We start from the raw sequence: 57671 nt of genomic DNA, 5'->3' as shown, positions 1-57671 counted from the left end.
AAGCTCGGTTTATATTGAAACAGTTACCATATACGTGATCTTGTATATTCAATGCTAACTAGCTAAGTATTTTCCAGTTCAATCAGTGCCTTTGACTTAAATAAAGGCATCTAATTAAATATGCAGGGTTTATTGAATAGCAAATAGTGCCGTTACACCTATTTGCTCGATAAATCACTAGCCGCAGACCGTATACAGAGGTCCGCGGTTTTTTTGTGTCTTTAACATCCATAAAGTTTATAAAAAGGTATTTAATACCACTAAAAAACTAATAAAAATTGATGTACAGCAAGTACTAACCTATACAACTTAACCACTAACCATAATGTAACATCTATATAACAATCAAAGAATCTGTATAAAAAAAGAAGAATAAAAGCAAAAAGTAAAACCGTTTCCTATAGCCAAATCGTCTTTACCCATAACTCAAATAACTACAGTACAACAAGTGAACTTTTTTAAACTAAAGAACCAATACTAATAAACAACTCATATAGCTTCAAAAAACAGCTTCAAAACTTATACAAAGATCATAAATAGTATCCAATTTCAATAAGAAATATCAGCTCAAAAGTAGAACGACCCTAACAGAAACTCGAAAACTAAATCATAGATTTAAAACAACAAACAAAGCTCATCTTATCTAGCACTAAAACTGCTAATCCCCACCAATGGGGAAAAAACGACTCTTTAACCCAGCTATCTTTATACCTGCCAATTCATGTTTCACCTAGCACTGAGCGAAAGAAATAGAATGGATTCTGAAAGAGCGCAGCGTTCGCCTTTGAAGAAAAATCCCGACTGCTTTAGCAGTATCATCAAGGGATTCTTCTTCAACAGCGACGACAAGAACCATTCTATTTCTGTAGCGGTCTTTATTACTAATCGCCAATTTTAAGTGAATCTTCACCCATCCCCTTCATATGAAAGGAGTGATCGATCATGTCCGTTACTCAAGCCATGACTTCTATCATTCAGACTGAATTAAAACGTATTGAACAAGAACAAAACATTCGTATTTTATATGCTTGTGAATCCGGTAGTCGTGCATGGGGATTTCCTTCTCAAGATAGCGACTATGATGTGCGCTTTATTTATGTTCATCCTCCAGAATGGTATTTGTCGATTTTTAACAGACGAGACGTGATTGAATATCCGATTAGTGAGCAGTTAGATATTAACGGTTGGGACTTGCGCAAAGCACTGAATTTGTTCCGCAAATCCAATCCACCATTAATGGAATGGTTGCAATCTCCTATTCAATATGCTGAAAATGGTTCACTTGCTGAGCGAATTCGAAACGTATCACCAACTCATTTTTCGCCTCGTGCGTGCATGTATCACTACCTGCATATGGCGAAAGGGAACTTTCGTGGCTATTTGCAAGGGGATACTGTTAAGATCAAAAAATACTTTTATGTATTGCGTCCGATCTTAGCTTGCCTGTGGATCGATCAAAAAGGAACCATGCCACCAATGGGCTTTGATGAGTTGATTGAAGAAATGTTGCCACCGGGGCAACTTCGTAGTGATATCGATCAATTACTGACTCGTAAAAAAGCAGGCGAAGAACTCAATCTAGAGCAACAAATTCCGTCGATCCAGAACTTTTTATCAGATATGATCGACATTTTAGAACAACAAGTTGTGCATATGCCTACTTCTCAACAACTGCAAGATGATTTATTAGATCAGTTGTTTCGGGAAACACTGCAATATGCGTATCCAAACGAAGTTTCGCTTTTGTAAGCAGACTCGTTTACAATAATAAAGAAGCCTCTCTCGAAATAGAGGGGCTGAATTGAAAGAGGTTTTACCAATTATGAGTACTCCAATATCATCTTCTTATATTCATGAAGTAAAACTTCCTGCGGGAAGTGTACATGTCTACGCCAATCCAGAATTATTTGCAGGATTGGATTATAAAGTATTTAATATGGCTAATAATAATTTACAAATCCCAGGTATTCAGTATATGGGCTATACACCTGATGTGCATGTCGGCATTGGCACATGTATTGGTACAACGGCGGTCTGGGATGCAAGTGCCGGTTATGTATCGCCTTCGATTGTAGGTAGCGATATCGGTTGTGGTATGCGTGTGCATCTGACCAATTTGCATCGGGATGATCTACAGGATGTGAAATTACGCCGTAAATTAGTCAAAGCTATCGAAAAATATTTACCGATGGAATCCCAGCAACGAGGACATTTTGCAGATTTACGTTTAGAACATGTAGTACGAAAAGGATTACATGGTCTACCCGGTAAATACGTGCCGGATAGCTATACACCCAAAAAATCCACGTCATTGACTCATGTGGAAGAAAGCCGTTTTTCTTTTGACGAAGAAGTGCTTAATGGTGTTCGTGATCAGACATGGGGGAGAGCCCATCGTCAATTGGGAACACTAGGCGGTGGCAATCACTTTGCTGAGATTCAGGCGCTTGAAATTGATGAAGAAAACCGTCATATAGCGGAAGCATGGGGCATGAGCGACGGACAAATTGTGGTCATGATTCATTCGGGTTCACGTTCTTGGGGAGGCAGTGTCAGTCAAGAAAGCAATCGTGTAATGCTTTCACAGATGCAACGATTAGGATTAGGAACAGCCGATCCTAGACTTGCTTTTCTTCCTCTGTCTCATCCTGAAGGTCAGTATTATGTGAATATGATGTATTCGGCGCTGAACTATGCCACAGTAAATCGTCATCTAATCGCTTATAGTATTCGTGAAGCGTTCCGCGATGTATTCGGTCGTTCCTGTGAAATGCGTACTTTGTATGATCTGATGCACAATTATGCGTGGGCAGAAGAACGGGACGAAGGAGCTGTATTTATCCATCGCAAAGGAGCAACTCGTGCTCTTCCAGCCGGTCATGCAGGTAATCCTAAGCCTTATCTGGCTACAGGTCATCCGGCATTGATTCCAGGGTCGATGGGAACGTCATCGTATATTATGGTTGGTCAGCCCGGTGGATATGATAATTATTATTCAATCTGTCATGGCGCAGGACGTGCACGTTCTCGTTCAGCTACCAAAAAATTAGTAACGGTTGATCAATTTGCTAGTTCGCTTCAAGTCGGTACAGCCGACGAGATCGTTGTCAATCAGCGTTCACTTGAATCGATATTAGATGAATCACCACAAGCATATAAAGATGTAGATCAGATTATTGAAAGTGTCACAGGAGCAGGGCTTGCTTCTGTAGTCGCTAAATGTAAGCCGCTTGCGGCAATCAAGGGGGCTAAATGAATGGATTCACTTTTTCAGACAAGTCATACTAATGTGGAACCGATCGATAGTGAAAACACTCCTGAAGCGATTGTAATTTACACTAAAGATGAACAGAAATTACCTACCGAATATGCAGATTATGCAAGGGTAATCAAAGGCATCGAAGAAGCGTTAACAGCACGTTATGGAGTGACTTATACATTATATTCAAGCAGTGATCCGAATACCGAATATTGGGAATTGCTGGACGAAGATTTGCGTCATAACAATACCGATGTAGAGCATGTGATTCGCATCTATGATCGTTTGGAAGAACGTACTTTTGTCTATGATGGAGACCGTACTGAGCCTGATTATTGTGTACATCCATCGATGATCAATAATGTATTTGCGTATGCACAAGCAGGTGTAGCACTGGCACGTATGCCGGTATTCCGTCCGCATGGATTAAGTAACGAAGATCTTGTTTTTGCAGTAAGTGATGAATCGTTATTGAAATTTCTAGGGGATGTACGTGTACGTCAACGTGAACAAAGTCTGCGTCGTGTGACTGTGTTTACAGATACACGTCATGGCATTAATCGCCAAATGGAACCGGTGAGTCGCGCAGTCTCACGCGATGATGTGATTATGGCACCAGAGATCAAACAAGATATTTATCGCTCGCTGGATCGCTTTTTTGCAGAAGATCGTTCGTTTTACAAAACGTATGATATTCCGTATAAACGTGGTATTTTGCTATACGGGCATCCGGGTAACGGGAAAACAACACTGGTCAAATCGATTGCAGGTAGTGTACCAGGCCCTGTAGCATACTGGCAGATCACCGAATATACAAGCAGTGAATCGATTGAAGAAGTATTCGATGCGGCTGTACGTATGACACCGATGGTGCTTGTGATCGAAGATATTGATTCTATGCCGAAAGATGCACGTTCCTTTTTCTTAAATACACTGGATGGAGCAACGTCCAAAGAAGGTGTATTTCTGATCGGAACAACCAATTATCCTGAAAAAATCGATCCTGGTTTGATGAATCGTGCCGGACGTTTTGATCGTGCTTATGAAATTGTTTTACCTGATGAGAAATTACGGGCAGAATTCTTTTATCGCAAACGTCTGCATGAATTTGCAGGAGAAGATATGGTGCAGGAAACTGCTAAATTAACCGAAGGATTTACTTTTGCTCAATTGGGCGAATTGTATATTTCCGCGGCATTACACTGGCATGAAGATGGTCAATTGGATATGAAAGAATTGATTCAAGGACTTCGCGGCGAATTGGATAAAAGTCGCAAAGGCGTATGGCTTCAAAATAGTGAAGGTCGAGTCGGTTTTCATTTCTAATTAGCCTATTGTGACTGAAATAATGGTCTCTAACTATCATTTTATAAAAGGATTGGAAAAGTAGAGTTTTCTACTTTTCCAATCCTTTTTTTCGTGATGGATAAAGGTGAAATACAAGATTTTCTACTAAATAGAAAAATATGAAATTTTCGGTATTATTATATGTAATTATTAGATTAAATTATCTGTTTCTTATTAGACGCGATATGAAAATAGGATCATAGAATACATCGTTAATCGTATATGGAATAAAAATACATAGAAATATATAATTGGATACATCGCAAAAGAGTAATAAAAAATTAGCGATAGAAAGGAGTCTCGTTCAGGAAAAGGCTTGGGCGTCTACAGGGTATAGCGATAACAATATAATCATTCAGGAGGGTACACAATGACCAAAAGAAGCAAATTATCTTTCGCAGGGATGACGATGTCTTTTCTTAGTGTAATCATGTTATCCACATTGTTATTTCCGGGATTAACGATGAGTTATACACATGCAGCATCAACAGGCGGATATGCTACAACAACAGGTTCAAATGAAGCCGCTGTAACCGTAACGACACTTGCTGAATTGAAAAATGCGTTTAATGCAGGCAAACATCATATTGTAATCAAAGGCAATATTTATGGTGGAGCCAAACCATTAACACTTACGTTTGCTACAACCAATTGGAATAATACAACGATTGAAGGAGCAAGCGGTGGCGGAGCAGTATTACAAAATATTCAGTTAAAATTTAGTGGCGAAAATCTTCCAGCAGGCACAAATATCGAAAATGTAGTGATCAAAAATATTACGTTCTACGGAAATATTAAAGATTTGCAAAATTTAAGTGGAGCAGATACACAACCCGGTGGTATAGGTACCAACTACTTGGGAGTCTCTTTTCGCCGTACAAGCAATATTTTGGTAGATCATGTCACGATGTATAATATTAGTGATGATCTATTTGTTATCTCGCAGGGTTCTGATTATGCTACTTTGTCAAACAGTCACTTTTATTTTACAGATAGTTGGTTAAATATGAATCCTAATCCTATTTGGAACTGGGTAGGAAGTAATCAAGATTTGGCTTCTGAACGGCTGGCTTTGATCATCGGTTCTAATAAAAATGATTCGTATACTTATGGTGGTGGCAAACTACATGTGACCATGCATCATAACTGGTTCGGCCCTAATCTAAAAGGACGTCCATTATTGCGTGGATATGTGCATATGTATGATAACTACTTTGATAACAGTACAACACCAACAGGCAATAATTCACAAGGTTATTCACAACAACAGTACAATGCAGCGCAGATCGGTAGTGGAGGTAATATTTTTTCGGAAAATAACTATTTTTACAAAACTAATAACAGTAACCAAATTGGTCTAGATAGTAATGGAGATGCTTATAAATTTTATGAACGCAACAATGTGTATAATGCAGTTACAGGAACATCCGCTACAGGAGCAGCATTTCCGGGTGGAACGTCATTCCCGTATAGTTATTCGTTAGACCCAGCAGCGAATGTACCGAATCTAGTACAAGCTAATGCAGGTCCTAAATAATAAGCAGGTAATTAATAAGAGAATGATTGTCAAAAACAGAAGAGTCTGCTAGAATAAACAAAAATGAATGTAAGCGTATTCATAAATACTAAAATTACAACGTTGTAATTTTAAAAAGTAAAAAAGATAACGTAAAATAAAAAGAATAATTGTGCTAATTATGTTGTTTTTAAAATGAGAATATAGAACACAATCACTTTATATTTTGCTTATTCTTTTATTTTTATAGCAAAATTACAACGTTGTAATTAAGTGAAATATTCAAAAGTATACCGATGAAATCAGTGAAAGGGAGTGGTCTATAGTGGGTAAAAAAGCAATTTTACTTATGAAATTGGTTAAGCGTGATAAGTACTTGTTGATTATGTTTGCACCTGTTTTTGTGTACTATGTGATTTTTATGTATATTCCTATGCCCGGTGTATTGATTGCTTTCAAAAATTTTACGCCAGGGCATGGTATTTTCGGTGGAGACTGGGTAGGATTGCAATGGTTTGCTCAATTTATTCATTCTATTTACTTCTGGCGGTTGTTACGCAATACTTTTTTACTCGCTTTTTTACCTCTACTTTTTGGATTCGGGATTCCTATTTTATTCGCTGTATGTATTGTTGAAATCAAAAATCAGGTGTTTAAACGATTTGCTCAAACAATTACGTATTTACCTCATTTTATATCCACAGTCGTCGTTGCCGGTATGTTAATTAATTTTTTATCCCCGGCTGATGGAATTGTGAATACATTGTTAGCAAGGTTTGGTATCGAAAAAGTTAATTTTATGATGGAAGCAGGTTGGTTTCGAACGATTTTTACGAGTTCTGAAATCTGGCAAAGTTTTGGGTTTAGCTCTATCATCTATATCGCTGCTATTATGAGCATCGATCCTGAAATGTATGATTCCGGCAAAATTGATGGCGTTAGCAAATTTCAAGAATTATGGCATCTGACATTACCAAGTATCAAGCCTACGATTGTTATTTTGTTGCTGTTATCACTGGGTGGCATTATGAGTGTCGGTTTTGAAAAAGTATATTTGCTTTACAACGGTGCAACGTATGAGACCGCAGATGTATTATCCACATACGTATATCGGATGGGAATAGAAGGACAGAATTATGGATTTGCTACAGCAGTAGGTTTGTTTAACTCGATTATTACTTTTGTACTTGTGTTCACTGTTAATCGGATAACAAGACGTATGACCAATATGTCTCTCTGGTAGTTTTGACACAGGTTAGCCAGATGGATTAAAGGAGACGCCCATGAAAAAATCGATGATCGAAAGTCCACATCGTTCGTATATGAAGATCAACAGTGATACATTTACACCTAAAAAATCATTAAGCGATCGTACATTCTACGGATTAATTTATGTAATGACTATTGTGGCGATTATAATGACTTTGTATCCATTCTTGTATGTGCTGAGTATTTCATTTAGTTCTGTAGAAGCGATAGATCAGCAGAAAGTCATTTTATTTCCGGTAGGCTTTACATTATCCGGTTACAAAATGGTGTTGCAGTATCAAGAGCTGTGGGTCTCCTTTTACAATACACTCTGGTATACAGTTGTAGGTACAGTACTGAATATTTTGTTTACTTGTTTGGCGGCATTCCCTTTATCCAGACCTCGATTTTTTTTACGTCGTAAATTGAATTTTTTTATCGCGTTTACGATGTACTTTTCCGGTGGATTGATCCCTGTGTATATGTTAATTACTTCGCTAGGGTTATACAATACACGCTGGGCAATGGTATTACCTGTGTTAGTGATTACTTTTAATGTGATGATTTGTCGGTCTGCTTTTGAAGGAATACCGAATGAAATATTTGAGAGCGCTAACATTGATGGAGCGAACGATATTACGATGTTATTTAAATTAGCGATTCCGATCATTAAGCCTACACTGGCTGTATTGACACTATACTATGCAGTGTATCACTGGAATAACTTTTTCTCGGCTCTGCTCTATCTAGGGCAACAGGATTTGCAACCGTTACAGATGTTTTTACGCAGAGTCTTAATTATGGCTTCGCCTGAAGTAATGCAGAAAATGGGCGGATCAATGTCTACCAGTGCATTAGCAGTATCTACATTGCAGGTGCGTTATGTTTCTATTGTAGTGAGCATTTTGCCAATTGTAACAATCTATCCTTTTATTCAACGTTATTTTGTCAAAGGGATTACATTGGGTGCGGTAAAAGGATAAGTCGCCCGTTATATGCGAAAGGCGATAAAAAATATGATTTGGGTATGATCATAAAGGGGGCAAGCAAGATGAAAGCCAAAAAAGTAAGTAAATTGGTATTGGTCACAATGTTAGCGGCAAGTCTGGCAGGTTGTAACAGTGGGAGCAATGGATCACAGACAAGTGCAGCGGTCGAAGCGGAGCCGAATTTTACATATACAGGGAAAGGACCTGTGACAGCGATCAAAGATGCCGAATTGTCTGTACTTGCAACCAATGCTTGGACTACCAATGTTGATTTAGCCCATGCTAAGATCGTCCAGCAAATTACTGATAATGCCGGTATTAAAGTGAATTGGGATCTGATTCCTCCTCAAAACTATGCGGATGCTGTCAATCCTAGACTCGCCGCAGGAGTAGACTTACCAGATATTATTTATATGCCTGACCAAGATCAATTAATGAAATATATCAATAGTGGTATTGTGATTCCGATCGATGAACTGTACGAAAAATACGGAGTGAATTTGAAAACAATCTATAAGCAATCTCCTGATGTCAAAGCTAGTCTAACTACGCCCAACGGTAAAATGTATTATGTGCCTCAGCAGACACTCACCAAAAATTATATGCCTGTATTCATGGTTAATGAACGATGGCTGAAAACTTTAGGTCTACAAGAACCGACAACTCTGGATGAATTTACAGAGATGTTACGTCAATTCAAAACAAAAGATCCGAATCAAAATGGCAAAGCAGACGAGATTCCAATGTCGATGGAGCCCAAGTTTTTAGAAATGGCATTTGGCCCTGTATTTGGATTAGATTTGTCAAATCAATTTTATGCAGATAATCAAGGGAAAGTACATTTTAGTTATAATGAGCCTGCTTACAAGCAATACTTAACCTATCTTAATAGTCTATACAAAGAAGGATTATTAGGTGTCGATTATGCAAGCACGACCAGCGATCAAGTGACTTCAAGAATCTCACAAAATGTAACTGGAGCTACATTTAATTTTAGCTGGTATATGTCGATGGTTTATAGTCCATTATTTAAAGATTACAATCCAAAAGAGCCTATATTTAAAGGAATCTTACCACTCAAAGGACCGAATGGAGATCAATTTTATATTGGGCGCACGCCTGTCAGTGGCATTTTTGGAATTTCAAGAGATAGTAAAAATCCTGCGTTAGCTTTTAAATTTCTAGACTATGCGGTTAGCGAAGAAGCGCAGACGTATTACACCTGGGGTATCAAAGATGATACGTATACTGACAAAGATGGAAAAAAACAGTTTACAGCTAAAGGCCGAGATAATGATTATATCCAAAAGCTAGGGATTGGGCCTGTGAATCTACCTAATATTCAATCAGCCGAATCTGCTGATGCATTAGTTCCTGCATGGCATTCACAATTAGACAAAAAATTAGAACCGTATATCCATGCTCCTTTTCCGTTTGTATATGCTCTTCCAGAAGAAGCGAGTACAGATAGTATGGCAATGCCTGATATTACTACGTATGTAGAAGAAATGAATTTCAAATTTGTTAGTGGTAGTCTGGGATTAGATCAATTCGATAATTATCTTAGTACTCTCAAAAGTATGAATATCGATCAAGTTATTGCTAACAAACAAGCTCAATATGATCGCTATCTTGCAGCTCAAAAAAAATAATTTAATCTTATTTATAGGGTAGCTATTTGGGAAATATTTCATCAAACCTATATAATAGAAGAATAATAAAGTATTGCCCATCTGCTCCTGATCGTTTACGAAAAAGAAGGTGTTATATGATTACTATTAAAGACATCGCTAAGCTAGCAGGTGTTAGCTATAGCACTGTATCCAAAGCATTAAATCATGATCCACGTATCAAACATACGACACGTGAGAAAGTACTAGCTGTAGCGGAAAAGCATCATTATCGTAAAAATATTATGGCACAACAGCTATCTTCAGGTAGAAGTAATATTATCGGATTTGTACTGGATGAACTGAATAATCCGTTGTTTGCTAACATATCCGGTAACCTTCATGCAGAATTAAAAAAATTAGGATATCAGATGATTCTGGTAGTAGCTGATGAAGGTATGGATGTATTAGATCATTTACGAGTAGACGGATGTATTTTTTGGGATTATGAAATGACAGATCGAGCAGCATTCTGGAAACGATTTTCCAATATTCAAATCCCTTGTTTTGTACTAGGAACCGATGATTCACCCAACTCTCCATATATCAAAATTGACCGTAAAGAAGGTATTTACAAAGCGGTAGAGCATCTTAGAAACAATGGACATACAGAGATTGGATTTATCGGTAATTCTCAACCGATCAAGTTAGAAGGCTATCGTGAAGCACTACAACGTACAGGATTGGAATGGAATAAAGATTATATATTACCGGCATATTCTTCATGGGAAGATGGGTATTTTGCTATTCGAAATTATGAGTGGACTTCCAAATCGCCGACAGCTTTTATCGGATTGAATAATATGGTCACCCGTGGTGCCCTGCGTGCTTTGCTAGAGGCTGGTTATAAAGTGCCATCGGATATTTCATTAATTGGTTATGACGATCTTCCTGATATGCAATATGCAGAAGTGGCGTTGACTACGATTGGACCGCCATTAGATGAGCTAGCTATTCAAGCTGCTGAATTGATTGTTGCTTTGATTCGAGGAGAACAGGTTCAGTATCCTGTAATTATCCAGCCACAATTGTATCATCGTCAATCGGTTGCTTCATACAAAGCTACATAAATGAGGAGGGTGAACTGTGCGGGATATTCCAGCTTTATTATTGGAAGTAACCGTTGCATTAGATGGAAGCGGTGACTATACTAGCATCCAGAGTGCTATCGATGAGATACCACATCATCGTGAATATCCTACTGTTATATATATTCAGGCTGGAACGTATTACGAAAAACTTCATATTGAAAAGCCGTTTGTTCATTTGATCGGTGATCCTGCTCAACCGACTGTGATTACCTATGATGATTATGCACGCAAAACATTTGCAGATGGATCGTTATATCATACGTTTTACTCGTATACCGTATTTGTAGGAAGTGATGATTTTAGAGCAGAACATCTATCTTTTATCAATAGCGCAGGTGCAGGCGAGCAAGTAGGGCAAGCGTTAGCCGTATATGTGGATAGTGATCGAGCTGTTTTTGATCATTGTCGATTTGTAGGGCAGCAGGATACATTGTTTACAGGGCCATTACCACCTCAACCTATTGATCGTAGTACATTTGGTGGCCCGCGCGAAGGCGCATTTCGTCGTGCTCAACGACAATATTATAAGCACTGTTATATAGAAGGAAATATTGATTTTATTTTTGGATCAGCGACGGCTGTGTTTGATCGGTGTGAGATTTTTGCTAGAAAACGTGAACTTCTATCTAGCTTATCTAAGGATACAGAGGGTACTAGCGAATCAATGATACATGGCTGGTTAACAGCGGCTTCTACACCAGAAGATGTGCAGTATGGATATGTATTTTTGGATTGCCAGTTAACCAGTGATGCACCACCACATAGCTTTTACTTAGGTAGACCGTGGCGTAATTATGCTAAAGTGACATGGATCAGATGTCATATAGGAGCACATATTCATTCTACAGGTTGGGATAACTGGAATAAGCCAGAAGCAGAGTCAACTGTTGTATACCAAGAATATAATAGTGAGGGTGCAGGTGCTTCTATTAAAGATCGAGTATCGTGGAGTTACTTATTAGATAGTACAGAAGCCGAAGATTACACTGTCGAACATATTTTGGCAGGAGGCGATGGTTGGATACCCAAATAAGTAGCCATTCATATGATCCAATACTTGGTATGATAAGCGCAACTCCGTTTAATAAAACTATAATTTTTGCAAAGCCAAATACCTGACAATGTATAACGTAAAGTCCTGAATGATAGTATTCAGGACTTTTTTTCGATTGGATTTTAAGTGATTGATAAGCAAAAAGTCTTGTATAAAGGTCTTAACCATATTAAAGTAATATAAAAGTTTGAGCACGCATTTGACGCAATAAAAGAAGAAATTATTATAAAATGATCGTTTATTCGTCATATTACCTAAAAAAGGTTTGACAAAAGGCGACAAATTTCTTAGGATTAGTGAAAACATACGTTAAATTTGGATGGAATGGGGAATAAAAAAGAATGAAGAAGCGTTTAATGTTCGTAATTACTATAGTTATGGTGTTCGCATTATTAGCAGCATGTAGTTCTGGTGGGTCTAATTCCGAACAATCAGCGTCTAATGGTAACAGTGCTGAAGGCACAGGTAAAAAGTTGAAAATGGCTCTTGTTCTTCCAGAAGAAATAGGGGTTAATCAGTTCTTTGTTCAAATGGACGAAGGTTTCCAAAAAGCAGGTAAAGAGTTTGGGGTAGAAACAAAAACAATCCAATCTTCTGATCCAACAGCTTTTGAACAAAATATGCGTGCAACAGTAGCAGAAGATTATGATCTTATTATTACAGCAACGTTCCAAGCAGAAGATGTTTTGAAGCAAGTTGCCGAAGAAAATCCAGATAAATCATTTGCCATTATCGATACAACTGTAGATCTTCCTAACGTACGTAGCGTAGGATTCCGTGAATATGAAGCTTCTTATTTATTAGGAGCAGCCGCAGGACTAGCAACCAAAACCAATGTTGTTGGTATGGTAGCGGCACAAGATGTACCTTTGCTTAAAAAATATAGTGAAGGCTTCAAAGAAGGATTAGCTTCTGTAAATCCAAAAGCGAAATTTTTAATTGGTTATGTAGGTAGCTTTAACGATCCAGCTAAAGCAAAAGAATTAGCATTGGTGCAATACGGTCAAGGTGCTGACTTTGTCGCAGGAGCATCTGCAACAAGTGATCTAGGTGTATTTGAAGCAGCGAAAGAGAAAAACTTATACACATCCGGTCAAGATACAGATCGCACTGTAGAAGATCCAGATCATGTTGTATTGTCTCAATTAAAAGGTACAGACGCAGTAGCTTATGAGACTGTGAAAGACTTTGTAGATGGTAACTTCAAATTCGGTACCACAGCTTATGGATTAAAAGAAAAAGGTGTAGGTCTTACTTTTGTAACGACAGACAGCACATCAAAGCTTAGTCCATTTATCGGAGAAGAAGTTGTGAATAAAGTGAAAAAAATCAGCGACGATATTATCGCTGGCAAAATCGTTGTAAAAAACCCGTTAGAACAAAAATAAGTAATAGAATTGATAAGCACGGCAAGTTGATTAACCGGCTGCTATACCGAGCAGCCGGTTTTGTTGTTATCTGATGTACATTGTAATCTGGAATGGAGGTTTATACCGATGACGTTGTTATTAGAAATGAAAAATATAACCAAAAAGTATGGAGATTTTACGGCAAATCATAATATTAATTTTGATGTACGTAAAGGTGAAATTCATGCTTTAGTCGGTGAAAATGGGGCAGGTAAAACGACCTTAATGCGCATGTTATATGGCATGGAAGAGCCGACTTCCGGTAGCATTACAATCAATGGTAAAGAAGTTCATTTTCATGATCCATCTGAAGCGATTCGTCAAGGAATTGGCATGGTACATCAACATTTTATGTTATTCCCAAGCTTTACACTGGCTGAAAATATCGTGATCGGTGGAGAACCGAAGCGCAGTGGATTATTTGATCGTAAAGCGGCGGCAGATAAAGTCAATGAACTCGGACAAATGTACGGAATGCCTGTAGATCCGTGGCGTAAAGCAGGAGATTGTCCTCTTGGTGTACAACAACGAACCGAGATTTTGAAAGTGTTGTATCAAGGAGCAGATGTCATTATTCTGGATGAGCCTACAGGTGTGCTGACCCCTAGTGAAGTCAAAGAATTATTACAGTCGATCAAACGTCTGGCGGCGCAAGGGAAAAGCTTTATTTTAATTACACATAAGCTACATGAAGTGATGGAAGCGGCAGACCGAATTACTGTTCTACGTGATGGCGTAATCACCGGACATATGGAATCCAATACGACCGATGAAGAGCAAATTTCTCGTCTGATGGTTGGACGCGATCTGATCCCGATGAGTCGTGTAGCGAATGAGCCAGGAGCATCTGTGATGCATGTACAGAATGTAACCCTTGCAGGAGCCAAAGGCGCCAAGCCATTATTGGATAATGTTACATTGACAGTACGTCAGGGCGAGATTGTCGGGATTGCAGGTATTTCAGGTAATGGACAATCTGAATTGCTACAGGTAATATCAGGGCTTGTTCAGCCAGATAGCGGCATTGTCGAACTGAATGGCAAAGATGTAACCGGAAATTCTGTACGTGCGATTCGTGAACAAGGAATGGCGCATATTCCAGAAGATCGCTATATGTGGGGAGCTTCGCGTGAAGCGACTGTGCTCGATAATGGATTAATGGGACATCAACATCAGTACAAAAAAGGCGGTCTTATTCAGCGTCACAAACTTCGTAAAGTCGTAAGTGGATGGGTAGAACGTTTTGCGATCAAAACCGGATCACTGGATACGCAAGCGCAATTCCTGTCTGGTGGTAATTTACAGAAGTTAATTGCAGCGCGTGAATTTGCTCAAAATAAACCGTTTCTCATTGCAGCCGAGCCTACGCGTGGTGTGGATGTAGGGGCGATGGAGACAATTCATGGTGAATTGCTTGCTAAATGCAAAGCAGGAGACGGTATTTTGTTAGTCTCTTCCGAGTTAACCGAAATTCTTAAATTATCCGATCGGATTCTGGTCATGTATGAAGGCGCAATTGCAGGCGAATTATCTGCCGCAGAAGCGACCGAAGAACAGATTAGCTTATTAATGGCAGGAGGGAAGCGCAAACTATGACCAGACTGAAACGAAATCTTTTCGCGCTTCTACAACCGATTATAGCGGTCATTATCGGCTTGCTTGCAGGAGCGATAGCTATTGTATTGTTAGGCGATTCTGTGATCGATACGTATCGTGAAATGTGGAATGGTGCTTTTGGAAGCTTTTACTTTTTAACGAATACATTAACACGCGCGACACCGATTATTTTGACAGGGCTTGGGGTGGCTCTAGCTTTTCGCGCGGGATTCTTTAATATGGGTTCTACCGGACAGATGGTACTTGGTGGACTAGCGGCGGCGATTACAGCTCTATATTTACCGGGGCCAGGTTGGATGGTGCTGATCGTTTCCCTAGTCGTAGGAATGGCAATTGGTGGTCTGTGGTCTTTATTCGCAGGCTATATGGATGCAAAATTCGGTATTAATCTGTTGATCTCTACATTGTTATTGAACTATATCGCTTCATTATTTGCCGGATATATGGTGGCTTTTCCGTTGAAAGACCAAAGTGGTTCAGCGGCAATGGCACAGACACCTATGATCGATAAAAGTATCTGGTTACCGAAGTTATTTTCCGGTATGAGTCTACATGCGGGCTTTATTTTAGCGATAGTGGCGGCAATTGCTTTGTACATTTTTATACAAAAAAGTGTATCCGGTTATGAGATTCGGATGCTTGGTAATAATCCTTTTTTCGCCGCTTATGGTGGAGTGAAAAGAGGCCGGATGATGGTTGTAGCCATGTTGACCAGTGGAGCACTGGCTGGACTTGCAGGTGCAGGTGAAGTACTTGGTACCCAGCATCGTTATCTAGATGGTGCACTAGCTTCCGCAGATTATGGTTGGAGCGGTATTATGGCAACATTACTTGCTTCGTCCAATCCGCTAGGAACAGCGGTAGCAGGGATATTACTAGCAGCATTGCAAACAGGTGCGATGGGTGTAGAACGTAATACGAATGTACCGTTAGAAGTCGCTAGTGTTATTCAAGCGGTATTGACCTTATTTGTATCGGCACGATTTGGCTATGCGTTCCTCAAACGCAGAAAGGAGAAGAATTAATGGATCAGTTATTCGATGTGTCTTTATTTAATTCCATGTTGCGTATTGTGACGCCTATTCTTCTCGCTGCTCTAGGTGGAGCGATCTGTGCCCGGGTTGGACTGTTCAATGTAGGATTAGAAGGTCTGGTATTGATCGGAGCCTTTTCTGCGATTCTCGGTAATCACTTGCTTGGCAATGTATGGTTAGCGATTATTTTTGCTATTTTATGTGTGATGTTATTTTCGCTGATCTTCGCATATATAAGTATTAATTTGAGGGCAAATGTGATTGTAGTTGGGATCTCGATGAACTTTCTAGCCGCAGGCTTAACGACATTTTGTCTACGGGCAATCTTCGATGTAAAAGGCGCTTATTATGATAAAAATATGATGGGCTTACCGAAATGGGATATTCCTGTTATCAAAGATATTCCGGTATTAGGCGGGATTGTCTCCGGTCATTCACCACTTGTCTATTTAGCTTTTTTTGCCGCAATTCTGATGCAGATTTATCTGTTCAAAACAGTCAGCGGATTCCGCTTACGTGCCGCAGGTGAAAATCCAGTAGCTGCTCAAAGTCTGGGTATTCCTGTGCGTCGTATTCAATATGGAGCGGTATTGATGTCTGGCGTATTATGTGGTCTAGCAGGAGCACAATTATCGCTAGGACAGGTGACAATGTTTACCGAAGGCATGACCGCAGGGCGTGGATTTATCGCTCTGGTGGCTACGATGTTGGGGCAATCTAATCCGATTGGTGTGGTCGCTTCTAGCCTGCTGTTTGGCTTTATGGATGCCTTTAGTATTCGTCTGCAAGGATTTGCTTTACCTGCTCAATTTACACAGATGTTACCGTATATTGTGACACTGGTTGCGATGTTCTTTTTCAAAGATCGCAGTTATCTTAAAGATGCTCAACGAGCAAACGGAAGCTCACGTTAATTGTACAAGTTGAAGTGTATATTCATGCAGAACAGTACACGAATAATGATAAAGTAATAGATAGGCTACAAGAGTATATAGACATCATATAGAGAGAAAACGATATGAACAGAAGGAGGGTATCCAGTGAAAAATAAAGCAGAACGGATCAAAAATGCCAGAGTGCCATTATCCAAACATCTAGCAGACGATCAGGCAGACCGTTTACCACCAGGTCAATTTTTAACCGAAACGTTCCCGATATTGCATGAAGGCGATGTACCTGATGTAGACACAGATACATGGCAGTTGAAGATTTTTGGTGAAGTGGAGCAAGAACGAGTATTTTCATATGCCGATTTGCAGACTTTGCCTAAAGTACAGATGACCAGCGATATTCATTGTGTGACGCGTTGGTCGAAATTTGATACGCTTTGGGAAGGGGTACGCTTTCGCGATCTGTTAGAAGTATTGGATGTGAAGCCAGAAGCGAAATATGTGATGGTACATGGTGGCAATGATTATGAGACCAATGTTCCACTGGCAGACCTCTTGTCTGACAATGTATTGCTAGCGTATCATTATGATCATAAGCCACTGACACCCAAGCATGGATATCCTGTACGTCTGGTGGTACCACATTTGTATTTTTGGAAAAGTGCGAAATGGATTACAGGGCTTGAATTTATGAAAGAAGACCGTCCCGGATTCTGGGAACAAAATGGTTTTCATAATGAAGCCGATCCGTTTGCAGAACAACGTTTCTCTGGTGAAGCTTTGCCGATACCGGAAGATGAATGGACAAAAAAGGAGTTTGATTAATTCAATGTTAATGCCTATTTTGCAAATCAATAGTGAAGATGTACCTGAATACGCGATTGTCTGTGGTGATCCTAAGCGTGCGGCTCATATCGCTTCATTGTTAGACAATACAAGGGAATTAGCATTTAGCCGGGAGTATCGTAGTTTTGTCGGTACGCGTGATGGAATTGAATTGGCTGTAGTTAGTCATGGTGTAGGTTCTCCTGGAGCAGCCGTTTGTTTTGAAGAATTGATTCGTGCCGGTGTCAAAACGATTATTCGTGTTGGTACAGCAGGTTCATACTCTGCCGATCATCCAGCAGGTAGCCTGATTGTCAGTACAGCGGCAGTGCGTACCGATGGATTAACTCGTCAGCTTGTTCCTGAAGCGTTCCCGGCGGTAGCGGATAGCGAAGTCACCGAAGCATTGTATCAAGCGGCACGTCAAAGTGAAGGTATTGTGCAAAAAGGAATAACGGTTACACTGGATGTCTTTTTCAACGGAGTCGAAGAATTTCCACACAAAAAGTACAAACAAGCCGGCGCTTTAGCGGTAGAAATGGAAATTTCAGCACTATACATTATCGCTTCTCTTCGCGGGATTCGTGCAGGAGCCATTGTCGCTTTAGACGGTTATGCGGATGCGGATCTAGCTGAAGAGTATGATCCGAATACAGATACCGTTGCTAATGCTATTCAACGCGAGATTGAAGCGGCGATTCAAGCAACGGTTACACTAGCAAAACGTGGATAAAGAAGTATAAGAAACAGATGAACTCTTACAAATGTAAAATCATATATGAAAAAACCTGTACTCATAATCATCGTGAGTGCAGGTTTTTTTGGTTTAATTGTTTTTTGTGTCGCATTAGGTTTCTAAATAGCTCTCAAGCATACAATCATCGTCCGCCTTTTACAATTAAAGCGTTTTCTTAATAAATGATTTGAGTTATATTAGATCATATGAAAATGGTTCAGGGACATGATCTGGAGGGAATATCGAATTATGCGTAAAATGCTGTTGATCTATATGATTTTGATCGGCGCTTTGATTATTTATATTATGCAATATCGATTAGATGAGAAATCTGCGGCTTGGACAGAGCAGGGATTAAAGGGGAATATTGACGAAAATTATGTGATGGTTACTTTCCAGTCTGGAATGGAATATTGGAAAAGTGGGCTGAAAGGATTCGAAGATGCCGCTGAAGCGCTAAATGTATCGGTTGAATATCGTGGTGCGACTCAATATGATGCTCGTGAACAAGCGCTTGTCTTGGATCAGATTATTGCGAAAAAGCCAGCCGGTATCGCTATATCTGCAATAGACTCGCCAGCATTGGTCAAATCGGTGAATAAAGCGGTAGATGCCGGTATCCCTGTAGTCATGTTCGATGCCGAAGCATCTGGTAGTAAAGCGTACTCTTTTTTAGCAACAGATAATACCAATGCAGGCACGACAGCCGCCGATCAGATGGCTAAATTAACGAAGCATCAAGGAAAGATAGCCATTATTACATTAACCAATCAGCAAAATCATAAAGAACGAACGCAGGGATTTGAAAAAGAAATCAAAAATCGCTATCCCCAGATGAAGATTATTGCAGTAGATAATCACGAAGGCGATGCGGTCAAAGCAGAGCAGATTACAACCCGCTTATTACGTCAGTATCCTGATCTCAAAGGTATTTTTATTACTGAAGCGACAGGAAGTTATGGCGTAGGGCGAGCCGTCGAACAATCAGGACGTACAGGTGCAAGTAAGCCTGTTATTATTAGCTTCGACACCAATAAAGAAACATTAGATATGATCAAGTCAGGTACGATCAATGCAACCATTGCACAAGGAACATGGAATATGGGCTATTGGTCACTACAATATCTGTTTCATTTACATCATGGATTGACTGTTCCTGCCCGTTCGCTTAGTGGTATTGTATCGCCTGTACCTGTTCGTGTAGATACCGGAATCTCTGTAGTGACTCAAGAAAATGTGGCTGATTATTATGCGAAATAAATGGATACGCCGCTCTTTACAAAAAGATTGGCGGTACTGGCATCCTGAAAATTTACCTTTACGCCATCAATTGATTGTTTTGTTTTTGATGGTCGGTATTTTGCCTGCGATTTTACTGGGAATTATGGTGAATTGGACATCCAATCAGATTATTGAGCGTCAGGTGACTGCGAATACGATGCAATTAATTAGCAAGGTCAACCAAACGCTAGATACGTATATGGAAAATATGCAAAGTATCACGTATTTAATTAGTTTTGATCGTAATGTAGATCAATTTCTAGCCGGTCAATCGTTAAACAAAAATGATGCTTCGGATACATCGACTTATCAGATTCGGCAGTTTTTGCAAGGATTTACAACGGTGTATTCGGAGATTGCAGGGATTCTAATCGTCAATACCAAAGGCGATTATATCAGTAATGAACTGTATGCAAGGTACAATCAAAGTCTAACCAAAGAAGATTGGTATCAACAAGCGATCAAGCAAAAAGGTATTTTTACGATTATAGGACATCCATCCGGTCGTAATATTACCAGTCATGCGAATTACGGCGAAGATGAAGTAGTCACTGTGGTGCGGTCGATCAATGATCCGACAACAGGTGAGGTCAAAGGTGTGATTTTGATCGATCTCAAATTACGAGTTATCGCTCAAGCAGCCAAAGATGTCACACTGGGCAAAACGGGGTATCTGATGGTAACCGATCCTACGGGGCATGTCATTTACGCACCATCCGATACATTTATGCAAAGTATTCCTGCCAAATTGACGGCTTCGTTACGGCAATCGGAGAATGTATTTACCGAAGAGATTCAAGGGCAGCAATTGCAATTTATTTATCGAACATCATCATATACAGGCTGGAAAACAGTCGGTGTTTTTCAATTTAGTGAATCTGTAGCGGAAGCACGTACGATTCGCTTTTATATCGTTATTTTTCTTTTCTGTGTCTGCTTCACAGGGCTGACGGCTTCGTATGGATTAGCCAATTCGATTTCTAGACCGATCTACCGACTATCTTCGTTGATGCAAAAAGCAGAATCAGGAGATATGACTTCTCGTTATATTAGCAATAGACGGGATGAAGTAGGGATGTTGGGTCGTAGCTTCAATCGCATGATGAATGAAATTCGTAATCTGATCTCGCTAAACCAGCAAAAAGAACAGCAAAAACGAGAAGCTGAATTACGTAGTCTACAAGCTCATATTCGCCCGCATTTTCTATACAATACACTGGATACCATTCATTGGATGGCTCAGAAAAAAGGAGCAGACGATGTATCCAGTATGGTCGATGCTCTATCCAAACTTTTCCGTATTGGGCTAAGTCGTGGTAGTGATATGATCACTCTTGCAGAAGAAGAACAGCATATCGTCAGTTATTTGCAAATTCAGAAAACACGTTATCGGGATCGACTACAATACGATATCGCTGTAGAAGAATCTGTCCGCAACGTATACGTGATGAAATTGCTATTACAACCGACTGTAGAAAATGCAATCTATCATGGAATCAAAGCAAGACGCGGACCTGGTATTATCCATATTGCAGCAGAACAACAAGATGACAAATTAGTGTATACCATAAGCGATGATGGCGCAGGATTTAGTGAAGAACGATTGATTCAAATCCAACACCAACTAGCCGAACCGCTCGAATGGATCGGACAACAAGGCCCTGAACCAACAGGCAGCTATGGTCTACTCAATATCCAAGCCCGTATCCATCTAGCCTATGGCACAAGCTACGGCGTAAGTATTCACCCGCGCCCAGAAGGCGGGACAACAATCCAAGTCACCCAACCATTGTTATGGAATATGCCAAGCGCTTGGCACCATAAGCGCGACCAAGTGTAATAAAGAAATGATTTTTGCAAAGCAAAATATCTTACGATAAGCGCTTGGCAATATAAGCGCGACCAAGTGAAATGAAGAAATGATTTTTGCAAAGCAAAATATCTTACGATAAGCGCTTGGCACCATAAGCGCGACCAAGTGAAATGAAACAATGATTTTTGCAAAGCAAAATATCTTACGATAAGCGCTTGGCACCATAAGCGCGACCAAGTGAAATGAAACAATGATTTTTGCAAAGCAAAATATCTTACGATAAGCGCTTGGCAATATAAGCGCGACCAAGTTCAATGAGAAAATGATTTTTGCAAAACCAGATCGTAAAGGAGACGAATATCAATGAGTGCGGTATATAACGTATTAATCGCTGATGATGAGCCGATTATTCGTGAAGGAATTCGAGATTGCGTTGACTGGGATAGTCTGGGGATGATCGTTACCGCAGAAGCAGAAGATGGGGAAGAAGCATTAGAGATTGCACTGGAACAACAGATTGATATTTTGTTGGTCGATATGAATATGCCTTTTTTGGATGGGATTTCTTTAATGAAGCGACTGCGTACCGAGCGTCCTCATTGTCGCTTTGTGATTATTACTGGACATGATGAATTCAAATATGCACAAGAAGCGATTCGATTAGGGGTAAAAGATTATATTCTCAAGCCTGTCGATCCGCTTCACCTGTATGATGCGTTGCACCATATTCGCACTGAAATGAACGGAACACTGCATCAAGAGCAGTATTTAAAGTTAGCAACAGATCAGATTCAGAAGAACACATCATTGTTACAAGAACAATTTTGTCTGGATTGGTTGAGTGGCAGACTGAGTCATGAAGAGATTAAGCAACAATTAGCCTTTTTGCATTTACCGGTGTGCTTACCGTCCACATTAGCATTAATCCGCTGGTCAGGTCATGCGGAAGGAAGACCGATGCTCAAAGAACAAGATAAGCAATTAATGTTGTTCGCGATAGGTAATATTGCCGCCGAGTTGTTACAACCAGCTCCACTTGTTATTTGTAGAGAATCATCAGGGTTGTTAGTCATTTGTGCATGGTATCCACCAGATCATTTCACTGTTTCTTCTATTCATGATAATGAACAACAAGCAGATGAAATGATGAGCGCTGTCAAAGATTGTATAGGTCTACATGTGCAAGTACATCTGCAATCAGCGGATAGCATAGATGAAGAGCACAACAATACCGTTATACGTGCCGATCATTCTCTACTTTCAGAACAAGATGTAGATTACAGTCAAGTCATGACAGCTACTTATCGACAAGCCAAATTGCAATTAGACGGGCAATCGAGAGTATCTCCACTGGTAAGACGAGCGCGTGATTACATTCAGACCCATTACCATAATCCCGAATTAACATTGGAAAAGTTAGCAGATGTGTTGCAAGTCTCTTCAACCTATCTGAGTCGCTTGATGAAACGAGAGCTAGGGCATTCTTTTATTCATGTATTAGTGCAGATTCGGATTCAAAAAGCGGTTCATTTGCTGAAAGAAACCGAGCTATCGATTCTCGATATTGCGCTTCAAGTCGGCTACGATTCGCAACATTATTTCAGTACAGCTTTTAAAAAAATGATCGGTGTATCACCGAATCAATATCGCCGTGATACTGTAGAACAATCGTAAACCATCATGTATACCTATGTTGATGAACCTACACGACAGATATACTTTTTATAAAATAAATCAATTTCATCAGCAAAAAGACCTTATCGCTATAGCTAAGGTCTTTTTGCTTATTTACAGTTGGATAATTATCGTGCAGATGTGTTTATTTTTCGGTCACTAACTGAATCACTACTCCATACGGATCTTCTACAATCGCATACGCTTTAGAAAATAAATTAGGAGCAAGTGGAACGATTGTACGCGTCTGAGTATGTTCTAAAAGTAGATGGTACAAGGTTGTAATTTCGGCTTGCGATGATGTAATACATAAAGAAAAATTAGTTCCTTTGACCAATTCAGAAGCATCGCTCATTAATTCATCGGCAATCATTAATTGACTATTACCGATATTTAACACAGAATGAGCGATCCAATCTTTTTCATTTGCTGGATACGTATAGGTGGGGTCTAATCGTTCTGTAATCTCTTGATTGGTAATACAAAAAACAAGTTGTGCTTGAAGATGAGTCTGGTAAAAAGAGATTGCTTCTTTAGCTTGACCATGTAGAGATAAAAAAGTACTTAGGTTTAAATGAGACATATATATCACTCCTTTGATTGAATACTTTTATTGTATGGTAGAATAGTGTCAAATCATGACACTATTAAAAAAAGTAAAATCAAGGAGTACGATATGAACAAAAATGAACGTCTGATTCAGCAGATGATCTATATTAATACCAAAAAGCATTTTAACCTGAGCGATCTTATTGAAACTTTTGCGATTTCTAGAAGTACTGCTTTACGGGATATCGCTTCGTTAGAAGAATTAGGAGTTCCACTGTATTCAGAAAAAGGAAGTCATGGTGGTTATCGTGTATTAACGAACTCATTATTGCCGCCGATTTATTTTAATACGAATGAATTACACTCGATTTTCTTTTCATTACAATTATTAAAAGGTTTAGTAAAAACACCTTTTCAACATAACTATCAAGAGATCAAAACTAAATTGTTAGCAACATTACCTGATAAGCACAAAGAACAAATGGCGCAAGCCGAGCAATGGATTCAATGGATCGGTGTAGAACAGCAACAAGAAGTACCCTGGATTGTAGAACTATTTACTGCAATTGTTGGCAGACAGGTGATCGAAATTATGTACAATCGGTATCATCAAGATCGACGGATCATACAACCACTGCGCTTATCGATATGGGATGGATACTGGTATTGTTTGAGTTGGGATCGAAACAAACACGAATTTCGCAATTTTCGTTGTGATTATATAGAGGAGTTACATATCACCGATCAGCAGGGTACCGAGTGGACAGCCGAGCAGATTCATACGTTAACAACGCAACAATTTGATGTACAACGTCCGCTATCTTTTCAGGTCAAAGTGGATCAAGAGGGTATCGAACATTTTTATAAAAAAAGGTATTCCAATATGTCTTTGCAACAGGTAGATACAGATAATGAGGCAGAAAATAAGGAGCATTATATTGTAGGAACGTTTGGTGAAACTGAGATCTCTTTTTTGGTGGAGTACTTTTTGGGCTTCGGTCAACATATTGAAATTGTTTCGCCACCGCTTTTGCGTACCGAATATCAGCGATATGTCAAAAAGATATTAGCTCAGTATGAGTAATCCTTTATTAGAGGTCGTATATTCAGTTGCCTAAAATTTTAAAGAGTGCAAATCAATAGCGATTCATCGATCACATTTCAGTGTAATAATCCTCACAAGATGATAAAGCGTACCGCAAAGGACGCTCAAAGGAGATTACGGACAATGGACGAAAATCGCAATGTAGATGTAGATAAAAAAGAGGTACGTGTAGAACGTAAATCAGACTCAAGTATGGTCGCTTCTACTTTTATTAAATATGCTGCTTATATTATTATTTTGGCAATTGTGTTATGGTTCTTAGTGAAGTATATTTTCCCTATGTTCTCATAAACATATGCGATTGGATTCGTAATTAACATTATAAGGTATGTAAAACGGAGGAGCCTGTCAACAAGGCTCCTTTTTGCTGTTTTTTGGGTTATTTTGACCTAATTTAGCCTAAAATGATGAAATTACGGGCAAGAGATGCTGTTTTTGGGTACTATAAAGGTAAAGGGCTTTTTGTATACATTCATTAGAAGAATACAAGAAGTAAATAGATAAAAAAATTGGGGGTGTCAACAAGAGTGTATGTATTGCATGCTGCTATTATCATTCCGTTTTTATTTGCAATTTTTGTGCCTCTGATCCGTAAAGGATTGCCGCGTATACATACAGGTTGGATCGTTTTAGCTATTCCGACCTTATTATTTGCAAATTTTCTACGTTACTTACCTGCGATTCAGTCAGATACCAGTGAGTCGATTAGTGTACCCTGGGTGCCTTCATTAGGAATTAACTTCACTGTATATGTAGATGGGTTAAGTCTTTTATTTGCGCTACTGATTACAGGTATAGGTGCATTAGTGGTGTTATATTCTATTTTTTACCTTGATCCTGCCAAAGAAGCGATTCATCGATTTTATTTATATCTGATGATCTTTATGGGGGCAATGCTTGGAATCGTTCTTTCAGATAATATGATCGTGTTGTATACATTCTGGGAATTGACCAGTATCTCTTCATTTTTATTGATTGCTTTCTGGTATGAACGAGATCGTTCGCGTTATGGAGCACTCAAATCGATGTTGATTACTGTACTTGGTGGATTTGCGATGTTAGCTGGTTTTATATTGCTACATTCAATGACAGGTACATTTAGTATTCGTGAAACGATTGCGGTATTAGGTGATATACAAGGTCAGTCTTTATTTGTACCAGCAATGATATTGATTTTGCTAGGGGCTTTTACCAAATCCGCACAATTTCCTTTCCATATCTGGTTACCGGATGCGATGGAAGCACCAACTCCGGTCAGTGCTTATCTGCATTCAGCGACGATGGTCAAAGCAGGCATTTATCTTGTTGCTCGTTTTAGTCCTATTTTTGCTGTTCAAGCGGAATGGTTCTGGATTGTCTCGACAGTCGGTATTGTAACGATGTGTTATGGTTCGATATTAGCTGTCAAACAAACCGATCTCAAAGCATTATTAGCCTATTCAACCATCTCGCAGTTAGGTTTAATTATGTCTTTGTTCGGTGCTGGATCGGCTGCTGTTTATTACGGATATGGCAATGAGTCACTTCTATATACGACAGCAACCATGGCGGCTATTTTCCATCTGATCAATCATGCCACATTCAAAGGCGCTTTATTTATGGTAGCCGGTATTGTCGATCATGAGACAGGTACACGTGATCTGCGTCGTCTGGGTGGATTGATGAATGTAATGCCGATTACATTTACAGTGGCAGGAGTCAGTGCATTTGCAATGGCTGGTATTCCACCGTTTAATGGCTTTTTGAGTAAAGAGTTATTTTTAGAAGCGATGGTAGAGCTAAGCCATATGGAAATCTATCGCTTAGAGACATGGGGCATCTTATTCCCTATTCTGGCTTTTGTCGGCAGTGTATTTACATTTGTCTACAGTATGATTCTGGTGTTCAAAACATTCAGAGGCCCACTTCAACCGGACAAATTAGGCGGTACTCCGCATGAAGCGCCGATGGGTATGTTGATCTCGCCAGTTATTTTGGGATTATGTGTGGTAGGATTAGGATTTTTCCCGAATGTGTTGTCTTATAGCATTATTGAACCTACGATGCGAGCGGTATTACCAAGTTTGGTCGCACCGGGGCAACATTTTGACGTGCATATTTCATTCTGGCATGGGATTACACCAGCGCTGTTAATGACAATAGGCATTATTGTGTTAGGAACACTAATGTATGTATTGTTAGGACGCTGGAAAGGGATTTATAGCAAATATCCTCAAACGTTAACATGGAATCATCTCTATGATAGTACCCTGAAATGGGGCGAAAAAGGTTCTAAAGCGTTAACCAATCAATATATGAGTGGTTCTGTGCATAACTATTTAATTTATATTTTTATATTTATGATTATTTTGATGGTAACTGTATTCTGGCGAGCAGATGGGATGTCGTTACTGACAGCAGGAGCAGCATCTATTAGCATTTATGAAATTGTATTGTTAATTGGTCTGGTTGCAACTGCTATTGCTGTTCCATTTGCAGGTAAACGTCTTACAGCGATTATTATGACCGGAGCTGTCGGTTATCTGGTAACTTTGTTTTTTGTTCTTTTTCGTGCACCGGATTTGGCGTTGACACAGATGATTGTAGAAACAGTCTCTGTATCTTTATTTTTACTTTGCTTCTATCATATGCCTGAATTACGACGCGAAATTGTATCCAAACGGTATCGATGGGTGAATATTATTGTGTCGGTCGGTGTGGGTGTAGTGATGACCTTTATCGCGTTAGCAGCCAGTGGTAGTAGCACTTTCGATTCTATTGCTACCTTTTTTGTAGAAGGTAGTCATGATCTAGGTGGTGGCGATAATATCGTCAACGTGATTCTGGTAGATTTCCGCGGATTTGATACGATGCTTGAGATTACGGTGCTGGCTATCGCTTCGCTGGGTATCTATTCTTTAATTCAGCTTCAAGTCAAAGGAAATGATACCGGCGCACGTATTCATTATTTGCGTAATAAAGATGTACAGACGCATCGTGTAGATGTGGGACGTACTCGCCGTGAGACAGTAACGGTTCAACGAAATATGACCCAATTCAAAAGTAACGATGTGATTTTGGAAACGAGTACCAAAGTGATCGTATTTATTATTTTAACGTTTGCTTTATATCTATTCTTTGCAGGTCATAACAATCCAGGTGGCGGATTTGTCGGTGGATTGATGACCGCTTCAGCGCTGATTCTACTGGCATTAGCGTTTAATGCAGAAACGGTTAGACGGATACTACCTGTCGATTACCGCACAGTGACAGCAGTCGGATTAAGTATTGCGTATGCAACAGGAATCGGTTCATTTTTCTTTGATGCTCCATTTTTGAGTCAATCGTTTGGTTATTTTGAATTGCCTTTATTGGGCAAAACAGAACTAGCTACAGCTACGCTATTTGATCTAGGAGTGTTTCTGACAGTGCTTGGTGTGACGATGACAATTATTTTACAGATTGGGGAGGATCGCTGATATGGAAGTATGGATGTCCATTGCTGTTGGGATATTATTTGCAGTCGCGGTATACCTGATCTTGTCGCGCAGTCTGCTACGCATTATTTTGGGAACATCGATTTTGACACATGGTGTGCATTTATTATTGCTGACGATGTCGAGACTCAAGTCAGGAGCACCACCATTATTAGGGGAAGAGTCAGGTTCTTATGTAGATCCTTTACCACAGGCTTTGATTTTAACATCAATCGTTATTAATTTTGGTGTAACTGCGTTTTTCTTTGTCCTCGCTTATCGTTCGTATCTTAAGCTGAAGACTGATGATATGGAGGAGGTGAAAATGGAAAGTGACGAATAATTTATTAATTATGCCACTATTGATTCCTTTGTTAGCCGCAGTCCTTCAAATATTCGGGATGCGTAATGTGCCGATCCAGCGTTGGTTAGGTGGTATTGCTGTTATCGCCAATGTTGGTGTAGCGGTCTGGATTGTGATTAGTGTACGAATGGAAGGGATACAGACGCTTGCGATGGGTGGCTGGGCGGCTCCTTATGGAATAGTGTTTGTCGCCGATATGTTTGCTGCTTTGCTCGTATTAACTACATCGATACTAGGTGCTGTATGTTTATTTTACGCCTTCGCCAGTATCGGAGAAGAACGTGAAAAGCATCACTTTTATCCATTTTTCCAATTTTTATTAGTAGGAGTATACGGTTCATTTCTAACAGGCGATTTGTTTAACTTATTTGTGTGTTTTGAAGTGATGTTAGTATCTTCTTATGCGTTGATTGTATTGGGTGGAACGAAACGTCAATTGCAAGTGACGTTAAAATACATTTTGATCAATATTGTATCTTCTTCTTTATTTGTGGCATCGATGGCTTATCTCTATGCGGCAGTAGGTACACTAAATATGGCTCATTTATCACAGCGTATATCTGAAGCAGGGCAAAGTGGAATTTTGGGTGTGATCGCCTTTCTATTTTTAATCGTTTTCGGGTTAAAAGCAGGGCTATTCTTATTTTTCTGGTTACCAGGTTCGTATGCTGCTCCACCTTCTGTGATTACAGCGATTTTTGCAGGTCTACTCACCAAAGTAGGGCTATATGCTATTATTCGCACATTTACATTGATTTTTTATCATGATACTGGCTTTCTGTATACATTGATTGGTTGGATGGGCATTGCTTCTATGGTGCTCGGTGTGATTGGAGCAGTCGCTTATCGAGATGTAAATAAAATTCTGGTCTACAATGTAGTCGCCGGAGTAGGGTTGATCGCTTTTGGATTGGCTACTGCGAATAGTGCAGGGATCGAAGGAGCTATTTTCTATATGCTTCACGATATGATTGTCAAAGCATTATTGTTCTTATTAGCAGGTATAATGATTGCCGCATTAGGAACGACAGAGTTAAAACATATGAGCGGACTGATTAAGCGTTATCCGTTTACAGGATGGATGTTCTTTATTACAGGGCTTGCACTGGCAGGAGTACCACCACTGAGCGGATTTGTCGGCAAGTTATTGATTGTTCAAGGCGGTATGGAGCGCGGTTGGTATACGATGACGATTATTAGTCTGCTAGCCAGTCTATTGATGTTATATTCAGTGATGCGTATCTTTATGTTAGCCTTCTGGGGCAAAGATCGTGCGCTAATTGACGATCGAGCGGCTTTTCAAGATAGCCCAGAAGTGAAGCGAGAAGTGTACCATGAATGGTCGCCTTTCCGTCCTCGTCGATTGATTGGAGCATCTTCTGTATTATTTGCATTTGTGATTCTGATCGGACTGGGTGCAGGTTGGATCGAGACTTTTGTTGCACAAGCGACAGATGTACTGATTGATCCGACATTGTATATCCAAGCCGTATTGAAGGAGTAGGTGAAGCTATGGCTTTTCAAATTATTCTTAATCTGTTGATAGCTTTGATCTGGATGTCCTTGCATACGACTTGGGATACACTCAACTTTGCGATTGGTTATCTGATCGGGTTACTGCTGATTTATATTATGCGCCGCTTTTTTGCAAGAGAATTTTATGGGATCAAAATATGGGCGGTTATCAAGCTGTTAGTCTTGTTTATCAAAGAATTGATTGTATCGAGTATGGTTGTACTCAAACATATTATTAGTCCACGTCTCAAGTTCAAACCAGGGATTCTGACGTATCAGACTGAACTCACTTCGGATTGGGAATTGACGTTATTATCTACACTGGTGACGTTAACACCGGGTACGATTCTAATTGAGATTTCACGTGATCAACATCTGGTCTATATTCATGCTATGGATATACAAGATGCTGAAGAGTTGTCTGCTCATATTCGTGGAACCTTTGAACAGGCAATCAAGGAGGTGACCCGATAATGTTACAAGTCTCTTTATTGATTGCTTTGATTTTGTTATCGCTGGCTGTGGTCGGTTGTATGTTTCGGGTATTAAAAGGGCCTTCGATGGCAGATCGAATTACAGCATTGGATACAATTGGTGTTAATCTGATTGCGATTATTGCTGTATTATCGATGATGCTGGATACACAAGCGTATCTGGAAGTGATGTTGTTAGTAGGAATTTTAGCCTTTCTAGGAACAGTTGCTTTTGCCAAGTATATTGAAAGAGGGGTGGTCATCGAACATGAAGACGAAGACAGAGATGATCGAGATGATCCAGTGGATCGGTGAACCCGTTATATCGATTCTGGTGTTACTGGGGGCGCTACTTAGTGTACTGAGTGCATTCGGAATTATCCGCTTCCCTGACGTGTACTTGCGCTCTCATGCCGCTACCAAAAGTGCAACGTTGGGTGTGCTATGCGTACTATCCAGTGCCTTTTTATTTTTCTGGTTATATGATCATTATCCAAGCGCACGCATTTTACTAGGCATTGTATTCGTATTTATTACAGCACCGGTAGCCGGACATTTGAATGCTCGAGCGGCTTATCGGACAGGTGTTCCTCTATGGAAGCTGGAGAAAGATGAATTAAAACCAGCGCTAAAAGAAAAAGGAATAGACCGCGAAAAAGCGAAAAAAGAACCACTGAATTAAGCATAAGTTCATAAGCGAAATGATGGCATCATCGTATCGCAATATCAAAGCCCACATCTTCTATAGTCTGGTAGAAGTGTGGGCTTTTGCTATAGTTGCTCATTGTGGTGATGTGTATAAACAGAAAAGTATTTATAGCAGTTCAATCCCTCGTTGTGCAAATACTTCTTTGGCTATAGTCATCGCGTTCAATACCCGCGGAAATCCGATATAAGGAGAGCAATGAATTATCGTTTCTACAATTTCGTTAGGGGTAATTCCAACATTCAGGCTAGCGTTCAAATGCACTGTTAATTGAGCGGCACAGTCACCTTGAGTAATCAGTGAAGAAATAGTGATAAGTTCACGCTGTTGCAAAGTCAGGGTATTCCGAGAATAAATATCACCAAAAGCAAATTCGATAATGTATTTGCCAAGATCAGGTGCGATCGAAGCCAAAGAGTCTATCACCCGTTGTCCAGCTTCTCCATCCACTTCTAGCAACTTGTTCCAACCTTGAGTATAACGATCATTAGACATATGAATAGCTCCTTTATATTGATATATATGAAGTACAAGAGCAATAGTAAACGTTAGAGCGCGCTCTAATGCAAATCTTTTTTTGAGGATCGTAGTATACTAGAAGTATGGACAAATTATATTCGATTCAACAAATAACCGAAATCACAGGATTATCTGCATATACATTACGTTATTATGAAAAAATTCATTTGATACATGATATTCAAAGAGATGATAAAGGCTATCGGCAATATACAGCAACAGATATATTATGGTTAGATTTTTTAATGCGCTTGAGAGAAACAGGCATGTCGATACAAGATATGAAAGTATTTGCTGATCTTCGCAGTCAGGGAGATCATACCGTTTCATTACGAAAACAACTATTACAAAGTCATTATCAATCGGTGCAGTCCCGGATCGACCAACAGCAACAACATTTGAACAAGATTGCTGATAAAGTAAAGCATTATACTGGATTAGAAGATCAAGCAAATCTATCATCATCTAGCAAAGATTTTAAATAAGGAGATGCACCTCTATGAATACAAAAGTTGTTCAAAATATATCCGAATTAGTAGGCGATACGCCTGTTGTACGGTTGCATCATTTACCTGATGCAGAAGATGCGGCTGTGTATGTAAAGTTAGAATATTTTAACCCGAGTGGTAGTGTGAAAGATCGAGCGGCACTGAATCTGATTGTACGTGCTGAACAAGATGGACTATTGCAAGCAGGGAGTACGATTATTGAACCGACCAGTGGTAACACAGGGATCGGACTAGCGATGAACGCGGCGGCAAAAGGGTACAAAGCGATAATGATTATGCCGGATAATATGTCACGTGAACGTATCCAGATTTTGCAAGCATATGGAGCTGAAGTGGTATTAACACCTGCTGTGGAGAAGATGCCAGGTGCGATTCGCAAAGCAGAGCAGTTATTAACAGAAATTCCGAACAGTTATATGCCCAGACAATTTGATAATCCAGCAAATGCAGATGCTCACCGACACACAACTGCTATTGAAATTTTGGAGCAGATGGAATATCAGTTAGATACATTTGTTGCTTCCGCAGGGACAGGAGGCACAATCACAGGGACAGGTGAGACATTGAGACAGCATTTGCCTGATGTGCGTATTCTGGTTGTTGAACCGCAAGGATCGCCTGTATTGTCTGGTGGACAGCCAGGCCCACATAAGCTAGTCGGTACTAGCCCGGGATTTGTACCCGCGATTTTGAATACCTCTATTTACGATCAGATTGTACAGGTAGCTGACGAACATGCGATTCAGACGATGCGTGATCTGGCTAAGTATGAAGGCATTCTAGTCGGCCCTTCTTCGGCGGCAACGGTGTGGACAGCATTGCAAGAAGCGAAGCGTCTAGGCACAGGTCATAAAGTATTGTGTATTGCACCGGATAATGGAGAACGGTATTTGAGTATGGGTTTATTTTAAGATTGGATAACGAGATTACTTTTAACCTACAGAATGATTATGCTGTAGGTTTTTTTACTTGTAGTCAGTGTAGTCAGGCAAGCAACATATTGTTTCTTCAAAAAGCACAACGAGCATCAAAAAACGATTTGGATTTTCTTACATAATAAGATCAGAAAGGAGAAGTGATCATGAACGATTTGATTCAAGAGATGATCGATTGGATTGAAGCACATCTATTCGAAGATTTCTCATTGCTTCGGTTGAGCGAGAAGATGGGCTATTCTCCGTATTATTGTTCGTTCAAATTTCGCCATTATACAGGAGTCAGTATTAAAAGCTATCGTACCCTGCGGAAATTATATGTAGCATCTCTTTCTCTGGTAGACAGCCAAAAGCGTATACTCGATATCGCGATCGAACATGGTTATTCTTCTCAAGAAGCATTTGCTAGAGCGTTCAAAGATGTATTTGGTGTAACCCCTATGACATTTCGCAAGCAACAAAAGCCGTGGCAATCATATATCAAACTTACTATAGAACAGGGAGAGAATATGAGCATGTTAGATATTTCGCAAAAATTAGTAATTACTGAATTACAAAATCAATTAACCGCTTTTGCTGATCAAGATATTTTGAATGTATTGAACGGGCAAGTGATGTTTGAACAATTTCGTACACAGGAGTTAATGGGGCAAAGCGATTATGTTCCTTTTAACGAAGCGATGTGTGTCCATGAGGCAACCGCAGATATTTTCAGCCCATTGTTCAATGAAGTACGTGCCGAAGGGCATCATAGCTCATTAGCAGGTTATGAGAAAGTCGTTATTCAACCTTTGCAACCTTTATTTACTAATTCATATCGCTGTATCGTGCTCTGGTTTGGCGAAGATATGTTTTGTCAGATCAATCTACTCACTATACTGTCTTATCTAGAGCAATCCGGTTACGATGGGATCGTCTATTTCAATGCTGTCCAAGAGCAGACTTATGATGTACAACAAACCGAGATTACATTAGGCGGGTATACGTCGTTGTATCGTGAAGTGGTGTTGGAGAAAAAAATGCCAAATGTACCATTAATGCCTGTGCTGTATCAAGGCATTTCCTTGTATCTGGACTTGCATCAAGACGAGAATGAATTAACCCGCTACATTTTGAGTCATCCTAAAGAAAGCAAAGAAGAAGTGATGCAGAGTATGCTGAAATTATTCCAACGCTACGGACTTGGCGACCGGCAGTATTTGGAGTTGATTGAGAAGGTAAGAGGGGAAGTATAGATACAGAAGTGTGATAGGCTGATACTGATATCATCAGGGTCAGTCTTTTTTTGATTAAGTCATTTTATATTTAGTTGAATAGATAATTACAATAATTGAATATGGATTATTTTAAAAAGCACTATATCTATACTAGGTATAATGCTTTTTTTATATTTACTAAAAATATTATTTAGGAACTTAATAACAAAAGATACTTAAAAATAATAAATATATTAGAACAAATGTTTGGAAGGTATTGGATTCTAATGAAAGAATATGTAATTTAAAAAGGTTTAAAGTTTTTATTGGAGGAGATTTTATTTGTCTACAAATATACATTCAGCAAAAGGACAATATCTAGGCTATAGGTTTCAACCTTTATATGCGCTGTTAATTCTTTTAAAAGAAAGTTTAGATGATTCAGACAGAGTATCAGTAGAACAAGATGATGATGTTACATTAAATGGAACAGAAGTAGTTATACTTTATCAATTGAAACATACCATATCTAAACCATCGACTTTAACGGTAGCTAATGAAGGCTTATGGAAAACAATTAGAATATGGTCACAGTATGCTAATTCCAAAAAACATAAATTAGTTTTTGTTACACAAGATAATATAACAAGTAATAACTTGTTGATTAAATTGGTAAATGGTGATAAAGAAAGAGAAGATGTTGTAGATTTAATGATAAAAGAGGCAAATAAAGTAATTGAAGCTAGAAAATTAGCAATCTTAAATAATAAAAAAAGTTTACCTTATGAAGGTAAATTCTTGGGATGTGAATCATTTTTAAGTTTAAATAAAGATGAAAAATTATCACTTATCAATAAAATAATAATTCGTTCAAGCAGTTTTGATATTTTTCATGTAGAAAAAGAAGTTATTGAATGGTTAAAAGATGTTGTTGTAAAAAAAATGCGCCAGTCTATTGCAAATCGTTTGCTGGAATGGTGGGATAAAAGAATGATAGATTGTACAAACGGTGTTACAAAAGAAGAATTAACAACTTATATCCAAAATTTGATTGGACAGTTTCAAGATGATAATCTACCAGATGATTTTTCTAAACTCTTGCCATCAGTGTTAGATATAGAAATTGGAGGAGGGATGGAGCAACAAATAGATTTAGTAGATGGAGGAAGTAGTCGTAAAAAAAGAGCAGCAATTGCTAGATGGAGATCTAGAAATCAGAGAGAAAAATGGATAAAAGATGACATACTTAATGCATTTGAACTTGAAGAATACGATGAAATCTTAATTGAATCTTGGAAAGATCGCTATGAACCAATGCAGGATGATACTTTTGGTAAAACAGAAGAACACTGTAAACAAGAAGGTTTAAAAATTTTAGATTGGACTCATTTTAATGCGCATCAAGATATTAACGCTTTACGTACTAAATGGATACATTATTTTTTAATTCAAGGTTCTTATCAACAATTATCAAACGAATTTAAAGTGGGTTGGCATCCTCAATTTAAAACAATATTAGGTGATGATAAATGACTTCAGTAGATATTTTATCTATGACTAATCCTGCCCTAAATTCTTTATTATTAAGAAATTTCATCAAAGGATATAATACTAATCTTAAATCATGCCCATTTCTTTTACTTTTTTTACCCTTACCTTTTGTTTTATCTGAATCTACAAGAAAAACATTTAAAGGTACAAATTCAGCTACAGGATTGTATACTTGGTTAACTAGAAATCAAAACCTTTTAATTAATCTTAACAATAGAATCGAAATGTCTAGTAGTATTACTAGAAATGCAATTATTTTTGGTTGTTATAATCAATTGCTAGTTATTAATGAGGATGGAACTTTAAACGCTATAAATAAAGGAATAACAATCAATAAGTTAAAAAACTCTTCAGTTGAAGTTACAGAGATGTTAGATACATCTAAAAGACTAGGATGTTGGTTTTCACAAATAGAATCTACTACTAATATATTTAATAGTTTGGGGTTAACATTATGAAAAGATGGAATATAAGAAAAATTTTATTATATAGTCATGATCAAAAAATAAGCGAAATTATATTAGATCTTGAAAAAGTAAATATCATAACTGGCGATTCACAAACTGGAAAATCTGCATTGCCTGAAATAATTGACTATGTTTTAGGTTCTCAAGAATGCCATATACCAACATATGTAAGAAGGACTTTGAGTTGGGTTGGTTTGCTTTGGGTAAAAAATGAAACAGAATACGCTATGTTTAGAAAAGTTCCTAGAGCTCCACAAAAGTCAAGTTCGAGCATGCATATTATACAAGGAAAAAGCATTTCTATACCACTAAATTCTAATAGTATTCCTCCTTCTACTAATATTGAAGGGGCTTTAAAAAAGTTTGAACGCCTTTTAGGTATAGGTGATGCTAAAAGTGAAGTTTATGGTTCTGAACGGGAAAGGAAAAATATTTCTATAAGAAGTGCTGTGCCTTATTTATTACAAGATGATGCTACAATCATTAATAAAAATAGTCTATTAAGAGGAATGGAAGATTACGGTAAGCGACAAACAATTATAGATGCTTTGCCTTATTATTTGGGAATCACAGATGAAAAAACAATTGATAAGGAAATCGAACTAAAAATCTTATTAAAAAAGCTAAAACGTTTTGAAAAAGAGCTTTCTGAAGATGAGAAGATAGCAGATAGTTCTAAAGCGTTTGATTTATTATTTCAAGCAAAACAACTAGGACTTACTGAATTTTCTTCCCTTAATTTAAATGAAAACAAACTTAATAAGCAATTAGAGGAAATATCTGATTGGACGCCCTCATTAAATACTGGAATAGAAGATAATGAATTAACAATATTAAATGACAATCTTTTAGAAAAACAAAATGAAACAATCTCTATCAAGAGAAAGATAATGCATGCTAAAAGATCTTTGCAATTTGCTGACGATTTTGAAAATACAGCTCATAATCAAAAAAGAAGATTAGAAGTTGTGAAAATTTTTAAGGAAATAGTAGAACCTTCCTCTTGTCCTTTATGTAATCAAGTACTTAAAGAACAAAATAATTCTGTACAAGAAATATACAAAACTGTAAATGAAGTAAATAGTGATCTTGAGTCTATAGAGAAAGAACGTCCTAAAATCGATCAGTACATCATCTCTTTAAAAGAGAAGCTATTGAATCTAAATGAGGAAATAATACAAATCCAAAGGGAAATCTCTTCGCAAATTAAAGTGGAAGACGAATATGACGAAAGCATTGTTTTAAATGATAGAAGAAATAGATTAATTGGAAGCATAAAATTTTATTTAGATGCAGTTAAAAAAATTACTTTGAAACCATCTTCTACTTCGTTTCTAAGTATTAATAGGTTAAAAGAAAACATAGATTCATTAAGTGCAGAGATCGATGTTGAAAGTCGAAAAGAAGCATTAGAAAATGCAGAAATACAAATTGCAAGAATTGCAAAGGATATTATCTCTCAATTGCCTTTTGAAGCTAGATATCAAAACAATCCCATTTATTTAAATTTTCGATCTTTTAAAATAGGTGTATCATTACCTTCTAGAATTGAATATATGCGAGATGTAGGATCAGATGAAAATTATTTAAGTCTGCATGTTTCAACTATGTTAGCATTTCATCGATATTTCGCAGAGTTTAACCGACCTGTTCCAGGAGTGATCTTATTTGACCAACTTAGTAGACCCTATTTTCCCTCTGATGAAGAATCAAATATAGTTGAAATTGGAACAGAGCTCGATAATGATAGAAAATCTTTATTGCAATATTTTGATTTTTTATTTAAAGAAGTCGAAAAAGGGCATTCTCTACAAATTATAGTAATTGAACATGCTTATTTTAAAGATAATAAGCGATATACAGATGCAGTTAAAAAAAGATGGAAAAAAGAAATTGATGGTTTAATCCCTATTGACTGGCCAGAGAGGGATTAAAGTTTATTTAGTTTTAGGGTTCAGTATTTTAAGTTATTTGAAGCTATAATACTTATTTATAGCTTTAAATAACAGTATTGGTTAAATAAAATTTTTTAGTTAGAAGTATCTAATATCTTTTTTAACTCTACACCATCTTTAACCCCTTGCTCATACATCGTTGATTCAGCCAACCCCTGAATCAACATCACCTTATCTTCATACTCTAACCATAATCGTTTCATTTCTTCCGACATCTCAGCATTCAGAATAGCGACCAACCCACTGCATTCATCATTCAATCTCTGAAAATCCTCCATTTCAGATAAAATATGTTCTCCTATGTAATCCATACGATTTGCTAATAATTGATTAAAAGCTTCTTGTATATTCATCAAAATACATCCTTTCTAAGATACTCCTTTCATTAATACTATTTGAAATGAAAATTGCTGAATACAATGTAAACTTTTGATACGCTTTTTGAATATAAAATGTCCATTAAGATGAACTATAAGTACTATGTTATAAACTTCTAAAATTAATTAAGATTTCAATTCCATAAATCTTCCCCTGCCACATTCCACCCAATGCAATGCAGGTGCATCAAGCGGAGGGGAGAGAATCATTCTGAAAGTCGCCTTGTAAGGATTCCATCCTTACCGCGACTGCAAGAAGATTCGCTCCCCGTAGCGAAGCCCCTCATTTCACCTTCCCCACCAAACTATGTCCGATTTTTATAAAAAAGGTCGGTTTATCAAAAAGACTCCCAATCTTTACCATGTTATTATACATAAAAGAAAGCGTTACCAAAATAAAAGACGTTCACTGAACACCTACTCGAAAGGAGAATAACTGATGAAAAGAGGATCGTTATTAACCTTGATCATCCTCATGATGTTTACCTTATCTGCCTGTAATCTTGCGGAGAGCAGTGCAGGAAGTAAGGAAAAGGGATATATCGGCATCTCGATGCCTACCAAATCATCGGCACGTTGGGTAGCAGATGGTAGCAACATGGTGAAGCTTTTCCAATCCAAAGGATACAAAACCGATCTGCAATATGCAGAAGATGTAGTTGAGAATCAAATTTCACAAATTGAAAATATGATCACTAAGCAAGTCGATGTGATTGTCATCGCTTCAGTAGATGGCAATACACTGACCGATGTAATCAGCAAAGCACATGCACAAGGTATTCAAGTCATCGCTTATGATCGACTGATTATGAATACAGGATACTTAAGTTACTACGCGACTTTCGATAATTTCAAAGTCGGGGTGCTACAAGCATCGTACATTGAAGACAAATTAGGACTCAAAAAAGGCAAAGGGCCTTTCAATATCGAGCTATTCGGTGGTTCACCGGATGATAATAATGCCTACTTCTTCTTTAACGGAGCTATGTCTGTGTTGCAACCGTATATCGATTCAGGCAAATTAGTCGTTCGTAGTAATCAGAAGACAATGGCGCAGATTTCGACACTGCGTTGGGATGGTGCGTTAGCCCAATCTCGTATGGATAATCTAGTCAGCGCTTACTATGCCGATGCCAATCTAGATGCTGTGCTTTCTCCTTACGATGGTATCAGTATCGGGATCATTTCATCACTGAAAGGTGTAGGTTACGGATCAGCAGAGAAACCGCTACCTGTTATCACTGGACAAGATGGCGAATTAGCATCAATTAAATCGATCGTGGCGGGTGAACAAACACAAACGATTTTCAAAGATACACGCCAACTTGCTGAAAAAACAGCCGACATGGTAGACAGCATCTTGCAAGGTAAAAAAGCTGAAGTCAACGACACCAAATCATACAACAATAACATCATGGTCGTTCCAGCATACCTGCTAGACCCAATCTCAGTAGACAAATCCAACGTCCAAAAAATCATCATCGACAGCGGATACTATACCGAAGCAGAAGTGAAAGGTAACTAATAAAGACCTCACTTTACAAAATTCTAGTCCTTAAAAAATTACATTTTTTAATAACAAAGATTGTGAAGCGAAACTTGTATACCCATTACATGCTTCAATCCAATCCACCAATCTCTAATCTCAAAACAAACTAATTCTCAGCCCTTAAAAAACTGCCTAACCCACTCCAAAGTGGAAAAAACATGATCTTCATCTCTAACTGTTAAATCTCTAAATCTCTAAAATGTAATCTTATCATCCCTAAATCTTTCCCATCTTTTAAAAGGAAAGTGTGCGTCCCAACGGAGCGAAGGGAAAGGAATCATTCTGAAAGTCACCTTGTAAGGATTCCATCCTTACCGCGACTGCAAGAAGATTCCTCTCCCGTAGCGTTCTCCTATTCACCCGCACACCTTCCCACTTAGCTAGTATTTTTTCCACTCCCACCACTATGAAAGGAGCACCACCATGCCCAACAACATCATTTTAGAAATGAAAAATATCACCAAAACATTCCCCGGTGTCAAAGCATTGGAAAATGTAAATCTGCAAGTCAAACAAGGTGAGATCCATGCACTGTGTGGCGAAAATGGCGCTGGTAAATCTACATTAATGAAAGTACTCAGCGGCGTGTACGGATATGGAACATACGAAGGCGATATTATTTTTCAAGGCAAAACCTGTGAGTTTCGCGATATCAAGCAAAGTGAAGAACTAGGTATCGTGATTATCCACCAAGAATTGGCTTTGATTCCTTATCTGTCGATTGCTGAAAATATTTTTCTCGGTAACGAACGTAAAAAAGGTGGCATTATCGACTGGAATGAAACGCTCCAACGCACACAAGAATTGCTGACCAAAGTAGGCTTGAACGAATCACCTAATACATTGATTACCAATATCGGAGTTGGTAAACAGCAATTGGTTGAGATCGCCAAAGCATTGTCAAAAGAAGTAAAATTGCTCATTTTGGATGAACCGACAGCAGCTCTTAATGAAAACGATAGTGAGAACTTGCTACAACTGATGCTTGAATTTAAACGTCAAGGAATCTCTTGTATTCTGATCTCGCATAAGCTCAACGAAATTTCTAAAGTAGCTGATTCGGTGACTATTTTGCGAGACGGACAGACAATCGAGACACTGGATATGCACAAAGACGAGATTACCGAAGATCGGATCATTAGTGGAATGGTAGGACGCGATCTGACCAATCGTTATCCACACCATGAATCGAAGATCGGTGAAGTGGTGCTTGAAGTGAAAGACTGGAATGTATTCCATGAGCAACATGCCGACCGCCAGATGATTCATAATGCCAACTTGAATCTACGGCGTGGTGAGATTGTAGGGATTGCTGGATTGATGGGATCAGGTCGCACCGAGCTGGTCATGAGTATTTTCGGTAAATCATATGGCAAAAAAATAAATGGTACATTGATCAAAAACGGCAAGCCAATCACCAACAATACCGTTACCCAGGCAATCGATAATGGATTCGCTTATGTGACTGAAGATCGCAAAAACTACGGCCTTATTCTAATGGATGATATCAAGCGCAATATTTCATTAACCGGACTTGGCAAAATCACCAAAAATACTGTAGTGAATGAGCAAGAAGAAGTCATGGTTGCTGAAGATATGCGCACACAAATGAAAATCAAAACACCGAATATTTTGCAAAAAACAGGCAATCTTAGCGGTGGGAATCAACAAAAAGTAGTACTTGGAAAATGGATCTTTTCCGGGCCAGATATTCTAATTCTGGATGAACCTACACGCGGTATTGATGTAGGCGCCAAATACGAAATTTATACGATTATTAATCGCCTTGCAGACGAAGGCAAAACGGTGCTTGTGATTTCATCAGAGTTGCCAGAAATTCTAGGTATCTGTGATCGCATTTATGTAATGAATGCAGGACGGATTACAGGCGAAGTAAGCCGCGAAGAAGCGACTCAGGAGAAATTAATGACGTATATGACACGCAGTTCTTCTTAAACACATTACTGAACATGGATTATTTAATTCTATTGTTAATTTTATATTTTACAGTTCAATCTATTTAACAAACGAAAGGGGTTAGCATAACGTATGTCTACATTAACCAAGCCAGAGGCAAAAAAAGAATCGACACTTGGCAAAATGTTTAAAGGAAATATTCGTCAGTACGGCATGATTATCGCATTACTATTTATTATGTTACTATTCGAAGTTTTAACAGGAGGTTTGCTACTCAAACCGATCAATATTACCAACCTGATCTTGCAAAATAGTTACATACTGGTACTGGCAATCGGGATGGTACTTGTTATTATTACCGGACATATCGATTTGTCGGTCGGTTCGATCGCAGCTTTTGTCGGCGCGGTATCTGCAATCTTTATGGTGCAATGGCAAATGAATCCGATCTTAGCGGTTGTGTTATCAATCGTAATCGGTGGCTTGATCGGCGCTTGGCAAGGATTCTGGGTAGCTTATGTGCGAATACCCGCCTTTATCGTAACCCTTGCCGGCATGTTGTTATTCCGCGGATTGACCATGATCGTTTTGGAAGGGCAATCTATCTCTCCTTTCCCGAATGGTTTCCAGAAGATCAGTTCAGGCTTTATCCCTGACTTTTCAAATATGGCTACGAATATTGTAGCTGTACTTGCCGGGATCGCTTTATCGATTCTCTACATTGTAACTGAACTGCGTAATCGTGCAGCACAACGTAAATATAACTTTGATACTGGATCACAAGCGATCTTTTTTGTGAAAATGATTCTGGTAGTTGCTGTTATCAATGCTTTCACTATTGTATTAGCTAGTTATGCAGGGATTCCAACGATTCTAGTATTGTTGTTCTTGCTAATTATTATCTACTCGTTCGTAATGAACAAAACAGTGATGGGCCGTCATGTGTATGCAATCGGTGGTAATGAAAAAGCAGCAGGATTATCCGGTGTTAAAACGAAAAAAGTAACATTCTGGGTATTTGTAAATATGGGCGTACTTGCAGCAGTGTCTGGATTGATCTTCGCTGCTCGTCTAAATGCAGCTACACCAAGAGCAGGAACGAACTTTGAGCTAGATGCGATTGCAGCCTGTTTTATCGGTGGTGCGTCGGCTTCAGGCGGTATCGGAACGGTATTCGGAGCGATTATCGGTGGTCTGGTTATGGGTGTACTGAATAATGGTATGTCTCTAGTCGGTCTAGGTATCGACTGGCAACAAGGGATCAAAGGTCTGGTATTACTACTTGCGGTAGCATTTGATATCTATAACAAAAACAAAGGTACATCTTCTGTATAAAAAAGACATTTCAATCACCTAGTATCTACATTAGATTGTGATTGTATCCAAGTAAAATACTTTATTAGTAACAAAATAACTCTAACAAAACCGTCAGAACACTATGTTCTGGCGGTTTTATTTTGTCTACCCGAAAAATGGTACACCCAATACGAAAAATGAAGCATTACCGATCTAACATCAGCACGCTATAATTAATCCATTAAATGTAATCGCTTACATAAAAGGAAAGAAGATGGATATTGGTTGTGGCATATATGGAGCAAAGAAGCCGACAGCAATACAGACATCGATAGAGAACGTAAAGGAGGAATTATTTATGGACACCGATATGAAAAGAGAATCTAAAGCTACACGAAAAACCAAAGATAAAATTACCACTTCACCGACCAAACGCTGGTTTCGCCGATTGTATACACAGCGGCATTTGCAGGTGATGGCATTACTCGGTGTCGTCTGGATGTTAATTTTTAACTATATTCCGATGTACGGCATTATTATTGCGTTCAAAGAATTTAATATCGTTGAAAGTATTGCCGATGCCCCCTGGGTGGGATGGGAACATTTCAAAGCATTTATGGATGATGAAAATCTGCCAGATGTGATCCGTAATACACTGGGAATCAGCTTGATCAAGCTATTTATCGGGTTTCCATTGCCGATTATTTTTGCTCTTTTCCTCAATGAATTACGGTCGGTACGCTTTAAAAAAGCAGTGCAAACCATCTCGTATCTACCGCATTTTCTATCGTGGGTTATTCTTGGCGGTATTTTGACTACATGGCTAGCCGATGTTGGTATTATCAACAATGTTCTAATGGCTCTACATTTGATCAAAGAACCGATCTCTTACTTAGCCGAACCGCAATATTTCTGGACGATTGTGATCACCTCGGATATTTGGAAAGAATTAGGTTGGTCAGCGATTATTTATCTGGCTGCGATGGCAGGGGTATCTCCCGAAATGTATGAAGCGGCAACGATCGATGGCGCAGGACGTTTTCAAAAAATGTGGTACATCACTTTGCCCGGTATCCAAGCTACGATTGCGATTCTATTTATCCTCGCAGTCAGCGGTGTATTGAACTCTAACTTTGACCAAATTCTCGTCTTACGGAACTCGCTCAACGAAAGCGCAAGTAACGTAATCGATATCTATGTCTATCAAACCGGTCTGCTGTCTGGACGTTTCTCCTACTCAACCGCTATCGGTCTTATCAAATCGATTATTGCTTTGATTTTACTTGTGATTGCTAATCAGGTGACGAAGAAACTGAATAACACTTCACTCTTTTAAAAAGGGGGAGGAGGGTGAGCGTTAGCCGCTTTGAGAATAGGGTGTTCTTGTCGTCGCTTGTTGTAAATGGATAGCTTGATTTAACCGCTTTGCGGTAGCTATCCATTTACAAAGGCGAGCTATAGTTTACGCTTCCGAAGTAGCTTTCCAAGAAAGCTTGTAGCTCTTTCAGAACACCCTATTCTCGCCGCTAAAGCTACCCTGAGTGGGGGAGGAGCAGGAAAGATTAGTTAGTTTAACTGCTTTAACTGCTTTAACTGCTTTAACTGCCTTCAATACTTTAGGTATAAGTTTTTGAGTTGCTAACTCCCCAACTAAGCTCTTGCAAGAAGCATAATCTCTTGACCTACCGAATTTGATCTACCAAATTGGACTTACAGAATTTGATCCATAGCCTTTAAATTTTTGTATTTAATTCTCTATACTTAAATCCCTGTACTTAAACCAAGAACTTAATCTTTTCCTAAAAAAAACAAATGAATCCACCAAGCACAGAGCGGAGGGGAGGGTGTAGTTCTGAAAGAGCGAAGCGTTCGCCTTTGAAGAAAAATGCCAACTGCTTGAGCAGTTATTCTAGGCATTTTTCTTCACCAGCGACGACAAGAACAACACCAGCCCCACAGCGATCCATCTAAAATCAATCCAAAAGTTACGCCTAATAAAGCACTTATTCTTTAAAGCACTTAATCTCTTAATCTCTAATCTTTAATCTCTAATCTTTAATCTCTAAAATTTTTTAAAAGAAAAGTGTGCCTGAAAGACCCCTCACTCTAATGATAAAGGAGAATGACGATGATTAGTATAAAAGCAGATCGTAAAACGCGTGGTGAAGCGATTTTTGATACGTTGAATACTGTATTGATGATCTTGATTTGTTTTATTACGCTGTATCCGATCTGGTATGTGCTTGTGAACGCACTGAATGAAGGAACCGATGCGATGCGTGGTGGTATTTACTGGTGGCCGCGAATATTCAGTCTGGAAAGCTTCAAAGCGGTATTCCAGAGTCCGGGTATTATGCAAGCGATGTGGATTACTGTAGCCAAAACGTTGATCGGTACTGCGATTCATGTATTTTTCACAGCAATGGTGGCATACGCTTTATCTCGAAAAGGATTGATCGGAGGCAAAATTTATATCTGGATCGGAACAATTACGTTATTTTTCAGCGGCGGATTGATTCCTACCTTTTTGTTAATGAAAGATTTACAGTTGTTAGATAATTTTCTGGTATATATTATTCCAGCGATGTTTAGCTTTTTCGATCTTATTATCTTTATGACCTTTTTCCGCGAAATACCGGAAGGACTCGAAGAAGCGGCGCGGATTGATGGTGCGAATGATTGGTCGATTTTTCTACGGGTCGTATTGCCAGTTTCGATGCCTGTTATCGCGACGATTGCTCTATTTCATGGAGTATTCCAGTGGAATGATTATTTTACAGGGATGATCTATATGAATGATACCAGTCTACAACCAATTCAGACTTATCTGTACCGGGTCGTGGCTGAATCTAGCTCGAACCAGATGCTTGCTGCTGTACCGGGAGGAATTACCCGTTCAGTGACATCGCAGTCGATCAAGCTAGCTACGATGGTGGTGACTACGATGCCAATTGTATTCGTTTATCCATTTTTACAAAAATACTTTGTGAAAGGCATGATGATAGGTTCGATCAAAGGCTAAAGTCACTTGGATCAAATAGAAAAAGCTCAACAGCCCAATGACTATTTTTTATTCACTATATTGACTGTAAATTCTACATTTTAAAAAAAGAAAAGGGGTATTGATCTGATGAAACGAAAAATAAATCATCGCAAATGGCACAAACCTGCATTGATGTTAACGCTAGCTAGCTTGATGATGTTCACGACAGCTTGTTCTTACTTTGGTGGAGGAAGTAAAAGTGCATCAGAACAAAACAATACACCGGTCAAAGCCGCTTCAGCTAATGAACCGGGTTGGAAAGTAGATACATCGCCAATTACATTTGACTGGTATATGAACTTCTCCTGGTACACAGGAAGTGATTGGGGAACCGATCCTACGAGCCAATATGTAACCAAGAAAACAGGAGTTAGCTTGAACTTTATCGTGCCTGCCGGTAATGAAAATGAAAAGCTGAATACGATGATTGCTTCTGGTAAATTGCCTGACTTTATCACACTATCTTGGGGCGAAGATGCAGTTAAAAAAATGATCGAAGGTAAATTGGTGTTGCCACTGAATGAATTAGCAGATCAATATGATCCTTATTTCTACAAAGTGACCGATCCAGCCAAATTAGCATGGTATACTCAGCCTGATGGCAATGTCTACGGGTATCCGAATGCCTCTTCTTCTCCTGCGGATTTTGCAAAATACGGCAAAAATTACTTGTCTAATCAGGTATTTGTTGTACGCAAAGATATGTATGAAGCATTAGGCAAACCAGATATGCGTACACCGGAAGGATTTTTGAAAGCGCTCAATATGGCGAAAGAGAAATTCCCTGAAGTGAACGGACAACCTTTAATTCCACTAGGATTGCATGAATTTACAGAGAACGGCAATTACTCGTTAGAAGGATATTTGCAAAATTTCTTAGCGATCCCGATGGAAAAAGACGGTAAGTTGTATGACCGCACCACCGATCCAGAATATTTACGCTGGCTCAAAACATTCCGTCAAGCGAATCAAAATGGATTATTATCCAAAGATATCTTTATCGACAAGCGTTCTCAAATGGAAGAAAAAATAGCACAAGGACGTTACTTTGCAATGTTGTATCAACGTAGCGATTTTAATACCCAACAAAATGCTTTATATGCTAAAGATCCAAATTCAGTCTATATCGCAGTCGATGGACCTTCTAATTCCAAATTAGATCAACCGGTTTTATCAGGGCCTGTTATCTCAGGATGGACAGTAACCCTTATCTCCAAAAATGTAAAAGATAAAGCGCGTGCGATTCGTTTCCTTGAATACCTGATCAGTGAAGAAGGACAAAAAGATTTGTATTTAGGTGAAAAAGGAGTCACATATGATACTGTCGATGGCAAAGATCAATTTAAACCTGAAGTGCTCAAATCACTGAATACCGATCGTTCAGAATTTGATACCAAGTATGGAGCTTCTCATAAATACTGGATGCAAATGAACACCAATATTACAGATCAATGGAAACCGGAAAGTGTAGATCCTTTCAAACAAATGGAAGACTGGACTAAAGGAAAAACAGTCAGTTCCTCTGAATTTGATCAATTGAATCCAACAGGTAATTCACCAGAAGGAATTATCAACACCAAAATCTCACAACTATGGGGTAAAACATTACCTAAGTTATTGTTAGCTTCTTCTGATAGTGAATTTGACCAGATCTTTAACGAATACTTGAGCAAACGTGAAGCCGATGGCTTAGCTAAAGTACAAGCGTATCAACAAACCGAATATGAGAAAAATAAAGCCAAATTAGAAGCGCAGTAAACAATAATAAAGTTATCCAAATGAAATAAAATAAGATAAAAAGGGACTTGAGCAGAAGCCTATTCTGTAAAAGTCCCTTTTTGTACACAATTTTCCAGTTAATTGAGTTACAATAGAATACATAGTTTAACCGCTTACATTTATAAATTGTTATCATTATTGTGGTTACTGGATAGGGAGGAATAGATGACGTTTCGTCAAATCATACAGCCTTTTCTACATTGGCTGAACACTCTTTCTTTACAAAGTCGATTAATCGGCACATATATTATTGTGATTTTGTTACCGACTACAGCGGTGTCATTATACTTTTATAATCAAGTCAATGAAACTTATATTGAAGATACGCGACTGAAAAGTATAGATGCGCTACAAAATGAAAAACAAGTATTGTTGACACAGATTGAAACGATGGAACGTGCTGCTCAGCTATCTTTATCAGACAAAGAAGTGATCCAGTATCTGGCTGATAATGAAAGTGCGCCTACGTCAGAATTAATAGAGTTCAATAATAGCTTTTATACCAATCTGGCACAAATTGAGATTAACAATCCGACTATTCTACATCTTCGTTTATATAGTGCTAGTGAGTATACGTATGAAATCTGGCCTATTGTTTTTCAAGAAAAGCGAGTATGGAATCAGCCCTGGTACAAGCTTGCCCGTATGTTGGGGGATCGAGAAGGATGGTATGTGCAAGAGCAAGATTTGTCACGATCTTATGATCGCACTATCGTACCTGAACTCGACCCGCCTAAAATATCGTTGTTGCGTGAAATTCAGTTACCGAAAGGACATCATGCGGGCATTGTACAAGTCGATATGTTGTTAGCTAATTTTGCTCCGCGTACGTATGGCGAATTGCAAGAAGATGAATCGCAAATGTTATTGCTGGACGCAGGGGGCGGGTATATTCCTGCTGCGCAAGATAAAGCGTACGCAGCTCCTTTACAACAATGGTTGAAAGAAAATCAAGCAGATACCAGTGATGCTTCTTATCAAGCAGAACATCAGTCGATAGACAATGATACAACAGACTCAAACATATCTTCTATCCGGTATACCGATCAAGGTATTGCTTATTTAGCTACATCTACTCGGGTAGATCGATTAGGTGCTCAACTGGTTCATATTGTGTCATTAGAAAAAGTACTACAAGATACCCGACGTGCTCGTAATGGGATTGTGCTGTTAAATATCGGCTTTATTTTGCTGGTATCTCTGATTACGTATTTTGCCAATACGATTATTCTCAAAAATCTACGCCGATTAACAGCCGCGATGAAAAAAGTACGTCGTGGTGAACTTCATCATGGTGTCCAAGTAGATGGTGGCGGAGAGATTGGAGAACTGGCGTATCATTTTAATCGTATGACCCTTACGATCAATGAATTAATAGCCCAAGCGGTCAGCAAACAAGCCTTAATGAAAGAAGCTGAACTGCGTACGTTATACAGTCAGATTGATGCTCATTTTCTATATAACACGCTAGAAAATATCAAAATGTTAGCCGAAATCGAAGATCAACGCCAAATCTCGGATGCGTTAACATCACTTGGCGGAATGATGCGTTACAATTTCAAATGGTCGGGTGAATATGTGAAATTGAGTGAAGAAATACGTCATATTCATAACTATATTGATGTAATGAATATTCGTTTTGAAGAGCCAGTTAAACTCCAGATTGATATTCCAGCGCAATTGCTAGAACTCGAAATATTAAAAATGTCTTTACAACCGCTAGTCGAAAATGCGTTTAAACATGCATGGAATGAAGATGAATATGTAGATCGTTGCTTAATGATTCAGGTTATTGCTGAACCGGATCGGGTGATTACTGTAACCGTTCAAGACAATGGGAGCGGAATGAGTCCGTCGCAATTAGAAGCGCTACAACAGTGGATTCATATTCCAGATGAACCTCACCATGCTCATATCAGCAACAGCTATCCTGTACATGCATCAGAGGAGCAACAGTCACGTAAAGGTGGAATCGGTCTACGCAATGTACAGAGACGACTTGCTTTATTTTATGGAGAAGATTACGGGCTACATATTACAAGTACTTTAGGAGAAGGAACAATAGTCACTTTACGATTTCCCAAAGTACTGCTGACAGGAGGAGAATGATCAGATGACTCAAATCTTGATTGTAGACGATGAACGCAATATCAGACAAGGATTACAAGTAATGATTGAACGGGAATTTCCGGCATATTATACCTGTATCCATGCACGTCATGGACAAGAAGCATTAGAGCAGATAATGAATACCGATATTGATATAGTAATTACTGATATAAGGATGCCGATCATGGATGGTGTGCAGTTTTTAGAACAACTGCGTGGTCTAAAGACGTTAACAGTACAACCTTATGTCATCGTTTTAAGTGGATATGATGATTTTGAATATGCCAAAGCAGCGATTCGTTATCAAGTGAGTGAGTACTTGCTCAAGCCGATTCGACGTGAAGATTTATTTGATGCTTTGCGCCGTTTGGATGAAGAATTGCAAAAGCGTGATCTTATTTCTCATAGTCTTGCTGAAGTCGAACAATATCGATTGCAAAAAGATCAGGAGCAATTACAAAATCTACTGTATGCAGACTCATTAGATCTAACAGTATTGTCAGAACAACTGGATTTTCTAGAATTGCCAGAACATTATGCGATCTGTGTATTTCAGTATAAAAATAAAGAAGGGATATTGATTGATCGGCAAGAGCTGACTGTACTAATTAAGCGCTTATGTGCGAGTCTAGCGGTTCAGTATACTGCTCAATTGTATGATAAAGAAGATCGATTGGTCTGGATTATACCAGCTACTGAATTATATCATTTGGAACAACTGGCAGAGATAGCGGCACAGCGAGAAGTAGAAGGGCTTCTGATTGGGATCAGTGAACAGGGCAATCTATTTCAAAGTATTCCCGAGCATTATCAAGAAGCTTGTCAGGCACTTCATTATGGATTTCTTCACCCCGGTATTCATCTTATTCATTATCGGGTTGTTGAACAGACCTATACTACATGGAGTATCCCAGAAGAAGAAATTCGATTGCTAGGCAATACATTAGGAAGTGATCGTGATCCAGAGATTGAACAGCGATTGTATGAGATTTTTCGGATTCATGAATTAATATATTTGCCTATCGCTTATATTGAGCAAGTTGCTCGATGTATCAATGAACAGGTATTGGATGAGATTTTCCGACATTATGGCGAAGCTTCAGTAGAAGTGTTACGTCTGTATCGACGTGTAGGCAATCTCAATCATTATCGTTATTTTCAAGACTATTTCCGTGATCTCGAAAATGTACTGATCTGTCTGGATGATTATATTCGGCAGCTACGTCTAATTCATACAGAACCTCAACATCTGAAAGAAGCGGTTCAATTTATTCATGCTCATTATGATCGTCCGCTAAATATGGCGATAGTAAGCAATCATGTTTCTTTAAATTACTCGTATTTTAGCGAAGCTTTCAAATCCTATACCGGAGAAAGCTTTGTCATATATCTCAAAAAAGTACGGATTGCCAAAGCCAAATTATTGCTAACAGAAAGCTCTGGTCGATTAACTGAAATCAGTCAACAAGTAGGATTTGAGAGCAGTCGACACTTTTCCAAAGTGTTCCGTGAGCTTGAAGGAATTACCCCGCAGGAGTATCGTTCCAAAATGAATGTACGGTCTTTGATCTAATTATGAAAGCAAATAATAAAAAATAATTGCATATGCAAGAAATAGATTCCTTTTCATTAAAGTTTGCAGTAAAATAATGAAGCAAGTACCGATGAAATTACGGAATATGGAGTAGATATTGGAGGTTTTATGATTGCCCAAGCGTGCAAATTGGAGTATTCGCACCAAAATTATTTCTGGGTATGTAGTCATTATTTTATGCGTAGGCGTTGTGTTACTGATGATGTCTGGACGTGTGAATCAATTAGAACAAGAAAATAGATATATTAACGATCATGATCTGGAAGTTCATAATCTAACCAATCTGATCGAAAAGCATGTACTTGATATGGAAACAGGACAACGAGGATTTGCTTTGACCGGCGATGATAGTTATCTGGTTCCTTATAACAATGGAGTTCTGCAATGGGAAGCTGATTATAACAAATTAGTGACTCTGGTTGAAGATAACGAATTGCAACGTAGCAATTTGGGTACGATCAAGACAGGCATAGAAAAATGGATTCAAGATGCGGGTGATCCGGTTCTATCGATGCGACGCAGTAACGATGAAGCAGGGATTACTCAATTTTTCAAAGTCGATCCGGGTAAGCAACAGATTGATCGTTTGCGTAGTGAACTAGAAGCTTTTCGCGTAACAGAAAAAGCGTTAACCGATGCACGTATTGAAAGTATTGCTGCTAGTAATGAGCGTCTATTTATAGCGATGGTGACGTTGTGGATTGCGGTTGCGATTGTATCGCTTATTACAGCATGGGTGATTGCTCGCCAGATTGTACGAACATTGCGCGATGTTACCGAGACGATTCACGATATTGGAGAAGGTGGCGATCTCAACAAACGGATCACTATTCGTACGCGTGATGAGATTGCAGAGCTGGGTACAGCGACTAACCAATTGTTAGATCATGTACAGCACGAGAACTGGATCAAAGACCAGATTGCGATTGCTTCGACCCGTTTTCAAGAATCTGATCGTATAGAGACACTATCTTCAGCGTTGTTAACGAAAATGAATAAATGGTTCTCGGCTTCCTATGGTGTTGTCTATTATGATAGCGAAAATGAAGAAGAAGGCTGGATCAAATCTGCTTCGTTTGCCGCCCATAACAAAGATATTGAATTAGGTGCAGCTTATATTACCGAAGGCGAAGGATTAGCAGGTCAATGTATTGTTGAAAAAAGAATGTTAACATACAGCCCGCTTCCTAAAGGTTATGTGCAGATTACTTCAGGATTGGGTAGTGCAGAAGCCAAAGCATTAGTAGCGGCTCCGATCATGTTTGAAAATAAAGTATTAGCTGTAGTCGAAATTGCTTTTATCGAACCGATGACACTAGAACAATCCGATTTATTTGAACATTTATTAAATATTTTCGCAGTTACGATGAACTCATTATTGATTCGTAAAAAGATCGAGCAAATGTATCGTGATTCTCAGAATATGAATTATGAACTACAGGTTCAATCTGAAGAATTACAAGTTCAATCGGAAGAACTTCAGACACAAGCAGATGAACTGCATATGCAGACAGAAGAATTGCAAATGCTGAATGAACGTCTGGAACAAGGTAAAATGGCTGCCGAAAGTACAGCGATTGAACTCGATAAATATGCACAACAGCTACAAGTGAGTTCACGTTACAAATCCGAATTTTTGGCAAATATGTCTCATGAATTACGTACGCCACTTAATAGTATGTTGATACTTTCACAAATTTTATCAGAAAATAGCGCAAATACGTTAACGGAAAAAGAGCAAGAGTATGCTTCTATTATCCATCATTCTGGTAAAGACTTATTGAATCTGATCAATGATATTTTGGATCTATCCAAAGTAGAAGCAGGGAAAATGCATATTGAGATTGATCCGGTCAGTACACAAGCGATTCCTGAACAAATGGAACGTTATTTCAAAGAAGGTGCAGCATTACGTGATCTTTATTTCAATATTGAGGTCAAAGAAAATGTGCCTGATCTGATTTATTCCGATGATATGCGTCTACAGCAAGTGTTACGTAACTTATTATCGAATGCGTTCAAATTTACAGAAGTCGGCGGTGTCACATTAACGATAGAGAAGTTGGATCGTGTGCAGACACAAGAGTATCAATCCGATCAGCCGATGATTGCTTTTACTGTTCGTGATACAGGTATAGGAATCTCACCTGAAAATAGTCGTTTGATCTTTGAAGCATTCCGTCAGGCAGATGGAGCAACCGCTCGCAAATACGGTGGTACAGGGCTTGGATTATCAATTTCTTCCCAACTTGCTCATTTGTTAGGTGGAGAAATCACACTAGAAAGTAAAGTAGGCGAAGGCAGTACTTTTACATTCTATATTCCTTGTCTGGAATCCGATCCCAATGATGAAAGTGAACTATTTACAGTACAACAACCAATCAGTCATACGGTCTTTTTTGACAAAGAGCAACTCACTTCTATAGATACCGAGTTGGAGACGAATACTAACACATCGATTCAATCTTCACGTATAACAGCTTCATATTCAGAGATTGATCGTATTGGTGCAGTTAGCAACGAACAGGTAATAGAGGTAGGGCAACAAGTCATGACAGAAGAACAATATGAAGGTCTGGATGGCAAAAAAATTCTAATTGTAGATGATGATATTCGGAATGTATATGCGTTAACCAGTCTGCTAGAGCGTCATAGTGTAAATATTCTTATTTCGCAAAATGGACGGGATGCTCTGGAAATTTTGCATATGACACAGGATATTGATCTTATTCTGATGGATATTATGATGCCACAATTAGACGGATATGAAACGATGCGTACGATTCGTAATCTGTATGGATATGCTCAAGTTCCGATTATTGTATTGACGGCCAAAGCGATGAAAGAAGACCGCGAGAAAGCGATTCAAGCAGGAGCTTCGGATTATATGAGTAAACCACTAGAAATGCAGCAAGTATTGCTTCGTATAGAACATTGGCTAGGCAAAACGCAGACTCAATATTTTACAACGTAACTTTAAGTAAATCTAAATTTTCAAAAGATACTTTCCTTTGTGGAAGTATCTTTTTTTATTTCTTTTAGGTCTTAATACCCTTGATGATTTTTGAATTTAATAGTAAATTTGAACTATTATTAAAGCTAACTAACTTACTAAAAAAGGGTATTTATTTCAGAAAAGGAGTAAAGGGTATGAATATTTCTTCATCTGCAAGCTATGCCGGAACAAGTAATCTGGGCTACCATTCATCAGCTAGCAATGACACGATTAACAAAAGCACACCTACAGATCCATCATCTACTCAAGATCGTGATACTAGAACAGCAACAATATCGACAAATGAAAAAAGTCCACAGGAACAGAAATTAGAAGAAGCTAAGCAATACAAAAAAGAAGATCAGCAAAAAGAATTGAAAAAGAAAGAAGCTGACCAATTTTTTGAAGAGCAACAAAAGCACAAAGAAGAGATCGACAAAATTGCTTATGAGATGTTAGCCAATCAAGGGATTGCGCAGATTGGGATCGATAATCAGCTAGCATTGAACAAAGACAATTATGAGGATACTGTCAAAAACTTGGTTGCTAAAGGATTCAAAATTGATACCGATGAGCAGAAATTAACGATTAGTTCTAAGCTACATCAGCTCAAATTAGAAATCAGTAAAGAGTCATATGATCAGTATGTCAAAACTGTATACGGTAAAGAAATTGCGGAAGAGTATACAGATACAGAAGAATCATCTACTCCTGCTGCTTCTGGAAATGTAATCGCAGGAAACACTACTACATCATCGCCATCCTCGACAACACAGCAACCTGCACCATCAGCTACACCGCAATCAGAACCAGTAAGTTCTACACCTTCATCTCAACCGACGACTACACCTTCAACACAGCCAGAATCATCAGCTTCTCAACCGACGACTACACCTTCAACACAGTCAGAATCATCAGCTTCTCAACCAACTCCAACCACAACAACCAATAGTAGTTCATCGACATCAGAATCTTCTTCTACACCAGCAACAACACAGACTACATCTACAACAGGTAGCAATAATAATAGTTCTACTACAGGAACATCAAATTCATCCAGTACTAACCATGCGGGTGATTCTACAACTTCTACAAGCGGATCATCTGGAAGTAACAGCTCATCATCTGGAAATACATCATCAAATAATGGAAATGCAATCGGATCTATTTTGACTGGTGGGATAGTAAAATAAATATCTCTATTTACTCTTATGCGATAGAAATGTCGAATAAGAGTTTTTTTTGTAGAAGTACATATTTTCGACAAAATGTGATTACATTTTATGGTAATTTTTAAAAATTATAGTTCGAATTACCCTTGCTAACTAAGTTGTTAAACAGTAAATTATTACTATACTAATTTGGATAAATATTACTATTATGTTTCTTTGATGGAAATCAATTTATTGCTATTTGTTAGACATTAACTATCTATATTATGAAGGAGACTGCCTTATGAATATTACACCTAATGCGAGTTACTCTTCGACGGCTAGCCAGAATTCATACTACTCCCCAACCTCTGGTGATTCTAATACGTTTACAATGAATAATGGGAAAAATGCAGCAACTGCTAATCCTGCTACACCAACTGATAATAAACGTACAGATAAAACACCGGCTGAACAAAAATTAGAGAGTAACCAAGAATACAAAAAAGAACTGCAAAAAAAGGAAACAAGAGATAAAGAGTTAGATGAACTTTTTGACAGTCAACAGAAACGTAAAGAAGAGATTCATAAGCAAGTACAAGAAACCCTAACAGACAATGGATTTTATCAACTTGGTGCTCAAAATGGGATAGCGCTTACGAAAGAAAATATGGATGAAACTATGAAGAGTTTGTTTAACAAAGGATTTCAAATAGATTCTAACGAAGATAAAATGACTCTGACTTCCAAAGTGCATCAGATGAAAATGGAAATTAGCAAAAACGCGTATGACAAATATGTAGAAGCGGTCTATGGACAATTGAATACAGCAACAGATAATATTTCTAAATCCAAGTCAGACCCAACGACCATTAAAACAGGCATATATTCGCCTCCTGCTTCAATGGTGAAACCGATCTTGACTACTGTTGGTACAACGCCAGGAGCTATACCTTCAACAGGAAACGCATCTATACCAGCATCTGAAGTACCTAAACCGACACCAGCACCAACCAGTACACCAGCATCGGAGCCGGTAGCAACAACGCCGACACCGACACCAGCGCCAACCAATACACCAGCATCGGAGCCGGTAGCAACAACGCCGA

The 57671-nt window shown here is 38.7% G+C and carries 45 protein-coding genes and 1 pseudogene; 43 read left to right on the top strand and 3 right to left on the bottom strand.

Annotation, left to right across the window (positions count from 1 at the left end; translation table 11 throughout):
* The first annotated feature begins 942 nt into the window (after positions 1-942).
* From ACFSGI_RS16935 to ACFSGI_RS16850, 18 genes are all read left to right on the top strand, one after another.
* Positions 943-1749: a nucleotidyltransferase domain-containing protein gene (locus ACFSGI_RS16935; RefSeq protein WP_204825366.1), complete on the top strand. Its 807-nt coding sequence runs from the start codon at positions 943-945 to the stop codon at positions 1747-1749.
* 73 nt (positions 1750-1822) lie between these two features.
* Positions 1823-3256, top strand: a complete 1434-nt coding sequence (locus ACFSGI_RS16930; protein ID WP_204825365.1) for an RtcB family protein — start codon at positions 1823-1825, stop codon at positions 3254-3256.
* Positions 3257-4585 (top strand): AAA family ATPase, encoded by a 1329-nt coding sequence (locus tag ACFSGI_RS16925; RefSeq protein WP_204825364.1) that lies wholly within the window; start codon positions 3257-3259, stop codon positions 4583-4585.
* A 391-nt stretch (positions 4586-4976) separates the two neighbouring features.
* Positions 4977-6143 (top strand): pectate lyase family protein, encoded by a 1167-nt coding sequence (locus ACFSGI_RS16920; protein ID WP_204825363.1) that lies wholly within the window; start codon positions 4977-4979, stop codon positions 6141-6143.
* Between the two features lie 304 nt (positions 6144-6447).
* Positions 6448-7365, top strand: a complete 918-nt coding sequence (locus tag ACFSGI_RS16915; RefSeq protein ID WP_379283728.1) for an ABC transporter permease — start codon at positions 6448-6450, stop codon at positions 7363-7365.
* A 40-nt stretch (positions 7366-7405) separates the two neighbouring features.
* On the top strand, positions 7406-8353 hold the full coding sequence (locus ACFSGI_RS16910) for a carbohydrate ABC transporter permease (protein WP_379283726.1): 948 nt from the start codon (positions 7406-7408) through the stop codon (positions 8351-8353).
* Positions 8354-8421: 68 nt separating this feature from the next.
* Positions 8422-10011 carry an extracellular solute-binding protein gene (locus ACFSGI_RS16905; protein WP_379283724.1) on the top strand — a complete coding sequence of 530 codons (1590 nt, stop codon included), beginning with the start codon at positions 8422-8424 and terminating at the stop codon, positions 10009-10011.
* A gap of 116 nt (positions 10012-10127) precedes the next feature.
* Complete coding sequence (locus tag ACFSGI_RS16900; protein ID WP_204825362.1) at positions 10128-11099, top strand: LacI family DNA-binding transcriptional regulator; 972 nt, start codon at positions 10128-10130, stop codon at positions 11097-11099.
* Positions 11100-11115: 16 nt separating this feature from the next.
* Positions 11116-12153 carry a pectinesterase family protein gene (locus tag ACFSGI_RS16895; RefSeq protein ID WP_204825361.1) on the top strand — a complete coding sequence of 346 codons (1038 nt, stop codon included), beginning with the start codon at positions 11116-11118 and terminating at the stop codon, positions 12151-12153.
* Positions 12154-12515: 362 nt separating this feature from the next.
* A complete protein-coding gene (locus ACFSGI_RS16890; RefSeq protein WP_204825360.1) occupies positions 12516-13562 on the top strand; it encodes a BMP family lipoprotein in 1047 nt (348 codons plus the stop codon).
* A 108-nt stretch (positions 13563-13670) separates the two neighbouring features.
* The gene (locus ACFSGI_RS16885) at positions 13671-15179 is read left to right on the top strand and encodes an ABC transporter ATP-binding protein (protein WP_204825359.1); all 1509 of its coding nucleotides are present in this window, start codon (positions 13671-13673) and stop codon (positions 15177-15179) included.
* Entirely contained in the window at positions 15176-16225 is a 1050-nt protein-coding gene (locus tag ACFSGI_RS16880) for an ABC transporter permease (protein WP_204825358.1), read from the top strand. The genes ACFSGI_RS16885 and ACFSGI_RS16880 overlap by 4 nt, the downstream gene beginning before the upstream one ends.
* Positions 16225-17148 (top strand): ABC transporter permease, encoded by a 924-nt coding sequence (locus ACFSGI_RS16875; RefSeq protein WP_204825357.1) that lies wholly within the window; start codon positions 16225-16227, stop codon positions 17146-17148. The genes ACFSGI_RS16880 and ACFSGI_RS16875 overlap by 1 nt, the downstream gene beginning before the upstream one ends.
* Before the next feature lie 126 nt (positions 17149-17274).
* Positions 17275-17949 carry a sulfite oxidase-like oxidoreductase gene (locus ACFSGI_RS16870; RefSeq protein WP_204825356.1) on the top strand — a complete coding sequence of 225 codons (675 nt, stop codon included), beginning with the start codon at positions 17275-17277 and terminating at the stop codon, positions 17947-17949.
* Between the two features lie 4 nt (positions 17950-17953).
* Positions 17954-18682 carry a nucleoside phosphorylase gene (locus ACFSGI_RS16865; protein ID WP_204825355.1) on the top strand — a complete coding sequence of 243 codons (729 nt, stop codon included), beginning with the start codon at positions 17954-17956 and terminating at the stop codon, positions 18680-18682.
* Between the two features lie 252 nt (positions 18683-18934).
* Positions 18935-19945, top strand: a complete 1011-nt coding sequence (locus ACFSGI_RS16860) for a substrate-binding domain-containing protein (RefSeq protein WP_204825354.1) — start codon at positions 18935-18937, stop codon at positions 19943-19945.
* Complete coding sequence (locus ACFSGI_RS16855; protein ID WP_204825353.1) at positions 19935-21806, top strand: cache domain-containing sensor histidine kinase; 1872 nt, start codon at positions 19935-19937, stop codon at positions 21804-21806. The genes ACFSGI_RS16860 and ACFSGI_RS16855 overlap by 11 nt, the downstream gene beginning before the upstream one ends.
* A 336-nt stretch (positions 21807-22142) precedes the next feature.
* Positions 22143-23453 (top strand): response regulator transcription factor, encoded by a 1311-nt coding sequence (locus ACFSGI_RS16850; RefSeq protein WP_204825352.1) that lies wholly within the window; start codon positions 22143-22145, stop codon positions 23451-23453.
* A gap of 145 nt (positions 23454-23598) precedes the next feature.
* Here ACFSGI_RS16850 and ACFSGI_RS16845 read toward each other — a convergent pair whose 3' ends face one another.
* Positions 23599-24036 (bottom strand): VOC family protein, encoded by a 438-nt coding sequence (locus ACFSGI_RS16845; RefSeq protein WP_204825351.1) that lies wholly within the window; start codon positions 24034-24036, stop codon positions 23599-23601.
* A gap of 93 nt (positions 24037-24129) precedes the next feature.
* On the opposite strand from ACFSGI_RS16845, the gene ACFSGI_RS16840 reads away from it, so the two are divergent.
* From ACFSGI_RS16840 to mnhG, 8 genes are all read left to right on the top strand, one after another.
* Positions 24130-25086, top strand: a complete 957-nt coding sequence (locus tag ACFSGI_RS16840; RefSeq protein WP_204825350.1) for a helix-turn-helix transcriptional regulator — start codon at positions 24130-24132, stop codon at positions 25084-25086.
* Between the two features lie 144 nt (positions 25087-25230).
* Positions 25231-25398: a hypothetical protein gene (locus ACFSGI_RS16835; protein WP_175425127.1), complete on the top strand. Its 168-nt coding sequence runs from the start codon at positions 25231-25233 to the stop codon at positions 25396-25398.
* 236 nt (positions 25399-25634) lie between these two features.
* A complete protein-coding gene (locus tag ACFSGI_RS16830) occupies positions 25635-28565 on the top strand; it encodes a Na+/H+ antiporter subunit A (RefSeq protein ID WP_204825349.1) in 2931 nt (976 codons plus the stop codon).
* 1 nt (position 28566) lies between these two features.
* Complete coding sequence (locus ACFSGI_RS16825) at positions 28567-28905, top strand: Na(+)/H(+) antiporter subunit C (RefSeq protein WP_069326639.1); 339 nt, start codon at positions 28567-28569, stop codon at positions 28903-28905.
* Positions 28906-28915: 10 nt separating this feature from the next.
* Positions 28916-30430 (top strand): Na+/H+ antiporter subunit D, encoded by a 1515-nt coding sequence (locus ACFSGI_RS16820; protein WP_379283996.1) that lies wholly within the window; start codon positions 28916-28918, stop codon positions 30428-30430.
* Positions 30431-30438: 8 nt separating this feature from the next.
* The gene (locus ACFSGI_RS16815) at positions 30439-30915 is read left to right on the top strand and encodes a Na+/H+ antiporter subunit E (RefSeq protein WP_204825347.1); all 477 of its coding nucleotides are present in this window, start codon (positions 30439-30441) and stop codon (positions 30913-30915) included.
* Positions 30915-31229, top strand: a complete 315-nt coding sequence (locus tag ACFSGI_RS16810) for a Na(+)/H(+) antiporter subunit F1 (RefSeq protein ID WP_204825346.1) — start codon at positions 30915-30917, stop codon at positions 31227-31229. Before ACFSGI_RS16815 ends, ACFSGI_RS16810 begins: the two co-directional genes overlap by 1 nt.
* On the top strand, positions 31183-31596 hold the full coding sequence (mnhG, locus tag ACFSGI_RS16805; RefSeq protein WP_379283716.1) for a monovalent cation/H(+) antiporter subunit G: 414 nt from the start codon (positions 31183-31185) through the stop codon (positions 31594-31596). Before ACFSGI_RS16810 ends, mnhG begins: the two co-directional genes overlap by 47 nt.
* Positions 31597-31728: 132 nt before the next feature.
* Here mnhG and ACFSGI_RS16800 read toward each other — a convergent pair whose 3' ends face one another.
* Positions 31729-32115: a carboxymuconolactone decarboxylase family protein gene (locus ACFSGI_RS16800; protein ID WP_204825345.1), complete on the bottom strand. Its 387-nt coding sequence runs from the start codon at positions 32113-32115 to the stop codon at positions 31729-31731.
* Positions 32116-32222: 107 nt separating this feature from the next.
* On the opposite strand from ACFSGI_RS16800, the gene ACFSGI_RS16795 reads away from it, so the two are divergent.
* The 6 genes from ACFSGI_RS16795 (at position 32223) to ACFSGI_RS16770 (ending at position 38731) form a co-directional block, all read left to right on the top strand.
* The gene (locus tag ACFSGI_RS16795) at positions 32223-32624 is read left to right on the top strand and encodes a MerR family transcriptional regulator (protein ID WP_204825344.1); all 402 of its coding nucleotides are present in this window, start codon (positions 32223-32225) and stop codon (positions 32622-32624) included.
* 14 nt (positions 32625-32638) lie between these two features.
* Positions 32639-33559, top strand: a complete 921-nt coding sequence (gene cysK, locus ACFSGI_RS16790) for a cysteine synthase A (RefSeq protein ID WP_204825343.1) — start codon at positions 32639-32641, stop codon at positions 33557-33559.
* A gap of 170 nt (positions 33560-33729) precedes the next feature.
* Entirely contained in the window at positions 33730-34818 is a 1089-nt protein-coding gene (locus ACFSGI_RS16785; protein WP_204825342.1) for a helix-turn-helix domain-containing protein, read from the top strand.
* 303 nt (positions 34819-35121) lie between these two features.
* Positions 35122-36312 (top strand): ABC-three component system protein, encoded by a 1191-nt coding sequence (locus tag ACFSGI_RS16780; RefSeq protein ID WP_204825341.1) that lies wholly within the window; start codon positions 35122-35124, stop codon positions 36310-36312.
* The gene (locus ACFSGI_RS16775; protein WP_204825340.1) at positions 36309-36788 is read left to right on the top strand and encodes a three component ABC system middle component; all 480 of its coding nucleotides are present in this window, start codon (positions 36309-36311) and stop codon (positions 36786-36788) included. Before ACFSGI_RS16780 ends, ACFSGI_RS16775 begins: the two co-directional genes overlap by 4 nt.
* Positions 36785-38731 (top strand): DUF3732 domain-containing protein, encoded by a 1947-nt coding sequence (locus ACFSGI_RS16770; RefSeq protein WP_204825339.1) that lies wholly within the window; start codon positions 36785-36787, stop codon positions 38729-38731. The genes ACFSGI_RS16775 and ACFSGI_RS16770 overlap by 4 nt, the downstream gene beginning before the upstream one ends.
* A 95-nt stretch (positions 38732-38826) precedes the next feature.
* On the opposite strand, the gene ACFSGI_RS16765 is transcribed toward ACFSGI_RS16770, so the two are convergent.
* Positions 38827-39105, bottom strand: a complete 279-nt coding sequence (locus tag ACFSGI_RS16765) for a hypothetical protein (protein WP_204825338.1) — start codon at positions 39103-39105, stop codon at positions 38827-38829.
* Between the two features lie 463 nt (positions 39106-39568).
* On the opposite strand from ACFSGI_RS16765, the gene chvE reads away from it, so the two are divergent.
* The 11 genes and pseudogenes from chvE to ACFSGI_RS16710 all read left to right on the top strand — a co-directional run.
* On the top strand, positions 39569-40654 hold the full coding sequence (chvE, locus tag ACFSGI_RS16760; protein ID WP_204825337.1) for a multiple monosaccharide ABC transporter substrate-binding protein: 1086 nt from the start codon (positions 39569-39571) through the stop codon (positions 40652-40654).
* A 447-nt stretch (positions 40655-41101) separates the two neighbouring features.
* Positions 41102-42634, top strand: coding sequence for a multiple monosaccharide ABC transporter ATP-binding protein (gene mmsA, locus ACFSGI_RS16755; RefSeq protein ID WP_204825336.1), 1533 nt, complete (start codon positions 41102-41104; stop codon positions 42632-42634).
* Between the two features lie 93 nt (positions 42635-42727).
* Positions 42728-43930: a multiple monosaccharide ABC transporter permease gene (gene mmsB / locus ACFSGI_RS16750; protein ID WP_204825335.1), complete on the top strand. Its 1203-nt coding sequence runs from the start codon at positions 42728-42730 to the stop codon at positions 43928-43930.
* 319 nt (positions 43931-44249) lie between these two features.
* On the top strand, positions 44250-45227 hold the full coding sequence (locus ACFSGI_RS16745) for an ABC transporter permease (protein WP_204825334.1): 978 nt from the start codon (positions 44250-44252) through the stop codon (positions 45225-45227).
* Between the two features lie 792 nt (positions 45228-46019).
* A complete protein-coding gene (locus tag ACFSGI_RS16740; RefSeq protein WP_204825333.1) occupies positions 46020-46913 on the top strand; it encodes a carbohydrate ABC transporter permease in 894 nt (297 codons plus the stop codon).
* A gap of 108 nt (positions 46914-47021) precedes the next feature.
* Entirely contained in the window at positions 47022-48692 is a 1671-nt protein-coding gene (locus tag ACFSGI_RS16735) for an extracellular solute-binding protein (RefSeq protein WP_204825332.1), read from the top strand.
* 186 nt (positions 48693-48878) lie between these two features.
* Entirely contained in the window at positions 48879-50822 is a 1944-nt protein-coding gene (locus ACFSGI_RS16730) for a sensor histidine kinase (protein ID WP_204825331.1), read from the top strand.
* A 4-nt stretch (positions 50823-50826) separates the two neighbouring features.
* Positions 50827-52395 (top strand): response regulator, encoded by a 1569-nt coding sequence (locus ACFSGI_RS16725; RefSeq protein WP_204825330.1) that lies wholly within the window; start codon positions 50827-50829, stop codon positions 52393-52395.
* 133 nt (positions 52396-52528) lie between these two features.
* Positions 52529-55390, top strand: coding sequence for a CHASE3 domain-containing protein (locus ACFSGI_RS16720; protein WP_204825329.1), 2862 nt, complete (start codon positions 52529-52531; stop codon positions 55388-55390).
* 176 nt (positions 55391-55566) lie between these two features.
* Positions 55567-56604, top strand: coding sequence for a hypothetical protein (locus tag ACFSGI_RS16715; protein WP_204825328.1), 1038 nt, complete (start codon positions 55567-55569; stop codon positions 56602-56604).
* A 262-nt stretch (positions 56605-56866) separates the two neighbouring features.
* A pseudogene (locus tag ACFSGI_RS16710) lies at positions 56867-57671 on the top strand (hypothetical protein); the annotation flags it as partial.

The sequence above is a fragment of the Paenibacillus nicotianae genome, assembly GCF_042681745.1.
Taxonomy (GTDB): Bacteria; Bacillota; Bacilli; order Paenibacillales; family Paenibacillaceae; genus Saccharibacillus; species Saccharibacillus nicotianae.
Note: the sequence above shows the minus strand (reverse complement) of the source record. Positions and strands in the feature narration are given on the sequence as shown.

Coding starts and splice junctions, on each gene's coding strand:
- ACFSGI_RS16935 (WP_204825366.1), top strand. CDS start 943: ATGTCCGTTACTCAAGCCATGACTTCTATCATTCAGACTGAATTAAAA.
- ACFSGI_RS16930 (WP_204825365.1), top strand. CDS start 1,823: ATGAGTACTCCAATATCATCTTCTTATATTCATGAAGTAAAACTTCCT.
- ACFSGI_RS16925 (WP_204825364.1), top strand. CDS start 3,257: ATGGATTCACTTTTTCAGACAAGTCATACTAATGTGGAACCGATCGAT.
- ACFSGI_RS16920 (WP_204825363.1), top strand. CDS start 4,977: ATGACCAAAAGAAGCAAATTATCTTTCGCAGGGATGACGATGTCTTTT.
- ACFSGI_RS16910 (WP_379283726.1), top strand. CDS start 7,406: ATGAAAAAATCGATGATCGAAAGTCCACATCGTTCGTATATGAAGATC.
- ACFSGI_RS16905 (WP_379283724.1), top strand. CDS start 8,422: ATGAAAGCCAAAAAAGTAAGTAAATTGGTATTGGTCACAATGTTAGCG.
- ACFSGI_RS16900 (WP_204825362.1), top strand. CDS start 10,128: ATGATTACTATTAAAGACATCGCTAAGCTAGCAGGTGTTAGCTATAGC.
- ACFSGI_RS16890 (WP_204825360.1), top strand. CDS start 12,516: ATGAAGAAGCGTTTAATGTTCGTAATTACTATAGTTATGGTGTTCGCA.
- ACFSGI_RS16885 (WP_204825359.1), top strand. CDS start 13,671: ATGACGTTGTTATTAGAAATGAAAAATATAACCAAAAAGTATGGAGAT.
- ACFSGI_RS16880 (WP_204825358.1), top strand. CDS start 15,176: ATGACCAGACTGAAACGAAATCTTTTCGCGCTTCTACAACCGATTATA.
- ACFSGI_RS16875 (WP_204825357.1), top strand. CDS start 16,225: ATGGATCAGTTATTCGATGTGTCTTTATTTAATTCCATGTTGCGTATT.
- ACFSGI_RS16865 (WP_204825355.1), top strand. CDS start 17,954: ATGTTAATGCCTATTTTGCAAATCAATAGTGAAGATGTACCTGAATAC.
- ACFSGI_RS16860 (WP_204825354.1), top strand. CDS start 18,935: ATGCGTAAAATGCTGTTGATCTATATGATTTTGATCGGCGCTTTGATT.
- ACFSGI_RS16855 (WP_204825353.1), top strand. CDS start 19,935: ATGCGAAATAAATGGATACGCCGCTCTTTACAAAAAGATTGGCGGTAC.
- ACFSGI_RS16850 (WP_204825352.1), top strand. CDS start 22,143: ATGAGTGCGGTATATAACGTATTAATCGCTGATGATGAGCCGATTATT.
- ACFSGI_RS16845 (WP_204825351.1), bottom strand. CDS start 24,036: ATGTCTCATTTAAACCTAAGTACTTTTTTATCTCTACATGGTCAAGCT.
- ACFSGI_RS16840 (WP_204825350.1), top strand. CDS start 24,130: ATGAACAAAAATGAACGTCTGATTCAGCAGATGATCTATATTAATACC.
- ACFSGI_RS16835 (WP_175425127.1), top strand. CDS start 25,231: ATGGACGAAAATCGCAATGTAGATGTAGATAAAAAAGAGGTACGTGTA.
- ACFSGI_RS16825 (WP_069326639.1), top strand. CDS start 28,567: ATGGAAGTATGGATGTCCATTGCTGTTGGGATATTATTTGCAGTCGCG.
- ACFSGI_RS16820 (WP_379283996.1), top strand. CDS start 28,916: ATGCCACTATTGATTCCTTTGTTAGCCGCAGTCCTTCAAATATTCGGG.
- ACFSGI_RS16815 (WP_204825347.1), top strand. CDS start 30,439: ATGGCTTTTCAAATTATTCTTAATCTGTTGATAGCTTTGATCTGGATG.
- ACFSGI_RS16810 (WP_204825346.1), top strand. CDS start 30,915: ATGTTACAAGTCTCTTTATTGATTGCTTTGATTTTGTTATCGCTGGCT.
- mnhG (WP_379283716.1), top strand. CDS start 31,183: ATGAAGACGAAGACAGAGATGATCGAGATGATCCAGTGGATCGGTGAA.
- ACFSGI_RS16800 (WP_204825345.1), bottom strand. CDS start 32,115: ATGTCTAATGATCGTTATACTCAAGGTTGGAACAAGTTGCTAGAAGTG.
- ACFSGI_RS16795 (WP_204825344.1), top strand. CDS start 32,223: ATGGACAAATTATATTCGATTCAACAAATAACCGAAATCACAGGATTA.
- cysK (WP_204825343.1), top strand. CDS start 32,639: ATGAATACAAAAGTTGTTCAAAATATATCCGAATTAGTAGGCGATACG.
- ACFSGI_RS16785 (WP_204825342.1), top strand. CDS start 33,730: ATGAACGATTTGATTCAAGAGATGATCGATTGGATTGAAGCACATCTA.
- ACFSGI_RS16775 (WP_204825340.1), top strand. CDS start 36,309: ATGACTTCAGTAGATATTTTATCTATGACTAATCCTGCCCTAAATTCT.
- ACFSGI_RS16770 (WP_204825339.1), top strand. CDS start 36,785: ATGAAAAGATGGAATATAAGAAAAATTTTATTATATAGTCATGATCAA.
- ACFSGI_RS16765 (WP_204825338.1), bottom strand. CDS start 39,105: ATGAATATACAAGAAGCTTTTAATCAATTATTAGCAAATCGTATGGAT.
- chvE (WP_204825337.1), top strand. CDS start 39,569: ATGAAAAGAGGATCGTTATTAACCTTGATCATCCTCATGATGTTTACC.
- mmsA (WP_204825336.1), top strand. CDS start 41,102: ATGCCCAACAACATCATTTTAGAAATGAAAAATATCACCAAAACATTC.
- mmsB (WP_204825335.1), top strand. CDS start 42,728: ATGTCTACATTAACCAAGCCAGAGGCAAAAAAAGAATCGACACTTGGC.
- ACFSGI_RS16745 (WP_204825334.1), top strand. CDS start 44,250: ATGGACACCGATATGAAAAGAGAATCTAAAGCTACACGAAAAACCAAA.
- ACFSGI_RS16740 (WP_204825333.1), top strand. CDS start 46,020: ATGATTAGTATAAAAGCAGATCGTAAAACGCGTGGTGAAGCGATTTTT.
- ACFSGI_RS16735 (WP_204825332.1), top strand. CDS start 47,022: ATGAAACGAAAAATAAATCATCGCAAATGGCACAAACCTGCATTGATG.
- ACFSGI_RS16730 (WP_204825331.1), top strand. CDS start 48,879: ATGACGTTTCGTCAAATCATACAGCCTTTTCTACATTGGCTGAACACT.
- ACFSGI_RS16725 (WP_204825330.1), top strand. CDS start 50,827: ATGACTCAAATCTTGATTGTAGACGATGAACGCAATATCAGACAAGGA.
- ACFSGI_RS16715 (WP_204825328.1), top strand. CDS start 55,567: ATGAATATTTCTTCATCTGCAAGCTATGCCGGAACAAGTAATCTGGGC.